The organism is Mycobacterium sp. IDUB_28 (assembly GCF_055419285.1).
In genome coordinates, this window is record NZ_JBVAXK010000003.1 from 245,720 (window position 1) to 303,390 (window position 57,671).

The window sequence follows — 57,671 nt, forward strand, 5'->3', positions numbered from 1 at the left end:
GGTCAGCAGGTTCCAGACCACGCCGCCGACCAGACCGGCGAACACCAGCTCCAGGGTCACGATGTGCGCATCGATCAGCCCCTTGGCGATCGTGGCAGCCACCGCGGTCGACAGGAAGGCGCCCACCAGGTTCAACACCGCCGACAGTGCCACCGCCACTTTGGGCTTGAGCGCGCCGCTGGCGATGGAGGTTGCCATGGCGTTGCCGGTGTCATGGAACCCGTTGGTGAAGTCGAACGCTAATGCGGTGATCACGACGATGATCAAGAGGAACAACTGGAGGTTCACAGGGCCTGATTCTGGTGCTCGGAGTGTTCGCTTGTCGAACCGGTGACTAGGCAAAAAGCAGGAATATCGCGAGACGTTGCCAGATGTTACCTAGCAGTTCACCTTCGGTTGGTGCGCGCTCACTGCCGGGTATCCGTCCGCAGCGGATGACCCCGCGGCACCTCGATGAAAATCAGCGCAACGCCGTCCGGATCGGTCACGTGCATCTCGTGCAGGCCCCACGGTTCTTGCCGCGCCTCCCGCGCGATCGGCACCCCGCGTCCGCGCAGTTCAGCCTGGGTTGCCTGCAGGTCGCGCACCTGCAGCCACAGCGCGCCGGGAAACGGCCCGCGGGAGTGGTCCGGTTCGTCGTAACCGGTCAGTTCCAGTAGCGACTGGCCGGCGAAAAACACTGTCCCTGCCCCGTATTCACGAGCGATGGCCAGCCCGATCTCGTCCCGGTAGAAGCTCAGCGAGCGCTGGTAGTCCGTCGGCCGCAGGAGCATCCTGCTCGCCAGAATCTCCATCCTTCGTGTCTAGCACGTGTCACTCCCGGCGGTCGTTGCGCGTCTGCATCAGGGTGTTGACCCAGCGCGGGCCGACGGTGTTGAGCGCCTTGGCCGCGATGGCCATTCGCGGCGCTATCTGGACCGGCCGGGTACGCGCCGCGGTGATCATCCACTCGCCTGCCTCCCGGGGCGTCAGCGCGGGCAACCCGTCGTAGGCCTTCGTCGGCGCGATCATCGGCGTGGCGACCAGCGGGTAGTACAGGGCGGTGGAATGCACACCTTTGGGGCCCCATTCGGTTTCGGCGATCCGGGTCACCGAGGTCAGCGCGGCCTTGGAGGCGTTGTAGACCGCGAACAGCGGGGATGCCTCGTTCAGCACCCCCCAGGTGGAGACGTTGATGATGTGCCCGTCGCCACGCTCGATCATCCCCGGCGCCAGGCCGCGCATCAGCCGCAACGGTGCGTAGTAGTTGAGCACCATGGTGCGCTCGACGTCGTGCCAGCGGTCCAGCGACTCCGCCAGCGGTCGGCGGATGGACCGGCCGGCGTTGTTGACCAGGATGTCCACCCCGCCGATGCGCCGGTTCACCTCGGCCACCAGCGCGTCGACGGCTGCGATGTCCGAAACGTCGCATGGTAGCGACAGCGCGGTACCGCCCGCGGCGGTGATCCGGTCGGCCAGCGCGTCCAGTAGATCCTGGCGGCGGGCGACGACGACGACCGTGGCGCCGCGCTCGGCGAAGAGTTCGGCTGCCGCCTCGCCGATTCCCGAGGACGCTCCGGTCAGCAGGACGCGCTTGCCGTCGAGGTCGACGGGTCGGATCGCCGGTCGGTTGAACAGCACTTGCGGCGAGGCGGGCGGGCGCATGCTGGCCAGCACCAATTGGTCGGTGAGGCGGCGCAGCGGACTCTTACTCATCAAGCGAGCGTAGTGAGGGCCGCTTGACGCTCGGCGTCCGGCGACGCCTCAGAAGTACCGCGGGAACGGGCTCCAGTCCGGTTTGCGCTTGTCCAGGAAAGCGTCGCGGCCCTCCACGGCCTCGTCGGTCATGTACGCCAGCCGGGTCGCTTCGCCGGCGAACAGTTGCTGACCCACCAACCCGTCGTCGAGCAGGTTGAACGCGTACTTCAACATCCGTTGCGCCTGAGGCGATTTCGCGTTGATCTCGGAGGCCCACTGCACTGCAACGGTTTCCAGGTCGGCGTGGTCGACCACCTCGTTCACCGCACCCATCCGGTGCATCTGCTCGGCGGTGTAGGGCCGGCCCAGGAAGAAGATCTCGCGGGCGAACTTCTGCCCCACCTGGCGCGCGAGGTACGCGCTGCCGTAGCCACCGTCGAAGCTGCCGACATCGGCGTCGGTCTGCTTGAACCGCGCGTGCTCGCGACTGGCCAGGGTGAGATCGCAGACCACGTGCAGGCTGTGCCCGCCACCCGCGGCCCAACCGTTGACCAGGCAGATCACCACCTTGGGCATGAACCGGATCAGCCGCTGCACCTCCAGGATGTGCAATCTGCCTGCCCGGGCCGCGTCGACGGTGTCGGCGGTGTCCCCGGCGGCGTACTGGTAGCCGCTGCGACCCCGGATGCGCTGGTCACCGCCGGAGCAGAAGGCCCAGCCGCCGTCCTTGGGCGAGGGCCCGTTACCGGTCAGCAGCACCACGCCCACATCGGGGGACATCCGCGCGTGGTCGAGTGCCCGGTACAGCTCGTCGACGGTGTGCGGCCGGAAGGCGTTGCGCACCTCGGGTCGGTCGAACGCGACCCGGACCGTCGCGTCGGCGACATGGCGGTGGTAGGTGATGTCGGTCAGGTCGTCGAAGCCGTCCACGACCTGCCACTGTGCTGCGTTGAATGGGTTGTCGCTCAAGGCTGTTGAACTCCGTCCTGGTCGATGCTCAAGGCTCCGCAGCTGATCGTCTGGGCGCTGACCACCACCGGGTCCTGCGCGGACGTGGCGGTCAGGGTATCGGACCGGCCCGTGGCGGCACGGGTTCCGTCGAGGTTGATCTCGGTGCGCCGAACGGTCCATTCGCCGCCGCTGTCCAGTGCCTGCAGCCCGACCAGGCGGCGCCCGTCGCCCAGATCACTGCAGCCGACGCCGGTGCCGTCGTCGCGCAGGTTCTCCAGGTCGAAGACGAACGGCCTGCCGTAGTGCTCGTCGACGACGATCTGCAGGCGGCAGTCGGCGAACGCGTACAGTCGCGCGCTGCGTCCGTCGCTGACGATCACCTGGTGTCGGCCGTCGCCTTGGGCCTCAATAGCCAATGCCCGCAACGGAATCGGGCTCGCCGAAGTGATGTCGACCTCGGTGCGCGCGCCGCTGGCGGTGCTGACCCCGACGACACGGCTCGTGGCGCCGTCGGCGCTCTGCATCGTGCCGATGAACAGTGCGTCGGGCAGCCCGTCCCCGTCGAGATCGCCCACCTGTCGCTGCACGCTGGCGGGCGGGAGCGCGGCCCCACCCGGGGGGCAACCCGCGGACGCCTGTGAGACCGGTGCCGCGAGCAGGCCGGCGGCGAGTAGCGGCACCGCGGGTAGCGCGCGGTTCATCGGATCGGTTCGAGACGGAAGACCGCACACCGCCCGGCCAGCGCCTCGAATTCTTCGGGGCGCCCGTCCTTGATCAGACCGGAGCGTTTCATGAAGCCGACACCGCTCGGCACTTCGGTCGGAAACGCCCGCAGCACCGGCTTTGCCTCCGCCGGGGACAGCTCCACCGCACGGATGCGCTCGGTGCTGCGTCCGCGCTGCAGGGTGATTTCCCTTGCAGCCCTTACGTTCAAGACCCAGTCGGCACCCGGGAAGCCGCCCACCACATACTGTCGGCCGGCCAGCGTCATCGGCGTCACCGGTGTCGAACGCGGTGTGCCGGACCTGCGGCCGGGCACGGTCAGTACGACGGGACTTTCGCCACCGAACGTGAGGCCGAGTTTCGACAGCTGGATGAACACCGTGTTGACCGGCTTGAGCCACCAGGGCGGCTTGATCCGTTCAGCCATGACTGCCACCCTAGCGTCGGCAATCAGCCCACGGCGCGTCCGGCGCCTTCCCAGAACCGTGCCCGCACTGCCTTCTTGTCCGGTTTGCCCAGCCCGGTCAGCGGCAGCGAGTCGACGATCTCGACCCGCTTGGGCGACTGCACCGAACCTTTGCGTTCCTTCACCGCGGACTGCACCTCGGCGGTCATCTTCTCGATCGCGGCGTCATCCCGGGCGGCGTCGGCACGCAGCACCACCACCGCAGTGACCGCCTCACCCCACTTCTCGTCGGGCGTGCCCACCACACACACTTGGGCGACGGCCGGGTGCTCGGCGATCACGTCCTCGACTTCGCGGGGGAACACGTTGAATCCGCCGGTGACGATCATGTCTTTGACCCGGTCGACGATGAAGTAGAACCCGTCCTCGTCCTCACGGGCCATGTCACCGGTGTGCAGCCAGCCGTCCCTGAATGCCTCGGCGGTCGCCTCCGGCTTGTTCCAGTAACCGCCCGCCAACAGCGGTCCGCTGACACAGATTTCGCCGGGCTCACCCTGGGGCACGGGCTGCCCGTCCTCGCCGAGCAGCGCGACCCGTGCGAACAGCGTGGGGCGTCCGCAGGACGTCAACCGCTTCTCGTCGTGGTCGGCCTTGGCCAGGTAGGTGATCACCATGGGCGCCTCGGATTGGCCGTAGTACTGGGCGAAGATCGGTCCGAACCGGCGGATCGCTTCGGCCAGCCGCACCGGGTTGATCGCCGAGGCGCCGTAGTACACGGTCTCCAGCGACGACAGGTCGCGGGTCTGCGAATCCGGGTGGTCCATCAGCGCATACAACATCGACGGCACCAGCATGGTGGCTGTAATGCGTTGCTCCTCAATGACTCTCAGCACTTCGGCCGGGTCGAATTTGGCCAGCACCACCATTTCGCCGCCCTTGACGACCGTCGGCGTGAAGAACGCCGCACCGGCGTGCGACAGCGGCGTGCACATCAGGAAACGCGGGTGCTCGGGCCACTCCCACTCGGCGAGCTGGATCTGCGTCATGGCCGCGATGTTGCCGGTGGTGCCCATCACGCCCTTGGGCTTGCCGGTGGTGCCGCCGGTGTAGGCCATGCCGCCGATGTGGTCGGGCGGCAGGTCGGCGACGACCAGTGGCTTGGGCTCGAACTTGGCCGCCTCGGCGGACAAGTCGACCGCCACCTCGCTCAACTGCTCGGGCACCGGGCCGATGGTCAGGATCTGCGTGAGCGAGTCGACCTTCTCCAGCAGCCCCAGCGCGCGTTCGACGAACATCGGGTTGGGGTCGATGATCAGCGCACTGGCGCCGGCGTCGGAGAGCACGTAGGCGTGGTCGTCCAACGAACCCAGCGGATGCAGGGCGACGCGACGGTAGCCCTGGGTCTGACTGGCGCCCAGGATCATCAGCACCTCGGGACGGTTGAGCGACAGCAGGCCTACCGTGACTCCGGTGCCGGCGTTCAGCGCCTCGAACGCCTGGACGTACTGGCTGACCCGCTCGGCCAGCTGGCCCCCGGTCAGCGTGGTGTCGCCGAGGAACAGCACCGGCCGGTTCTTGTGGCGCTTGAGTGCACCCGCGAGCAGGTGGCCGTTGTGAGTGGGGTTTCGCAGCAGGTCGTCGCTCATAGGGTCAGACTAGAACGTGTTGCAATTCGGGTCGGCCGCACCCTCGATCCGTAGTATCGGCCCACATGAGTGCCGCTGACACCGTCATCTTCGGGACGGTACTGACCGTCGACGAAAAGCACCCCGACGCAGAGGCGCTCGCCATTGTCGACGGCCGGATCCTCGCCGTCGGGACCCGTTCCGAGGTCGGCGGGTTCGTCGGTCCCGACACCCGGATCGTCGACATCGGGGACGGCTGTGTGCTGCCCGGCTTCATCGAGGCGCACGGTCACCCGCTGATGGAGGCGGTCGCGCTGTCGGACCGGATCGTCGACATCCGCCCGGTCACCATGCCTGATCCCAGGGACGTCGTCGCAGCCATCCGTGCCGAGGCCGGCCGACGCGGAACCGAAGGCGCCTACCTCAACGGGTGGGACGCCCTGCTGCAGCCCGGACTTCCCGAACCCACGCCGGCCTGGCTGGACGGCATCGCGCCGGACGGGCCGCTGGTGATCATCCACAACTCCGGGCACAAGGCGTACTTCAACTCGCGTGCCGCGCAGCTCAATGGCCTGACCCGCGACACCCCCGACCCCAAGGGCGCCAAGTACGGCCGCCTCGCCGACGGCGAACTCGACGGCACCGCCGAGGAGATCGGCGCGGTGTTCCCGCTGCTCGGTGGTGCCATCGCGGCCGACAGCTACCCGGACATGCTGCGCGCCGAGTGCGCGCGGCTCAATCGCGCCGGGCTGACCACCTGCTCGGAGATGGCCTTCGACCCCAAGTTCGGTCCGCTGGTCGCGGCGCTGCACGACGAACTGACGGTGCGGTTGCGCACCTACGAGGTGTCCAACGCCCAGATGCACTCCGATGCGACACCCGGCCAGGGTGACGACATGCTGCGTCAGGTCGGCATCAAGATCTGGGTCGACGGCTCACCGTGGATCGGCAACATCGCGCTGTCGTTTCCCTACCTGGACACCCCGGCCACCCGCAGCGCGGGGATCAGGCCGGGGTCCTGCGGCTGCGCCAACTACACCAAGGAGCAGCTCACCGAGATCGTCGGCGCCTATTTTCCGCGTGGCTGGCAGATGGCCTGCCACGTCCAGGGCGACACCGGGGTGGACACCATCCTCGACGTGTATAAGGAAGCGCTGCAACGCCATCCGCGCAACGACCATCGCCTGCGGCTCGAGCACGTCGGCGCGATCCGCCCCGAACAACTGCAGCGGGCCCACGACCTCGGCGTCACCTGCAGCATCTTCGTCGACCAGATCCACTACTGGGGCGACGTCATTGTCGACGGGTTGTTCGGCCCCGAACGCGGCAACCGCTGGATGCCGGCCGGGTCGGCGGTGGCCACCGGCATGCGGATCTCGCTGCACAACGACCCACCGGTCACCCCCGAGGAGCCGCTGCGCAACATCAGCGTGGCCGCCACCCGGATGGCGCCCAGCGGCCGGGTGCTCGCTCCCGAAGAGCGGTTGACCGTCGAGCAGGCGATCCGGGCGCAGACCATCGACGCCGCCTGGCAGTTGTTCGCCGACGACGTGATCGGCTCGATCGAGGTCGGCAAGTACGCCGACCTGGTGGTGCTGTCCGCCGATCCCCGAACCGTGCCGCCGGAACAGATCGCCGATCTCGACGTGCGCGCGACCTATCTGGCGGGACGCCAGGTTCACTGACTGCCGGTGCGCGCGCGGGCTGCGGCGAGAAGCTCGTCGACGGCCGTGCCCAGGCACTGCTCGTAGACCTCGGGGTCGGGCAGCGCGGCGCGGTCGGCGGTGAAGCAGAAGGTCACGCGGTTGCCGTAGCTGCCGATGCCGTTGTTCAGGCCCATGCCGTCGAGCACCGGGCCCAGGCCGGTGGTGTCGACCATCTGCGCGCCGCAGAAGTACATCGGGGTCAGCGGTCCGGGAACGTTGCTCACCAGCGTGTGGGCGACGACGGCGCGCCCGCGCCGGCTCAGCGCGCGCACCGCGGCCCGCTGGACCGTGCCCATCAGCCCGCCGAGGGCTTCCTCCGACATCTCGATCAGCGAGCGCACGGGATGCGCGCCGGATTCCTTGACGTGCGCGGTCGACGTGACGATGCGCGCCAGGCGTTCCAGCGGGTCGGTTTGGTCGGTCGCCATCGTGATGGGCGACACCGCGTATTCGTTGCCGCTGGTATTGGTGCTGGTCGCCGAGCTCGCCGCGCCGGTGGCGCGGGTATTGGTCGGCCGGACCGAGATCGGCATCATCGCCACCAGCGCCTGGTCGGGCAGCTCGCCCTTGTCGGCGAGGTAGCGGCGAATGGCCCCGCCGACGATGGCCAGGCCGATGTCGTTGATCTTGGCTTCCGGCATGGCGGTACGGATCTCTTTGAGGACATCCAGCGTGGTGTAGGCGGTGCCGAAGACGCGGTGTGGCGACACGATCTGGTTGAAGCGGGTCGCCCTGGGCAGCGACGCGGGCGAGGTCACGTCGGGGTCGCGGTTGTCCTGCACGAGGGTGGGCAGTTGGCGTGCGACCTTGCGGACCCGGCCCAGCACGTCGAAGGGGCGGATGACGCCGTGCAGCGCCGCGCGGCTCAGCAGCTCGACGTCCGACGGGGTGGGGTCAGGCTTCCAGTCATAACCCTCAGGCACCGGCGGCGGCGTCCCGTCGGGTTCGTGGGTGTGGATTGCGGTGAGGATCTCGGCGCCGGCGACTCCGTCGATGGCGGCATGGTGGATGCGCAGGAACACGGCGAAGGCGCCTTCCGGCAGGTGGTCGACGCCGTCGAGGCCGTCGATCAGGTACAGCTCCCAGGGCGGCCGGGTCAGATCTAGGGGCCGGGCGTGGATGCGGGCGATCTGGGTGCACAGCTGCCGCCAACTGCCGGGCCGGGGCAGGGCGATGTGCCGGACGTGGTATTCGAGGTCGAAGTTGCCGTCCCGGATCCACCACGGCCGGTCGACGCCGAACGGTACGTGCACGAGTCGCTCCCGGAAGCTTTCGGCGACATGCAGACGCGCTTCGACGTAGCGCAGCACCTCTTCGTAGGTGACGGGCTCGCCGTCGCGCGTGGACGGGTCGTAGATGCCGACGATGCCGACGGTGTTGTGGGCGTTCGCGGTGTCCAGTGCCACCATCGTCCAGTCAGCGCTGGACAGCTGACGCATGGTTCCTCCTCAGGTGCATCCCGGCTAGTGTCGCAGTCCGCACGAGGTGAGGACCGAGGCGATGTGGTCGTCATAGTCTCTCCCGCGCCACGCGGTGAGGTGGCCGCGCGGCCGCCAGGCGATCGACGGCTGGTCCCAGTGCCGCCAGAGTTCGGCGGCGCCGCGGGGCGGGGCGATCCCGTCGACCTGACCGGCCACGATGTGGCGCCGTTCGTGGGGTACCAGGCAAGGCCGGGCAAGCGGCGACACGACCCGGTGCACCAGCGCTGAGCGATCGTCGTGCACCTGACGGTGCAACCGGCGCTTGGCGGACGTCAGCGGGACGGCTTCGCGCATCGACGCGGCCAGGTCGCTGGTGGGCACGACCGCGACCAGGCAGGCGAGGTCACCCTCGAGCGTCGCCAGCAAGCTGATCACGTAGGAGCCCAGAGACAACCCCAACACGCCGACCGCAGGCGCCTGCTGGTCGTCGCACAACCACTGCAGCAGTCGGCGAATGTCCCACACGGCCTGGGTGAGCCCCAGCACGTTGTTCGTCGCGAAGACGTTGGAGGCGAACTGTGCGTAGGGGGAGTAGCCGCAGGCACGAGACCCGTGCAACGGGAGTACCGGGAGCGCCACGTTGATGCCGAGCTGCTCGTGCAACCGGCGCACCCGCAGCATCCGGAGATCGGAGGGCCGTCCCATGCCCTGTCCGTGGACGGCGACCAGCCACGGTCGGGGCGCGCCGGGGTGACGCAGCAGCCGGACCGGCACCGTGTGGTTGGCGGCGAACGACCGCCAGCGCTCGGCGCCCGGTTCGCCCGCCTCGGGCTGCCAACCGCTGTCGAACCGGACGAGCTCGATCCCCTGCAGTGAGTTCGTCTGCACGTCAGGGGGAGGCGGCTGTCGATGCCGGCGACCCGCGTCGTCGAGCCAGCCGGCGTCCCGGTAATACGCCACGGCGGCGTCGAGTTCGGCCGATGCCACCGCATAGTGCTCCGGCGATCCGAGCGACGACAATAGCGGCATCGGGCCGGCGGCCAGGGCGTCGAGGGCGGCGGCCACCCCCAGGCCGACCGACGGCCGTGGCACCGGCACGCCGTCCCGCGCAGTCACGCCGTTGCGGGTCGCGGTCGTCACCCGCGCGACCTCGCGCGCGCCGGCCGCACCGACAGCTGCCAGCGACGCGGTCGCGACGGTCAGACCCCACCGGGTCGACCGCCTCACCGTCGCGCTCGTTCGGCAGTCATCGGTCCTCCGGCCGCACTTGTAAAGAATTAACTTCTCTATTTTGGAGAATCACGTTATCACATGCGGACGCGCGGTCGGCCAGAATTTGAGACCCTACGAGGGTGTCCCCGCTCCCTACCGTCGACGACCTGCTGGACCGGCTGCACGTCGTGGCACTGCCGATGCGGGTGCGCTTTCGCGGTATCACCACCCGCGAGCTGGCGCTGATCGAGGGCCCGGCGGGTTGGGGGGAGTTCGGCGCCTTCGTCGAATACGAACCGCCGGAGGCCGCGCACTGGCTGGCATCGGCGATCGAGAGCGCGTATCTGGAGGCGCCGCCGGTGCTGCGAGACCGCGTTCCCATCAATGCCACCGTTCCCGCCGTCAGTGCCGCCGAGGTGCCCGAAGTCCTGGCCCGGTTCCCCGGCGCGGGTACCGCCAAGGTGAAAGTCGCCGAGCCGGGACAGAGCCTGGCCGACGACGTCGCCCGGCTGAATGCGGTGCGCGCGTCGGTTTCGACCGTGCGGGTGGACGCCAACGGCGGCTGGAGCGTGGACGAGGCGGCGCGGGCCGCTGCAGCGCTCACGGCCGATGGCGCGCTGGAGTACCTCGAACAACCCTGCGCGACGGTGCCCGAGCTCGCCGAACTGCGCCGACGGGTCGAGGTACCCATCGCGGCGGACGAAAGCATCCGCAAGGCGCAGGACCCACTGGCCGTGGTGCGCGCGGGCGCCGCCGACATCGCGGTGCTCAAAGTTGCTCCGCTGGGCGGGATTTCGGCGATGCTGTCGATCGCCGAGCAGATCGACATCCCGATCGTGGTGTCCAGTGCACTCGATTCCGCCGTCGGTATCGGCTACGGCCTGACCGCCGCCGCGGCGTTGCCGGAGTTGCGTCATGCCTGCGGGCTGGGCACCGGCAGGTTGTTCCTGGACGACGTTGCGGACGTCGCTGAGCCCCTCGACGGCTGCTTACCGGTCGGGCCGGTAGCGCCCGATCCGGCGCGGCTGCGGGCGCTGGCCGCGCCCGCAGAGCGGCGGCGGTGGTGGATCGACCGGGTCAAGGCCTGCCACCCGCTGCTTGTACCGTCGAGCGAGTGATCAACCTGGCTTACGACGACAGGGGAAACGGTGAACCCGTCGTCTTCATCGCCGGTCGTGGCGGTGCCGGCCGCACTTGGCATCTGCACCAGGTGCCGGCGTTCCTGACCGCCGGGTACCGCTGCGTCACGTTCGACAATCGGGGGATCGGTGCGACCGAGAACGCCGAAGGCTTCACCACGGCGACCATGGTCGCCGACACCGCCGCGCTGATCGAATCGCTGAACTTGGGTCCGGTCCGCCTCGTCGGGGTGTCGATGGGATCGTTCATCGCGCAGGAACTCATGGTGGTGCGCTCGGAGCTGGTCAGCTCCGCGGTGCTGATGGCCACCCGCGGCCGGCTGGACCGCACGCGTCAGTTCTTCGGCCAAGCCGAGTCCGATCTCGACGCGGCGGGCGTGCAGTTACCTGCCACCTATGACGCGAAAATCCGCCTGTTGGAGAGCTTTTCGCGCAAGACACTGAACGACGACGCCGCGATCGCGGACTGGATCGCGATGTTCAGCATGTGGCCCACCAAGCTCACCCCGGGATTTCGTCGCCAGCTGGATGTCTCGCCGCAGACCAACCGGTTGCCGGCCTATCGCAACATCGCCGCACCGGTGCTGGTGCTCGGCTTCTCCGACGACGTGGTGACGCCGCCGTATTTGGGCCGGGAGGTCGCTGACGCATTGCCGAACGGGCGCTACCTGCAGATTCCCGACGCCGGGCATCTCGGGTTCCTGGAACGGCCGGAAGCCGTCAATGCCGCGATGTTGAAGTTCTTCGCGGGGGTAAAGGCCTAGAGGCCGTCGAATTTACTGATGAGCCAGGTGCCATTGACCTTGGTTAGGCCAACTCTGGCCGCGGTTGAAGTCGAAGTTGTGTCTGGCCTGTCGTTGCTGGTAACCGTCTGATTCATGAATAGCAGGATGCTTGCGGAACTAGTAGAAATAGTCTCCACGCCAGCCTGTACAACTTTTGCCGTTGTAGTCACTCTCTTCGTGCGAGCGCTTGGTTCGACAATTTCGCGGGTGAATTGGTCGTAGTAGGTGAGGAAGTCGCCGGTGAGACACGCCTTCGCGGCGGCGAAGTCCTGCTCGAGGGTATCGGGCGAATAGCTCAAGATCTTGACGGTTCCGTTGCTCGCGGCCTCGATCGCCGCCTGCCGCGCCGCCGATTGATTAGCCACCACTACCGGGTGGCTTTGTTTGGTCAGTAGTTGCCAGCTACCGACGCCGACCGCGGCCAGCGTCGCTGCCGTGAGCGCGACGACGAGCAGCCACCATGCGACGCGTCTCACGGCACGAACTCCACCTTGGACACCTTGTAGGTAACGCCGATCTTTTCGACGCGCAGGATCAGACGGTACTTCCGCGGGTCCCCTGGCGAGCCGTCGCTGTTGGTGACTTTTGCTGTAGAGGCGACCAGCACCTGAGCCGTCGACCCGGTCAGAGAGTTGAATGCCGCGCTGTCGACTGTCCCGACGGTAGTCACCTTCGACTGCTCGACGACTTTACGGAAATCGGAACTTTGTTGTGCGAAGTCGTCGCGGAATTCACCGGTCGATCCATCAACGATGCGCTGGATGTCGCTCGCGGCAGTCGCTGGGCTAAGACTGGTCATCCAGACCGTGAACTGCTTGGCATAGTCCACGTACGGCTGCCACGACGGTGCCGCGGTGGACTTCGGTTCGGGCCGCATCACCTGCGTCACGGCGAAAGCGGTCGCACCGAGCAGCAAGACGACCAAGATCAGCGGCACCACGATCGCCGGCCAGCGGCGCCGGACGCGGGCCGGCGCCGGATAGGGGTACGGTTGCCACGGGACGGTCTGGTGGGGCATCGGCGGCGCGGGCATCTGCTGATCGGGCGGCGGCCGGGGCGTGAAGGCTGAACTCGTCGGTTCGATCGACGCCACGGCCATCGCCGCGCTCAGCGACTGGGCGAAGTCGGTACAGCGCGGATACCGCTGGGCCGGGGCCTTGGCCATCGCTTTCGACAGCACCGCGTCCAGCCGTCCCAGCCCCGGTCGGTGTTCTGCCAGCAGCGGCGGCGGCGCCGTGAGGTGCTTGCCGATGATCACCGCGGCATTGGAAGACTCGTACGGTGCAACACCGGTCAACAGGTGAAAAGCGGTGGCCGCCAACGCGTATTGGTCGGCCCGACCGTCCAGCGGTTGGCCCATCAACTGTTCGGGCGCCGCATAGGCGATCGAGCCGAGCGTGACATTTGTCGCGGTCAATCCGCTCACGTCGTCGGCGCGTCGCGCTATCCCGAAGTCCGCCAACAGAATTCGCCGTTGTTCGACATCGGAGGTGGTGAGCAGGATGTTGGCGGGCTTGACGTCGCGGTGCAGCAGGTTGCGCTGATGCGCGTAGTCGAGTGCGTCGGCGACGGCGGCGACGATTTCCAGCACATCCTGTTCCCGCAAGCCGGTCGACCCGGCGTCCCGTAACGCGCGCGCGGCGTCGGTGCCCTCGACATAGTCCATGGTGATCCACAGCTGGCCGTCGAACTCGCCGCGGTCGTGCAAGCCCACGATGTGGGGATGCCACAGCGTGGCCGCCAGATCGGCCTCGCGGTTGAAACGGTCCCGGAACTCGGAATCGTCGGTCAACGCCGCAGGCAGGATCTTCAGCGCTTCCGACCGCGGCAACCGCGGATGCTGCGCGAGGTAGACCTCACCCATTCCCCCGGAGCCGAGCAAACGCAGGATCGTGTATCCAGCAAAGACGTCGCCATCGCGTAGCGGCATAACAGCGCATCCTACTGAGGAATCGTCGCAATGTCGGTCGCGCGGTTAACAGGGCCGGCAGCCACGTAGCCGCCGCTAAAGCCCGGTTGTGCCACTCTGTAGTAGTGAACCCCTCGACGATTCAGGCCCGCATCGTCGTCGACGAACTGATTCGCGGCGGGGTGCGCGATGTGGTGCTGTGCCCCGGTTCGCGCAACGCGCCGCTGGCGTTCGCGTTGCAGGACGCCGACGCCGCCGGCCGGATCCGTCTGCACGTTCGCATCGACGAACGCACCGCCGGGTTCCTGGCGATCGGACTGTCGGTCGGGGCGGGTGCGCCGGTCTGCATCGCGATGACGTCGGGCACCGCGGTGGCCAACCTGGGCCCGGCGGTGGTCGAGGCCAACTACGCCCGGGTGCCGCTGATCGTGCTGTCGGCGAACCGGCCCTACGAATTGCTGGGCACCGGGGCCAACCAGACCATGGAGCAGTTGGGTTACTTCGGCACCCAGGTGCGCGCCACGATCAGCCTCGGCCTGGCCGAGGATGCCCCGGAGCGCCTGGCCGCCCTCAACGCCACCTGGCGGTCGGCGACGTGCCGAGTGTTGGCCGCTGCCACCGGTTCTCGCAGCGCCAACGCCGGCCCGGTGCAGTTCGACATTCCGCTGCGCGAACCCCTGGTGCCCGACCCGGGACCGCAGGGCTCGGTCGCCCCGGCGGGTCGGCCCGATGGCAAGCCGTGGACCTATACCCCGCCGGTCACCTTCGACCAGCCGCTCGACATCGACCTGACGCCGGACACCGTCGTCATCGCCGGGCACGGCGCGGCCGCACTTCCCGAGCTCGCCGACCTGCCGACCGTCGCCGAGCCCACGGCCCCCGCGCCGGCGACCCGCGGTAACCCCCTGCATCCGCTGGCGCTGCCGCTGCTGCGCCCCCAACAGGTGATCATGCTGGGACGGCCGACCCTGCACCGCCCGGTCTCGGCGCTGCTGGCCGATCCGAAGGTGCCGGTGTATGCGTTGACGACCGGACCCCGCTGGCCCGACGTGTCCGGCAATTCCCAGGCCACCGGCACCAGGGCGGTCACCACCGGCGCGCCGGATCCCGCCTGGTTGCGCCGCTGCGCAGAACTGAATCGGAAAGCGGTGGTCGCGGTGCGCGACCAGCTCGCCGGGCATGCCCTGACGACCGGCCTGCATGTCGCCGCCGCGGTGGCCGCCGCCGTGCGTCCCGGCGACCAGCTGGTGCTGGGGGCCTCCAATCCGGTGCGTGACATGGCGCTGGTCGGCCTCGACACCCACGGCATCCAGGTCCGCTCCAACCGCGGCGTGGCCGGCATCGACGGCACCGTGTCCACCATCATCGGGGCGGCGCTGGCGCACGACGTGGCCCACCGGGGCCGCACCATCGCGCTGATCGGGGACTTGACCTTCGTCCACGACAGCTCCGGGTTGTTGATCGGGCCCACCGAGCCGACCCCGCGGGACCTGACCATCGTGGTGTCCAACGACAACGGTGGCGGCATCTTCGAGCTGCTCGAACAGGGTGATCCGCGGTTCACCGACGTCTCGGCGCGGGTCTTCGGTACCCCGCATGACGTCGACGTCGGCGCGTTGTGCCGCGCCTACCACGTGGACAGCCGGCAGATCGAGCTCGATGACGTGCCGACGGTCCTGGGCGAACCCGCCGGCGGCATGCGGGTGCTGGAGGTCAAGGCTGACCGGTCTTCGCTGCGACAGCTACACGCCGCCATCAGGGCTGCGCTGTGAAATCGCCGAAAGCATTGCTGCGCATACTGATTCACGGAACCAGCGAGGAGCTCCCGGATACCCGGCCCAGAATCGTGGTGCGCTGGGTGCGGATCGGGGTGCTGATCGTTGCGTTCCTGGTGACCCTGCAGTCGGTGCTGCTGGTCGCCGGCGCCTACCGCAACGACCTGGCGATCAGCCGCAACATGGGCGTCGCACAGGCCGAGGTGCTCAGTGCCGGGCCGCGCCGCTCGACCATCGAGTTCGTCACACCCGATCGGGTCACGTATCGACCGGAACTCGGTGTGCTGTACCCGTCCGAGTTGGCCACCGGGATGCGGATCTACGTCGAATACAACAAACGGGATCCCAATCTGGTGCGGGTGCAACACCGCAATGCCCGACTGGCGATCATCCCCGCCGGATCCATCGCGGTGGCCGCCTGGCTGGCAGCCGCCCTTGCGTTGACCGGTCTGGCGGTGCTGGACCGGCGGTTGGCCGCGCGCACCCACCACTAGATTTCGCGTCGCGTATCCCCGTCGGCAACCTCCGCGACAGCCGTGGCTGCCACCGTTGGTGGCGTGCGCGTTGCAATCGTCGCCGAGTCATTCCTGCCGCAGGTCAACGGTGTCAGCAACTCGGTCCTTCGGGTTCTCGAGCACCTGCGCCGGACGGGTCACGAAGCTCTGGTCATCGCCCCGGACAATCCGCCGGGGTCACCTCGAGCCGCGCGCCTGCATGACGGCATCCGGGTGCACCGCGCGCCGGCACGGATGTTCCCCAAGGTGACGACGCTGCCGCTCGGGGTCCCCACCCCGCAGATCCTGCGGGTGTTGCGCGGATTCGACCCGGACGTGGTGCATCTGGCTTCGCCCGCGCTACTTGGTTACGGTGCGCTGCGGGCGGCGCGTCGGTTGGGCGCGCCGACGGTCGCCGTGTACCAGACCGATGTGCCGGGATTCGCCGAGAGCTATGGCATCCCCATCACCACGCGTGCCGCCTGGGCCTGGTTCCGGCACCTGCACAGTCTGGCCGACCGTACTCTGGCGCCCTCCACGCCCACGATGGAAGCGCTTGCCGCCCAGCGTTTCCCACGGGTCTACCGGTGGGGGCGCGGCGTGGACCTGATCCGGTACGCACCGTCGGCACGTGACGAGGAGTTGCGGCGGCGGTGGTCTCCGGACGGAAAACCGATCGTCGGCTTCGTGGGACGGCTGGCCCCGGAGAAGCACGTCGACCGCCTTGCCGTACTCGCCGCCACCGATGCGGTGCGGCTCGTCGTGGTCGGTGACGGCGTCGACCGCGCGAAACTGCAATCGGCAATGCCCACAGCGGTTTTCACCGGCGCGCTGTACGGCGACGAGCTCGCCGCGGCGTACGCCAGCATGGACGTTTTCGTGCATCCCGGTGAGCACGAGACGTTCTGTCAGGTCGTGCAGGAAGCGCTGGCGTCGGGGTTGCCGGTCATCGCCCCCGACGCCGGCGGCCCCCGCGATCTGGTCACTCCATGCCGGACCGGGCTGTTGCTCCCGGTCGAGGATTTCAAGGCTCGGCTGCCGGACGCGGTCGCTCATCTGGTGGCGCACCGGGCGCGTTACGCACCAGCGGCGCGGCGCAGTGTGCTGGGCCGCAGCTGGCCGGTGATCTGCGACGAGTTGCTCGGGCACTACGAGGCCGTGTTGGGGACGCGACGAGCCCAGGTCGCATAGCGGGTAGCGTTTCACGCGTGAATCGCGCGGACCTCGAAAAGAATCCCCGGGACGTCGCGTCGATGTTCGACGGTGTCGCCCGCCGGTATGACATCACCAATACCGTGCTCTCATTCGGCCAGGACCGGTTCTGGCGGCGCGCCACCCGGGCAGCGCTGCACATCGAGCACGGGCATAAGGTGTTGGATCTGGCCGCAGGCACCGCGGTGTCGACGGTGGAGCTGGCGAAGTCCGGCGCGTGGTGTGTGGCGGCTGATTTCTCCGTCGGGATGCTCGCGGCGGGCAGCGCCCGCAGGGTTCCGAAGGTCGCCGGTGACGCCACCCGGTTGCCGTTCGCCGACGAGGCATTCGACGCGGTCACCATCAGCTTCGGCTTGCGCAACGTGGTCGATTTTCCCGCGGCGCTGCGCGAGATGGCCCGCGTCACCCGCCCCGGCGGCCGGTTAGTGGTGTGCGAATTCTCCACTCCCACAAATGCTTTGTTCGCGACTGCGTATAAGGAGTATCTGATGCAGGCGCTGCCGCGGGTGGCCACGGCGGTGTCGAGCAATCCCGAGGCCTACGTTTATCTCGCCGAGTCGATCAGGGCGTGGCCCGACCAGGCGGCCCTGGCGCACGAGATCTCGCGGGCTGGCTGGTCGGCGGTGCGGTGGCGCAACCTGACCGGCGGCATCGTGGCGTTGCACGCCGCGTACAAGGCATTGCGCTGAAACTTTCGGCAGAAACCACGGTTCACATCTAGGCGAAACGCCGTCGACAATAACGTCCTGGGCTCAGAACACGCATTAACTTGTTGGCGTGACCAGCGCACCGCGTCCCGCATACCGGGTGTCACGTCGCTCGATGCTTGCCGCTACCGCGGCTGCCGCGTTGTCCTGCACGATGCCGATGAGTCGTGCCGCTCCCGGCAATTCGGTCGCGGTGTTCGGGGCCGGTGTGGCAGGCCTGACGGCGGCTCATGAGCTGGTCGACCGCGGGTACACCGTGACCGTGTACGAACGTAAAGCGCTGGGCGGCAAGGCGCGTTCGATTCCGGTGCCGAATTCGGGTGCCACCCCGCTGCCAGCCGAACACGGCTTCCGGTTCTTCCCAGGCTTCTATCGCAATGTCACCGACACGATGCGTCGAATTCCGTTCAGCGGCAACGCGAACGGCGTGTGGAACAACCTTACCCGGGCGACGTCATACCTGCATTCGGGGATGGGTCGCGCCGATCTGACGATCCCGCTGCCGTTTCCGTTGCCTACGATTCCTAATCCGATCACGCCGAAGGCGTTCATCGAATCGGTCACTACGGTCTTCCAGACGCTGTTCCGGTTGCCGTTGTGGGAAGCCGCCTATGCGGCACAGAAACTCGCCGTCTACGTGTCCAGCTGTACCGAGCGGAAGCTCGGTCAATGGGACTACATGACGTGGGAGGATTTCATCGGTGCGAACAAGAGATCGGCGGAATACAACCGCTATCTGGCCGACGGGATCATCCGGAACCTGGCGGCGTCGAAATCCAAAGATGCCAGCGCACATTCGATCGGCTTGGTCGGTGAGGCATCGGTCTGGTCGATTCTGTTGTTCGGCAATGACCGCGACTGCAAGGGCTTCGACCGGGTGCTCAACGGCCCGACCAGCTCCCAGTGGATCGACCCGTGGGTCGACCACCTCACCTCGCTGGGCGTCACTTTCAAAGTGGGGCAGGCGCTGTCCCGGCTCACGCCGAACGGATCGCACATCGCGTCGGCCACCGTGGTTGACGGCAACGGATTTCCGCAACCGGTCGTTGCGGACTGGTACGTTTCGGCGATCCCGTGTGAGAAGCTCGCAGCGGTGCTCACGCCGGACGTGATTGCCGCCGACCCGGTCCTCGGCAACGTCGCACAGCTGCGGACCGAGTGGATGAACGGGTTGATGTTCTATCTCAAGGAGCGCGTGGACGTGACCAAGGGCCACGTCAATTACGTCGACTCGGGGTGGGGACTGACCTCGATCAGCGAAGAGCAATTCTGGAAGCGCAGCCTCACCACCTACGGCGACGGAACCGTCAAAGACTGCCTGTCCGCGATCATTTCGGACTGGAGCACGCCGGGCAATTTCAACCGCAAGAGTGCACGGCAGTGCACGCCGACTGAGATCGCGCAGGAAGCGTGGGCGCAGATCAAGGCGCATCTGAGCGACACCGGACATGTGGTCGACGACTCGATGCTGCATTCCTGGTTTCTGGATCCGTCGATCATGGACTCGGGCACGCCCAATGTCCGCAACGATGAACCGCTGTTCATCCAGGATCCCGGTTCGTGGGCGCGGCGGCCCAGCGCGGTCACCGGTATCGACAACCTGTTCCTCGCGGGGGAGTGGATCAAGACCGATCAGAACGTGACGACGATGGAGGGCGCCAACGAAGGGGGCCGCTACGCCGCCAACGGAGTCCTGGACGCGTCGGGATATGTGGGCCAGAAGGTCAACGTGGTCAACCTTTTTCAGGCACCGTGGTGGAATCCGCTCAAGACTGCCGACCGGATCCGATACCGCAAGGGCCTACCGAACGCCCTCGACATTCTCGACACCCGCCGGCCGAGCGGTTAGCTCAGGGACGTCAGCGGCCTACCCGCTGGAGGAAGCCGGCCTGTTCTGGGCAGTAGTGGTCGATCGCGGCGCCGAGGAACTGGAACGCCTGCCCCTGGGTGGTCTTCAGCGGCAGATTGCGCTGCAGGAAGGTCGCCGACTTGTACGCGTCGCCGTCCACGCCGCGCTCGATCCGTTGACAGCTGATTTTGGCCAGCCACGCGTTGTAGTCCTGCGGGCCGTAAATGCCGTACGTGTGTAACTGGGCGTTGAACGGCGCGTCGTAGTCGTCAGCCCCGGCGGGCGCCGCCGACCCGACAGCGGCGGCCGCCAGAGCGGCGAAAGTAGCCAGCGTAGTTACCTTCATTAGACGGACTATACACCTGGGCGGTGCACGCTATCAGCCCAGATGCGCTGATAGCAGCCAGGCGCCGACGGACATGCGGCCGTCGCCTTCGTCGCGTGCATCGAAGCCGGGCATGCCGGGAACACCGGCCGGAACCTGCGCGTGGATGCGGGCCGGGCGGATGTCGTCGATCACCCAGTGCTTGGCAACCACCTCGCGCAGTTCGTCCTCGGTTACGGCATTCACCGGTCCCTCGCCGGGCAACGCGGCCTTGTCGAAGACCAGCACGAAATACGACGCGCCAGGTGCGGCGGCACGCACGATCGAGCGCTGGTAGCCCTCGCGCAGTTCAACCGGCATCGAGTGGAACAACGTGCTGTCCACGATCGTGTCGAAGCGTCCGGCCGAATCGGCCGGATAGGTGTCGAAATCGCTGATATCGGCCACCGCGAAGCTGGCGTTGGAGATGCGCCGCTGCTCGGCCGCGCGCTGGGCCAGCTCGATTGCCGTAGGTGAGGCGTCCAGGCCGACGGTGCGGTGCCCGCGTTCGGCCAGGGCCAGCGAGATCGCGCCCTCGCCACAACCGGCGTCGAGCACGTCACCTTTGAACTTGCCCCGCTCGATCAGCGCAGCCAGCTCGGGCTGGGGTTCGCCGATGCTCCACGGGGGCCGGACGCCTGCGCCGAATAGTGGGGAGTCGCCGCGGTAGGCCGATTCGAACTGAAAATCCACTGGTGCATTCATGACTCCATATATATCAACCAGACTGATATATGTCAACCAGCCTGATATATCCTTCCCTGGCGCGAGCAGACGCAAAAGCCCCCTATTTCTGCGGAAATAAGGGGCTTTTGCGTCTGCTCGGCACACTCAGGTGAACGGTGGGCGCCGATCGAGCAGCCGCGAGGCACGTCCGCCACCGCGCCACGCACGCGCCACCCAGTCGGCGTCGTCTTCGGTGACCAGATTCGCCATCACCCGGACGGCGATGCGCATCATCGCGGTGGAGCGCATCGCGATCGGCCCGGTTGCGGGCAGGAACCGCTGGAACGTCAGCAGCAGCGCCAGTCTGCGTGCTACCGAGAAGCCGCGGGCGTAGTGGTCGGTCAGCAAAGCCGGCCACTGCTGTGACAGGTCATCGGAGTCCAGCATCTCGGCGGCCAGTCGGCCCGTCTCCAGCCCGTAGTCGATGCCCTCACCGTTGAGCGGGTTGACGCAGGCCGCGGCGTCGCCGATCAGCATCCAGTTCGGCCCGGCCACCCCGGACACCGCGCCGCCCATCGGCAGCAGGGCCGAGGCCACCGCTCGCGGCGGCCCCTCGAAGCCCCATTCCGCACGCCGCAGGTCGGTGTAGTACGAGATCAGTGGCCGTAGCGCCAAGTCGGCCGGTCGCTTGGTGGTCGACAGCGCACCCACGCCGATGTTCACCTCGCCGTTGCCCAGCGGGAAGATCCAGCCGTAGCCGGGGAGTACCGCGCCGTCGGGCGAGCGCAATTCCAGATGCGACGTCAGCCATGGGTCGTCGGCACGCTCGGTGGCCAGGTACGCGCGGGCCGCAACGCCGTACACCGTTTCCTGATGCCAGCGCCGGCCCAGTTTGCGACCCAGCGGGGACCGTGCCCCGTCGGCGACGATCAGCCGGTCGCACCGCACCTCGGTGCGGTCGGCCAACGTCAACGAGGTCACCCGCCGAGACGAATCATGATGCACAGCAACAGCTTTAGAGCCAAGCATCATGCGCGCGCCGGACTCCTCGGCGACCTTGCGGATCCGGTCGTCGAGTTCCAGGCGCGCCACCGCACTGCTGTAGGACGGGAACGACGGGCCGGGCCACTCGACTTCCAGCTCGCCACCGAAACCGCTCATCCGCAGGCCGCGGTGCTGGATGCGCCCGGCCAGCCAGTCGCCGAGCCCCAACCGTTGCATCTCGTCGATGGCGCGCGGGGTCAGCCCGTCGCCGCAGGCCTTGTCACGCGGAAAGCTGGCCGAATCGATGACGAGCACATCGCGACCCGCACGAGCGGCCCAGGCGGCCGCCGCCGACCCGGCCGGCCCGGCGCCCACCACCACGACGTCGGCCTGGGAGACTCTCGTGTTCACGCTCACCAGTATGTTGGTCGAATGAGAACTCCGGCGACCGTGGTGGTGGGCGTTGACCTAGGCGATGCCGAATTTGCCGCGACGGTTCGAGACGGTGTCGCCCGGGTCGAGGAGCTGATGGACGCCGAACTGCGCGGCTCCGACGAGGTGATGACCGAGTCGCTGCTGCACCTGTTCAAAGCCGGTGGCAAACGATTCCGCCCGCTGTTCACCGTGCTGGCCGCGCACACCGGGCCGAACCCGGTCAACACCGAAGTCACGCTGGCCGGCGCGATCGTCGAGCTCATTCACCTCGCGACGCTCTATCACGACGATGTGATGGACGAGGCCGAGGTGCGCCGCGGCGCGCCCAGTGCCAACGCGCGGTGGGGCAACAACGTGGCCATCCTGGCCGGTGACTATCTGCTGGCGACATCGTCGCGGCTGGTGTCCCGATTGGGCCCGGAGGCGGTGCGCATCGTCGCAGAGACGTTCGCCGAGCTGGTCACCGGACAGATGCGCGAGACGCGCGGCGCGCCCGACGGGGCGGACCGCATCGCGCAGTACCTGAAGGTGGTCCACGAAAAGACGGGCAGCCTGATCGGTGCCGCAGGCCGGTTCGGTGGGATGTTCTCCGGCGCCGACGACGACCAGGTCGAGCGGTTGAGCCGGTTGGGCGCCATCGTGGGCACCGCGTTCCAGATCGCCGACGACATCATCGACATCGACAGCGACTCCGAGGAGTCGGGCAAGGTACCCGGAACCGACCTGCGCGAGGGCGTACGGACGCTGCCGATGTTGTACGCCCTGCAGGAGACCGGCCCCGACGGCGCCCGGTTGCGAGAGCTGCTGGCCGGTCCGATTCACGACGATGCACAGGTCCGCGAGGCGCTGATGTTGCTGCGGGCGTCGTCGGGCATGGCCAAGGCCAAGGAAACCCTCGCGCAGTACGCGGCGCAGGCGCATCACGAGCTGGGCCTGTTACCGGAGGGCCCGGGGCGGGGGGCGTTGCAGGCGCTGGTCGACTACACCGTCAGCCGGCATGGCTAGGCATTTCCCCGGCGTATGGAACCTTGACTGTGCCTCCGGGCGTTGATCGGCTGTAATCGAATAAAGCCGACGTGTTCGTAGGGGGCACACCAATGACCTGGCATCCGCATGCCAACAGGTTGAAGACGTTCGTGCTTTTGGTCGGTATGTCCGCGATGATCGTCTTCGCCGGCGCTTTGTTCGGCCGAACGGCGCTGATTTTTGCGACGCTGTTCGCTGTCGGCATCAACGTCTACACCTATTTCAACAGCGACAAGCTGGCGTTGCGTGCCATGCATGCCCAACCGGTTTCCGAATTGCAGGAACCGATGATGTACCGCATTGTGCGCGAGTTGGCTACCGCTGCCCGCCAACCGATGCCGCGCTTGTTCATCAGCGACACCAGCGCGCCCAATGCGTTCGCCACCGGGCGCAATCCGCGCAATGCCGCGGTGTGCTGCACCACCGGCATCCTGCGGATCCTCAACGAGCGCGAGTTGCGTGCTGTGTTGGGCCACGAGCTCTCGCACGTCTACAACCGCGACATCTTGATCTCCTGTGTGGCCGGGGCGCTGGCGTCGGTGATCACCGCGCTGGCCAACATGGCCATGTGGTTCGGAGCGTTCGGCGGCAATCGCGAGGGCGGCACCAATCCGTTTGCGCTGCTGCTGGTTTCGCTGCTGGGCCCGATCGCGGCGACGGTCGTGCGGCTGGCGGTCTCCCGTTCGCGCGAGTACCAGGCGGACGAGTCGGGCGCCTTGCTGACCGGTGATCCGCTGGCTCTGGCGTCGGCGCTGCGCAAGATCTCCGGCGGCGTGCAACTGGCCCCGCTGCCCCCGGAACCACAACTCGCCAACCAGGCACACTTGATGATCGCCAACCCGTTCCGCGCGGGTGAGCGCATCGGGTCGCTGTTCTCGACGCACCCGCCGATCGAGGACCGGATCCGCCGGCTGGAGCAGATGGCGCGGGGGTGAGCGTCAGGCCGCTGCGTCGCGCACCAGCGTGAGTGTCCGTGGCGTATTGCCGTGTTCCAGCAGGCCCTCGATCAGGACCGTGCCCCCGGTGGCGTGATGCTGGCGTTGCCAATCGGTAATTGCTTGGTGCGCAGCATGATCGAGGTAACTGACAGCGATATGCAGAGTGACAGTTGCGCGTTCGGGGACCGATGTCAGCACCCTGGTCAACCGGGGCAGGCTGAGGAACGTGCACGCACCCTCGACGATCACCCGCCATTCGTCGCCGTCGCTGACTGCTTCCACCTTGGCCCGAACCACCCGCCAGCCGGTCATCGCGATCGCCAGAACCAGCCCGATCAACACCCCGTGTAACAGGTTGAGGAAGACCACCGCGACGATCGTCACCAGATAGATAGCGAAATCGCCTGTTTTGAAGGCTGTTTCGATGTGTGCGGGCTGCAGCAGTTGGATGCCGATCACAATCAGCAGACCGGCCAGCGCAGCACTGGGGATCTGTTCGATCAGGCCGGCGAACGGAAGGGCGAACAGCAGAATCCAGAATCCGTGCAGGATCGTCGCGGCGCTGGTTTTGGCGCCCGCTTTGATGTTCGCCGCACTGCGCACGATCACCCCGGCGATGGGCAGGCCGCCGACGGCGCCCGAGACGATGTTGGAAGCGCCCTGTCCGATCAGTTCACGGTCCAGGTTGGTCCGCGGACCGCTGTGCATCCGGTCGGTCGCCACCGCGGTCAGCAGACTCTGCACGCTCGTGATCAGTGTGACGGTGATGACGCCGAGCGCGACGGCACCCCAATTGCCGTGAGGCATCGCAGGCAGTTGCAGCGCATCCAGGATCGAACCTTCCAGCGTGATCCGGGAGACATTGAACGGAAATGCCACCGAGACGGCGGTTACCACGACGATGGCGACCAATGGACCGGGAACCGCGGCCAGCTTGGCCGGTGCCCAGCGCCAGGCAACCATGATGGCGATCACCATCAGGCCCAAGAAGAGTCCGGGTCGGTGCGCGCCGACGATCTGGGCGGGCAACTCCACGACGTTCACCCAGGCCGAACTGTGTGACTCACCACCCAGCAGCACGTGCGTCTGTTGCAGCGCGATGGTAATACCGATACCGGCCAGCATTGCATGCACTACCACGGGCGAAATGGCGAGCGCCGCACGCGCAACCCGGCTCAGTCCCAGCAGAACCTGCAGGAGGCCGGCAACTGCTGTGATGAAGCAAGTGATGCCCCAACCGAATTCGGCGATCAGGTCGGCGACGATCACGGTCAGGCCGGCGGCCGGGCCACTGACCTGCAGGGGTGATCCCCCCAGGGCGCCACCGATTACTCCACCCACGATCGCGGCGATCAGGCCGGCCAATACCGGTGCATCCGAAGCGATCGCGATCCCCAACGACAACGGCAAGGCGACCAGGAAGACGACCAGCGACGCAGGCAGGTCGTGCTGAAAGACCGCACGCAGCTTGGACTGGCCAGAACTCTCGCATTGCTCAACGTCATGCATCGAAAGCTCCCTTGTCGGCATGATGGGGCGCATTGGTGCTTCCGCACCCCGGGTCACGCTTCATAACGTGGCCGTAACATCTTGGCGCACAAACGAATACGAACTTCCCGAAACCGCGATGTCGGGCCGGACCGTCTGTCGACCTCCGATTGACGGTATGGGCGGTGCTAGGTACGGGCAACCTGACGCGCCAGGTGCATACCGAACCCAAATGTTAGGTAGCGCGTATGAAAATAGGGAGCGAGCCTAGAAACCCGACCCGTGCACCTCGTGCCCGGGCTCTTCGGCGGCCAGGCCGGCGTAGGCCTGCTCGACGGTAGAGCCGTGGTTGATGACGGCATCGACCTCGCGGGCGATCGGCATGTTCAGCCCGAACTCCGTGGCGAACTTCATGATCACGCCAGCGGCCTTGACACCCTCGGCGACCTGGTTCATGGACTCGATGATCTCTTCGATCTTCTTGCCCGCGCCCAACTGCTCGCCGACGTGTCGATTGCGGCTGCGCTGGCTGGTACAGGTGACGATCAGGTCGCCGAGGCCCGCCAGGCCGGGGAAGGTTTCGGCCTTCCCGCCCATCGCGACGCCGAGCTTGGTCATTTCGCGCAGTGCCCGCGCGATCACCAGCGCCCTGGTGTTCTCGCCGATGCCTAGGGAGTAACCCATGCCGACCGCGATCGCGAAGACGTTTTTGAGGGCGCCGGCCATCTCGACCCCGACCACGTCGTCGGTGGTGTAGACGCGGAAGCGCTGGGTCCGGAACAGGCCGGACAGTCGGGTCGCCAGGTGCTGGTCGGGCATGGCCAGGACCGCCGCCGCGGCATAGCCCTCAGCCACCTCCCGGGCGATGTTCGGTCCGGCCAGGATGCCTGCCGGGTGTCCCGGCAACAGTTCCTCGACGATCTGCGACATCCGCATGTTGGTGTCCTGCTCGAGCCCTTTGACCAGCGACACCACCGGAACCCAGGGGCGCAGTTCCTTCCTGAGCTCGGTCAGCACCCCGCGGAATCCGTGGGACGGCACGCCCATGACGAGAACGTCGGCGCAGTGTGCGGCCTCGGAGAAGTCAGTGGTGGCGGTCAGGTTCTCGCTCAGCACCACTTCGTTGCCGAGATAGCGGGTGTTGCGGTGATTGTCGTTGATGTCCTTGGCGGTGTCTTCCGATCGCACCCACTGCAACGTGGGACTCCGGCGTGCACAGATGGACGCGACGGTGGTGCCCCACGAGCCTCCGCCGAGGACTACGACTTGCGGTTCGCGCTTGTCAGCTGCCATGGGCTTCACCCTATTGCGGTCACCTGTCATTTGACAGCGGTTCTCCGATGGAGCGTCGCCTCAACCCGCCAGTGCGGCCCGGTCGGTCGCGCGGCCGAACGTCATCGCCTCGTCGATACGGTCGAACCGGTAGTCGATCGCGTCGGCGAAGTAGTTCTGTCGCACGTTCCACGGTCTCTTGGTTCCTGATTTGGGCAGTGCATGCAGTGCCCGTCGCACGTAACCGGCCTGAATGTCCCAGGACGGTTTCTCGGGCATCGGCTGATCGCCCAGGTGTGGGCTGGCGTGCGTATATCCGTGCGCAGACATGTATTCCAGCAGTTTGGCTGTCGCGCGGGCCGTCATGTCGGCGCGCAGGGTCCAGGACGCATTCGTATAGCCCACGCACCAGAACAGATTGGGCACGTCCTCGAGCATGTGGGCTTTGTAGACGAAGCGGTCGGTGGGGTTGATCGCCTCGCCGTCGATGCTCAGGGTTGCGCCGCCGAGTGCCTGCAGTTGCAAACCGGTGGCGGTGACGATGATGTCGGCGTCGAGGTGCGTCCCGGACTTCAGCACGATGCCGGTCGCGTCGAAGTGGTCGATCAGGTCGGTGACCACTTCGGCACGGCCTGCGCTGATGGCGTTGAAGAGGTCACCGTCGGGGATCAGGCACATCCGCTGGTCCCAGGGGTTGTAGCGCGGCTTGAAATGAATGTCGACCGCGTAACCCTCGGGCAGGTTCTGCACCGCCTTGCGGCGCAGGGACCATTTGATCAAGGCCGGCGTCTTGCGCGACAGGAACCAGATCACGCCCTCCATGAGAGCGTTGTAGAAACGAACGAGGAGGTGAGAAACCCTGCGCGGCAACAATATCCGGCTGACCCACGCCAGCCTGCTGTACTTGGACGCCGAGACGATATAGGTCGGGGAGCGCTGCAGCATGGTGACTTTGGCCGCGCGTTCGGCCATCGAAGGAATCAGCGTCACGGCCGTGGCGCCGCTCCCGATGACCACCACGTTCTTGCCGCTGTATTCGAGGTCCTCCGGCCAGTGCTGGGGATGCACGACGGTGCCGCTGAAGTTCTCGATGCCGGGGAATTCGGGGGTGTAGCCCTGGTCGTAGTTGTAGTAGCCACTGGCGAAGAACAGGAATCGGCATCGGCAGTGCCTGGTGGATCCGTTCTGCTCGAAGGTGACTGTCCAGGTGTCGGTTGCCGAATCCCAATCTGCGTGGCGCACATAGCTGTTGAACTGGATGTGCTCGTCGATGCCGTACTTGCGGGCCGTGTCTACCAGGTACTCGCGGATGTGCGGCCCGTCGGCGACACCTTCTTCGCGTGTCCACGGCTCGAAGGGGAAGCTCAGCGTGAAGATGCTGCTATCGGAACGCACGCCCGGATATCTGAACAGATCCCAGGTGCCGCCGATGCGTTCGCGCCGCTCCAAGATGGTGTAACTGAGCGACGGGTTGCGCTGCCCGATCCGGTATGCCGCGCCGAGTCCGGAGATTCCGGCGCCGACGATCAAAACGTCGACGTCGTAGGGCTTGGCTGATTCGCGCTCGGCATCTGGTTGAGTCACGGTCATCGTGAACCTCGCTTGGGTCTTGGTCGGGCCGGCTACCGGTAGTTCACGAACTGCAGGGCCACGTCGAGGTCGGCCTGCTTGAGCAAGGCCTGAACGGCCTGCAGGTCGTCGCGCTTCTTGCTGGTGACCCGAACCTCGTCACCCTGGATCTGCGTCTTGACCGACTTGGGTCCCTCGTCGCGGATGAGCTTGGTGATTTTCTTGGCATGCTCGCTGTCGATGCCCTGCTTGAGGGTGCCGCTGACCTTGTAGGTCTTGCCCGAGGCCTGCGGATCGCCCGCCTCGAATGCCTTCATCGAGATGTCGCGGCGGATCAACTTCTCCTTGAAGACGTCGACGGCCGCTTTGACCCGCTCCTCGGTGGACGAGATCAGCTCGATACTCTCCTCACCCTTCCAAGCGATCGTGGTGTCGGTGCCACGGAAGTCGAACCGCGTGGACAGTTCTTTGGCGGCCTGGTTGAGCGCGTTGTCGACCTCCTGGCGGTCAACCTTGCTGACGATGTCGAACGACGAGTCCGCCATGCGATCGGCCCTTTCTCATCGGTGCTAGCCGTTTGTGAAATGTCTACCCGCTCGTTGTACCCTGCTAGGCGGCAGGTTGCCCGAGCGGCCAATGGGAGCGGACTGTAAATCCGTCGCGAAAGCTACACTGGTTCGAATCCAGTACCTGCCACCACCACTGCAGCAGTGCGTATTCGGCTTGCGGAGTAGATTTCACGCGTGAGCGAAGATCGAGTTCGGGTGCAGGTCGGCGCCGACGGCATAGCGACTGCGACCATGGTTCGCGCCGACAAGCACAATGCGCTGGACCGGGCCATGTTCGAGAGTTTGGTGGACGCCGCCGCGCAACTGGCAGCGGATAAGTCGGTGCGGGCGGTCGTGCTGCACGGCGAAGGGAAGAGCTTCTGCTCGGGCCTCGATGTGGCCAGCTTCATGTCCGGGCAGGGCGGCGTCGGCGTGCTGATGGAACGCGACGGCGACCGGGTGGCCAACCTGGCGCAGCGGGTGTCCTATGACTGGTCGCTGGTGCCCGCGCCGGTCATTGCCGCGATCCACGGCAATTGCTTCGGCGGCGGATTGCAGATCGCCCTGGGTGCCGACATCCGGATCGCCGCGCCATCAGCGAAGCTGTCCGTCATGGAGGTCAAGTGGGGCCTGGTGCCCGACATGGGCATAACGCAGACGCTGCCGCGACTGGTACCCATCGACGTCGCCAAAGAGTTGACGTTCACCGGTCGCATCGTCAGCGGCAGCGAGGCAGTGGCCCTCGGGCTGGTCACCCGCAGCACCGACGATCCCTTGGCCGCGGCGCTGGCGCTTGCAGCCGAGATCGCGCAGAGGTCTCCGGATGCGGTGCGCGCCGCCAAGCGTCTCTACGACCGCACCTGGGTCAGTGACGACACCGCTGCCGCCCTGTCGCTCGAATCCGAGCTACAAGACGGATTGATCGGCAAGCCCAATCAACTCGCCGCCGTCAAGGCCGGCATGACCTGGCTAGCCGCCGGTCTTCGCCGACCCTGCGTGAGCGGCGTCGGCGGTTCCGATCGCCGGCACCCCGGGTACCTGGAACGTCGTCCTCTCTGTCCGACAGTCTGTTGACTTGCTCAACACAGTGTTGATAATTTCGGGACATGACTGAAACAGTCGATGTCGTCATCGTCGGAGCCGGCATTTCCGGCATCAGTGCAGCATGGCATCTGCAGAAACGGTGCCCAACAAAGCGGTACCTGATCCTGGAGCGGCGCGACAAGCTCGGTGGCACCTGGGACCTGTTCAAGTATCCCGGGATCCGCTCCGACTCCGACATGTACACGCTGGGCTTCCGGTTCAAGCCGTGGGCGTCCGAGCAGGCGATTGTCGACGGGCCGTCGATCTGGAACTACCTGAACGAGACGGCCACCGAGAACGGCATCGACCAGCACATGCGGTTCGGCACCAAGGTGGTGGCCGCCAACTGGTCCGACGACGACGGGCTGTGGGAGTTGACCGTCGAGCAGGACGGGAAGCGCAGCCAGATCAACTGCGGCTTCCTGTGGGCGTGCTCGGGCTACTACAACTACGACGAGGGTTTCTCGCCGGAATTCCCGGGGGCCGACGACTTCGCAGGCACCATCGTGCACCCACAACACTGGCCCGAGGACCTCGACTACCAGGGCAAGAAGATTGTGGTGATCGGTAGCGGTGCGACCGCGATCACGCTGATTCCTGCTCTGATTGATTCCGGTGCCGGTCACGTCACCATGCTGCAGCGGACACCGACCTACATCGGTGCGTTGCCCGACAAAGACAGTTTCGCTGCCCGCGCATACAAGTACGCTCCCGAGAAACAGGCCTACACCGCGGTGCGCTGGAAAGCGATCCTGCAGAGCACACTGCAATATCAACTGGCCCGGAAATTCCCGAACACTTTCCGAAAAGCACTGCGCACCATGGCTACCCGTCGGCTGCCCGAGGGCTACGACTTCGACAGGCACTTCAGCCCCGACTACAAGCCGTGGGATCAACGCGTCTGCCTGGCGCCCAATGGTGACATCTTCAAGAAGATCCGCAAGGGTAAGGCCGACGTCGTCACCGACACGATCGAAACCTTCACCAAGACCGGTATCAAGCTCTCGTCGGGGGAGGAGCTCGAAGCCGATATCATCGTCACCGCAACGGGTTTGAACGTGCAGTTCTTCGGTGGCGCCGAGGTGCGGCGCAACGGTGCACCGGTTGACCTCGCCGATTCGATGGCCTACAAGGGCATGATGTTGTCGCGGATGCCCAACCTGGCGTTCACCTTCGGCTACACCAACGCGTCCTGGACCCTGAAAGCCGATCTGACATCGGAATTCGTGTGCCGGCTGCTCAATTACATGGACGCCAAGGGTTTCGACATCGTCGTGCCCGCAGATCCCGGTCCGGACGTGGAACCACGGCCGTTCGTCGATCTCAAGTCGGGTTACGTCACGCGGGCGCTGGACACGTTACCGAAATCGGGATCGAAGCTGCCCTGGCGGTTGAAGCAGAACTACTTCGTCGACCTCCGGTTGATCCGTAACGGAAAGGTCGACGACGAGAGCCTGGTGTTCAGCAAACACCGTGCGACAGCTGAGTTGTCCGCCTGACCTCCAGATCAATGCACCGCACCCTTTTTGACGCCGATCACGACGCATTCCGAAACTCGGTGCGCGAGTTCGTCACTCGCTACATCCAGCCCAACGAGGAAAAATTCATCGAGCAGCGCCGCATCGATCGTGATACCTGGCTGCACGCAGGGGCCAACGGATACCTCGGCCTGGACGTACCCGAAGAGTACGGCGGCAGCGCCGCCGGCGACTACCGGTTCAACGCGGTGCTCGGCGAGGAGTTGGCGCGGTCCAGCGCGGCGGCGGCATCGGCGTTCGGCATCCAGTACGACGTCGTCGCGCCCTACCTGGTCAAGTTGACCACCGAGGAGCAGCGCCGCCGCTGGCTGCCGAAATTCTGCAGTGGCGAGCTGATCACCGCTATCGCAATGACCGAACCGTCGGGCGGGTCCGATCTGGCTGCCCTGAAGACGACTGCCGTCAAAGACGGCACCAGCTACGTCATCAACGGTTCCAAGACGTTCATCACCAATGGCACGCAGGCCGATCTGATCATCGTCGCCGCCCGCACCGATCCGGCGAAGGGTTCGAAGGGCATCACCCTGTTCGCGGTGGAAGCCGACAATCCCGGGTTCAGCCGTGGCCGCAAGCTGGACAAGGTGGGTCAACCCGAGGCCGACACCGCCGAATTGTTCTTCGAGGATGTCCGGGTCGACGAGACCGCGATCATCGGCGAACTCGACCGCGGTTTCATCCACATGATGACCCTGCTGCCCCAGGAGCGAATCAGCGCCGGCGTGGCCAACCTCGCCCACGCGCGCTACGTCCTAGAAGAGACGCTGACCTACGCCCGGGAACGCAAAGCGTTCGGCCAGCCGATCGGCTCGTTGCAGTGGAACAAGTTCCTGCTCGCCGAGATGGTCACCAAACTCGATGTCGCACAAGCATTCGTCGACAATTGCGTCGCCGCCCACGTGGCAGGCCGGCTGACGGCGATCGACGCCGCCAAGGCGAAGTTATGGACCTCCACCGTCCAGAACGAGATCCTCGATCAGTGCGTGCAGATCCACGGTGGGTACGGCTTCATGAACGAATACCGGGTTGCGCGGGCCTGGAAGGATGCTCGGGTGACCAAGATCTGGGCCGGCTCCAACGAGATCATGCGGGAAGTGATCGGCCGCGACCTGGGCCTCTAGAAAGATGCCTGCGCCCCCGCCCGTCGGGTGAGGTGATCGATCTGGAGATGGATCGAATACAGCACCAGCGGCGGCAGCACGATGAACGGAATGTTCTCGGCGAAGAACTTGAAGCCCAGTCCGAACGCACCCTGCCCGACGTGGCTGAACCCGGCGCCTACTTCCGCCAGGAAGTACACGGCCGTGCTGCTCATCAGCACCGCGACACCTGCGAAAGCGACCCACAGGCAGCGGATACGGGATTCGGCGGGCAGCCCGGATCGGATCAGCCGCGTCCAGGCCGCGAACACGGTCAACCCGGTACAGACCCCGACCACCTCGAGCGCGAAGATCCACGGATTGCCGCTGACGTAGCGGGTGTCGGCCAGCCCATACTGCCACCACAACCATTTCCAGCCTGGGTCCGTGGTCGGCGCCCACCACCCCAACGGGTGGCCGATCAGGAACACCAGTTCGTACCCGATCTGGCTGCCCGCGGTGTACGGCAGATAGAACAGGGTCAGTTCGGCCGCCCTGTCGAGCCGAGACCGCTGCTCGCCCGGTGCATTCCACAGGATGACGAAGGGCAGCAGCAGCACCGGGATGCCGAAGATCAGGTTGACCACGACATCGGTGGTGAACGTCGGTTTGATGATGCCGATGCCCACGCCGATGGTGACCAACAGGAAGACGGCGAAGGTGAACACCGCGGTGAGTTTGTAGATTTTCAGCCGGTGCGGCGCCCACGGCTGGGCGAAGTCGGTCTCGTGTTCGCGGATCGTCGTCACGTCATCGGGCACGCTGCATCCTCCGTCGCCGAGGCGAGTATCAACTACTTGTGATACCGACCGAGCTTACCGGTTCGGTCAACGCAGTTGCGGCAGCACCTCGCCGGCGAACAGTTCGAGATGCGCCAGGTCGGACATGTCCAGCGTCTGCGCGTACACCCGTTGCACGCCGAGCTCGGCCCACGGGCCCAGCTTGTCGACGATCTCGGCGGGCGTGCCGACCAGCGGACTGTTGGACCGCATCTCGTCCACCTCGCGGCCGATCACCCCGGCCCGGCGGGCGACCTCGGCGTCGTCGCGGCCGGCACACAGCACGAAGGCAGCGGAGTAGACCATCGAGTCCGCGGGCCGCTCGGCGGCGGCTACGGCATCGCGGACCCGGTGAATCTGCTTCTCCGCGACATCCATCGGCACGAACGGAAGGTTGAATTCCGCGCCGTACCGGGCGGCAAGTGCCGGCGTGCGTTTGGCGCCGGTACCCCCGATCACAATCGGCGGGTGCGGGGTCTGGACCGGTTTGGGCAGCGCCGGTGAGTCGGTGACGGTGTAGTACTCGCCGGCGTGCTCGAAGGTCTCGCCCGGCGCCGTCGTCCACAACCCGGTGATAATGGCCAATTGTTCGCTCAATCGGTCGAAGCGTTCCCGTACCGAGGGAAACGGAATCCCGTAAGCATGATGTTCGCTTTCGAACCAGCCACTGCCCAGGCCGAATTCGACTCGTCCACCGCTCATTTCATCCACCTGTGCCACCGCAATCGCGAGCGGTCCGGGGTGACGGAAGGTCGCTGAGGTGACCAGGGTGCCCAGCCGGATGGTCGAGGTTTCCCGCGCGATCGCGCCCAGCGTCACCCACGAGTCGGTCGGGCCGGGCAGGCCGTCGCCGCTCATCGCGCGGTAGTGGTCGGAGCGGAAGAAGGCGTCGAAGCCGGCTTGTTCGGCGGTTTGCGCGACGGCGAGCTGGTCGGCGTAGGTCGCGCCCTGTTGCGGCTCGACGAACACTCGACACTGCAAGGAGCGGCTCACGTCAGTTGCCTTCCAGGTACGGCTTGCGCAGCTCCTTCTTGAGGATCTTGCCGGTCGGATTGCGCGGCAATTCGTCGGTGATGTCGACCGTCTTCGGGCACTTGTAGGCGGCCAGACGCTCGCGGGCAAACGAGATGAGTTCCTTCTCGGTAGCCTCTCCCTCTAGGGCGACAACGGCTTTGACCACTTCGCCCCATCGTTCGTCGGGCACTCCGATCACCGCGACCTCAACCACCGCCGGGTGCTCGGCCAGTACCCGCTCCACCTCGATCGAGTAGATGTTCTCGCCGCCGGAGATGATCATGTCCTTCAAACGGTCCTCGACGAAGACGTAGCCTCCGTCGTCAACCCGGCCGATATCGCCGCTGCGGAACCAACCGTCTTCGGTGATCGCCTCCGCGGTCGCCTCCGGCTGATTGTGATAACCCTTCATCAACTGCGGTGTGCGGAACCACAATTCGCCCTGCTCGCCGGTCGGCACGTCCTCGAGCGTGTACGGATCGACGACCCGCACCTCGGCGTTGGGCACCAACGTCCCGGCGCTGCTGAGCCGCTCCGGGTGGTCTTCGGCGCGGTGTGCTTCGGGCAGCAGGTGGCTGATCACGCCGCAGACTTCGGTCAGGCCGTACGCCTGGATGAAGTCGGTGTCCGGCCACGCTTTCAGCGCCGCGCGCAGCAGCGGCAGCGGCATCGGCGACGCGCCATAGGAATACGTTTTGAGCGCGCCGAACAGTTTCACCGCGTCCTCGCCGGATTCCAGCACCTTCGCCAACACCGCGGGGACCAGGAATGTCCGGTTGGCGCCCTTGAGGATCGCGCCGGCCAGCGTCTTGCCGTCGGCGTCGCGCGTCATCACGCTGGGAACCCCGTCGTGAATCCCGAACTGCACGTAGGACGATCCACCGACATGGAACAGCGGCATCGAGACCATGCTCTTGTCGCCCGGATCGAATTCGAAACCCTCGTGCGCGTTGATCGTGTGCGCGATGAGGTTCGCCTGCGTCAGCTGCACCCCCTTGGGGCGCCCGGTGGTACCGGAGGAGTACATGATGATGCACACGTCGTCGGGCTCGACGTCGTCGGCTCTGCCGACCGGTGTCGCGCCGGCCAGCAGAGCCTCGTATTCATCGCCGTCGCCACCTTCGGGCGTCACTTCAATGACGTGTTCGATGCTGTTCAGGTCGCCGCGGATCTTGTCGATATTGGGTTTTAGTTCGGTGCCGACGATGAGCACCTTCGCGCCGGAATCGTTGAGCACGTAGTCGAGTTCGTCGGCGGCCAACCTGAAGTTGATGATCGCGTTGGCCGCACCCAGGGATGCGGCGGCGAATGTCAGCTCCACACAAGCCGGATGATTCTTGTCCAGGAACGCCACCACGTCACCGCGCCCGACACCGAACTCGGTGAGCGCACCGGCCAGCCGGCGTACCCGGTCGTTCCACTGCGACCAGGTCCACTGCCGGTCCAGATAGTCCATCGCCTCGTCGTCGGGCTTGGTCACGGCCCAATAGGCCAGGCGGTCGTCGAGCAAGCGGGGATCAGGTGGAGTCGACATGACTTGAGCCTCTCATCCTGGTCAATATCAGTGAATCCGGGCGCTCCCGCCGAGTCCGACCTCCAAGACGCTGCCCGTGATCACCCCGGGATCGGTGACCAGGTACACGACCGCGCGGCTGACGTCCTCCGGTTCGATCCAGGGTTGCGGTATCGGGTTGGCCTTCATCATCCTGCGCACCAATTCGTCGGGAACGGACTCGTCACCCTCGGGTTGGACCATCGGCGTGCGGGTGGTGGTGGGGCAGACGACGTTGACCGTGATGCCCTCCTTGGCGACCTCCAGCGCCACCGATTTGGCGAGCCCGATGATGCCCCACTTGGTGGCGTTGTAAGCCGCCAGATCCGGGATGCCCATCCGCCCGCCCATCGAGGAGGTCACCACGATCCGGCCGAAGCGCTGCCGGCGCATCACCGGAATGATCGCCCGTAAGGTGTGGAAGACACCGCTGAGGTTGGTGTCGACCAGTTGCCGCCACATCTGATCGCTCACTTCGGTCAACGGACCCGTGCTGACGATGCCCGCGTTGGCCACCACGATGTCGAGGCTGCCCAGGTCGGCGACCGTCTGCTCGACGGCGGCGTTGACCTGACCCGAGTCGCGCACATCGACCGACAGCGGCACACAACGCCGGCCCAGTTCTTCGACCAGCTTGGTTGTCGTCCGCAGATCGTCCTCGGTGCCCAGCGGATAGGTCAGCTCCTGCATCGGCCCGGGCGCATCGACCGCGACGATGTCGGCGCCCTCGGCGGCCAGCGCCAACGCATGCGCGCGACCCTGACCTCGGGCCCCGCCGGTGATCAATGCGACCCGTCCGTCTAATGCAGCCATGAAAGGTCACGGTACCGCTGACCCCGAAACAGGTTGCGGCGGGCGGTGTTCAGCCACTCAGTGCTTCGGCCGGGGGGCCGGCAACGGGACGCAGACGCCCCGCATGCACGCGTAGTTGTGGCGTGGATAGATGGATTGGGCGGGCCGGGGCGCTTGCCCACATTCGCCGGCGGCACACGGCGGTTCTTCGGCTTGTGCCGGCGCCGGGCCCGCGAGCATCGCCGACGCCGCCAGCAACACCCCACTGAATGCTTTAACTGCGATCATCTGTGGTGGACCTCGACCCTCACTTGCGCCCGGTTACGACGATAGACCTCGTTGCCGCGCCAGCCCAGTTCGTTGTCCGGCCGGCAACTGCATAGGGTTTGCAAATGAGCGTCGACGAGCAGCGCGCAGGAATCGATCTCACCAATCTTGATCAACCGCTCAGTCCCGACGCCGGCGCCACCAAGCGGAACCTGGTGGACTACCTGGAGGCCGTGGCCGACCGCATGTTGCCCGGACTCGTCGGGCGTCCGCTCACCGTGCTGCGGGTGTTGCGGGGACGGGCGCCGTTCATGCAGAAGAACGTTCCCAAGTACACCCCGGGCTGGGTGCGCACGGTCGGGATCTGGGCCGAGGCCTCGCACCGCGAGGTGCATTACCCGGTCTGCGATGACCTGCGCACCCTGCTCTGGCTGGCGAATCAACGGGCCGTCGAGTACCACCCCGCCCTGGGGTTGGCCGACGACATCTACCGGCCCACGCATCTGGTGCTCGATCTCGACCCGCCGCCCGACGCCGACTTCACGGCCGTGGTGCAGGTGGCCCACCTGGTGCGGCAGGCACTGGCCGACAGCGGTCTGGCCGGCGGGGTCAAGACCAGCGGCGCCAAGGGCGTGCACGTATTCGTACCGATCGACGATCACGCGCCCGTTGACGACGTCGCGGCCGCCACCCGGGCGCTGGCCGCTCGCGCCGAAGCGCTCGATCCCACTACGGCGACAACGGCTTTCATCGTCGAAGACCGGGCCGGAAAGGTGTTCGTCGACGCGACCCGCGCCGGGGGTGCTACGGTCGCCGCCGCCTACAGTCCGCGGCTGCGGGCGGGTACGCCGGTGTCATTCCCGCTGGACTGGTCGGACCTCGACCGGGTCAGTCCGACAGATTTCACCGTGCACACGGCGATCGATGCGCTGCCCGGTCAGGACCCCTGGGCGTCGTTGCCGCCGCCCCAGCGGCTGCCGAATGATTTGATCGAGCACGGGCGCACCATCCCGGTGGCGCGGGTGGCCGCCATGCACGAGGGGAAACGCCGGGCCCGGGCCAGGCGGGCGCAGGAGAACTGAGGAGCAGCGCGAGTTGGAAACGTTCAAGCGGTACCTGGTGATCCAGGCGATGATGTTCGTGTTCGGCATCGTCGGGCCGATATTTCTGATCCTGTTTTTCGCCTCGCAACCGGACCCGCAGCTGCGGTGGGCGTTTTGGGCGGGACTGTTCATCACCTACGCCGACATCATGATCGCGCTCGCCATCACCAAGGGGGCGGTGGGCAACGAGGAGCGCATGCAGGGCGCCGCGACCTGGGACTGGGCGTCGATCACCCGACGTCGTCCGGTCAAGTGACCCGGGACGCCTGGTAGTACTGGACTCGCCAGCCGTCGCCGGTGTTTACGATCAGCACGCCGAGGTTGACGTTGATGACGGATCCGTCGGGAAACGTGAAGTCGGCCCGCAGATAACCAAGGACCGCGTCCGGTGCGATGTTGCGGGTCTCGAGAATGCGGTAGACGACGGTGAGCCCCACGGGTTGGGAGTCGTAGTAGGCGGTAACGCCTTGTCGCCCAACGCTGTAGGGCCGCAACCCCTGAAAGATGCCGTCCGCTGCGAACAGCTCGGCCACCCGGTGGGGTTCGTGTGCATCAATACCCGCTTTCCAACGGTCCATCACCTCGCGGATAACTTGTTCGGCGTCTGCCACAGCATCGACCCTAAAACCAGGGGCCCGGGTAGCGGCCGTCGGTATCGCGCACCAACACGATCTGGCGGCACTCGCCGCTCGGTGGCGCGGCGGTCTCGCCCTGGCACACCAGCGTCCAGCCCACGATCCGGCCGAACGGGCGGCCCGTCCACGCGGACGCCACCGGGTTGGCGTCGGGTAGCGCGAACACCGAATAGGTGTTGTCGGAGTTGGTCACGTACAGGTGATCGCTGAAGAACGCGATCTTGGCAATCGTCTTGGCTTCGTCGCGGCTCTTGAGCAGATCCCAGTGCTGGGTGCGCAGATTCCACACGCCGTACCCGAATTGTGAAGTGGCCGAACCACGGCCGTCGACGAAGAGTTTTCCGTCCGACAGGGTGGCGGACAACCCACCACCCGCGATCCGGTCGGCGTCACCGACCTTGATGGGAGCCCGAGTCGTGAGGTCGAAGAACATGGTGGTCTGGGTCGGCGGATTGTGCGACTCCCACTGCGTGATCTGCACGAGTTTGTCTGGCCCGTCGGACAATTCGCTGTCCACGCTGGCGATCTCGTCATTCCGGAAGACGGGTTCACCGGTGGGTAACCGCAATTCGGCGCCCAGCGTGCTGCCGGCCACCGTACTGCGTTGAAAGGCCAGGACGTCCTGCCAGATCCGACCCGGCTGCGGATCATCCCACAGCGTCGACAGGTCAGCGTTGGACAGGACGACCGTCCTCGGCGGTGCCGCTGCGCCGCGGCCGTCGGTGTAGGCGTTCAACCACGCCACCCCGGGCACGGTCGGGGCCAGCCGCCATTCCTTGGCCGCGGCCAGTTTCAGGTCAGGGGTCGGCGGTTGCAGTTCCTTGGTCGCCAGCGGCTGACTCGACTTCAGGTCGAACATGTAGCCGGTGGTCTTGGTGACGTCGCCGCCCTGGGCGGGTTTGGTCGTGGTGACCACGTAGACGACCTTGGTGTCGCGTTCGGTGTTCGACAGCGCACACATGGCGCCGGTGACGGTTTCCCCGGCAGCGACGACCGGCACCGCGGGCATGATCAATTCGGCGGTCTTGGTATCCAGGACTTTCGGCCGGATGTCGTCCAGAGCGGATTTGCTGAGCGTGAATTCGGTGGGGCAACCGAAGTAGACCGTTCCGCCGTATGTTTTCCAATCCTTGGCCAGCGGACTGATGTGCGGCGGGGGCGGCGCAACGGTGTTGGCGGCAACTTTGGACGTCGGTGCCGCACTGCTCGCCGACTGGCCGGCGGGCGGGCTGACCGTCGCTGAAGTGGCGCAGGATGCCGTGGCCAAGCAGGCAAACGACACGACCAACGCACGCATGCGTCCGGACGTGAACAGCCTGTTAGACACCCTCATCAGCGTTCCCCCGCCAAGTCCCGGTTTTCTCGAGCCTAGGGCCGGCGCCGGTATCCGGCGAATCGGGGCGGTCTACGAGTTTGCACGGATGTTTTGCTGTGCGAGGTCCGACAGGCTCGCTAGCATGAGCGGCACCGGCCTACGCGTGGACACAGTGACTTGGAGCGACCTGGGCGTGCACGAGCTGCCGAGCGTCACGGTGACGTTGCTGCTCGCCGACATGGAAGGTTCGACTCGGCTCTGGGACAGCCAGCCCGAGGAGATGGCGGCCGCGATCGCCCGGTTGGATCGCACATTGGGTGATCTGGTGGCCGTCCATCACGGTGTCCGCCCGGTCGATCAAGGTGAAGGCGACAGCTTCGTCATCGCGTTCAACCGGGCCGCCGACGCGGTGGCCTGCGCCCTCGCCCTGCAACTGGCGCCCTTGGCTCCAATCCGCCTGCGCATCGCGCTGCATACCGGCGACGTCCAGCTCCGGGACGAGAACAACTACATCGGACCGGCCATCAACCGGACCGGCCGGCTACGCGACCTGGCCCACGGCGGCCAAACGGTGCTGTCGGGTGCGACCGAGGCGATGGTCTTGGACAGCCTGCCGCCCGGTGCGTGGCTGCTCGACCTCGGCACCTATCAACTACGCGATCTGCCGCGCCCGGAGCGGGTGGTGCAGTTATGCCATCGCGACCTGAACAACGACTTCGCCCCGCCCCGGACCGCGGAAACCGTTGCACTGCATAATCTTCCAGCGCACTTGACCAGCTTTGTGGGTCGCGGTGAGCAGCTGGTGCAGGTGCGGCGCTCATTGGATACGAGCAGGTTGGTGACGCTTACCGGAGCCGGCGGGGTGGGCAAGACCCGCCTCGCCATCGAGGTGGCGAGCTCGCTGTCCGACGAGCTGGACGCGGGCGTGTGGTTCGTCGACTTGGCGCCGATCGCGGATCCCGACCTCGTGGCGATCGCCACCGCCCGGGCCCTTGGTCTGCCCGACCAGCCGGGTCGCTCGACGATTGAGACGCTGCTGGGGTTCATCGGCGAGCGCCAGCTGCTCTTGGTGCTGGACAATTGTGAACACCTGCTCGATGCGACGGCGCAAATGATCGAGGCGCTGCTCAACGCCGGTGCCGGCCTGCGGTTGTTGGTGACGAGCCGCGAGCCGATCGGGGTCGCTGGCGAGGTGACGTGGCGGGTGCCGTCGCTGTCGCTGGACGGGGAGGCGATCGAGTTGTTCGTCGATCGGGCGAGATTGGCCCGCCCGGATTTCTCGCTGGCCGATCAGAGCGCCGCGGTATCCGAGATCTGTCGGCGCCTCGACGGCATGCCGCTGGCGATCGAGTTGGCGGCGGCGCGGGTGCGGGCGTTGGCGGTCGAGGAGATCCGCGAAAGTCTGCAGGACCGTTTTCGTCTGCTGACCGGCACCTCCCGGACGGCGGTGCGCCGCCAGCAGACGCTGCGGGCTTCTGTCGACTGGTCGCATGCGTTGTTGACCGACGCGGAGCGGGTGCTGTTCCGGCGGCTGGCGGTATGTGTCGGCGGCTTTGATCTGGCTGCCGCCCGGATAGTGGCCGGCGACAATGAGGTCGAGCGCTACCAGGCACTCGACCAGATCACTCTGCTGGTGGACAAGTCTCTGGTGATCGCTGAAAGTGCATGTGGCACAACACGTTACCGCATGCTGGAGACAGTGCGTCAGTACGCGCTGGAAAAACTCGCCGAATCGGGCGAGGGCCACGACGTACGGGCCCGGCACCGTGACCACTACCTCGACGTTGCGCGGGTTCTCGAGGACCCGGGCGCGGCAAGTGATCAGCAGCAGATCGGGCGGGTCGAGAGCGAGATCGACAATCTACGGGCCGCGTTCGCGTGGAGCCTTGACCGGGGCGATCCTGAAACCGCGCTGCGGTTGGCCACCGCGTTGGCTCCGCTCTGGGTGATCCGCGGCCGTATCCAGGAGGCCATCGTGGGCTGGTTTGACACCGCTCTGGCCGAAAGTGACCGCCGTCCCGGGGCAGCATCACCCGCGGTGGTGTCACGTGCGTTCGCGGACAAAGCCGTGCTGCACACGTGGGCGGTCGGAAGCTGTGGTGACGAGTGGGCTGAGCACGCTGTGGAGATGGCACGCGAGACCGGCGACCAGGCGCTGGTGGCGCGTGCACTGACCGCCCGCGCGGTGATGGCCGCCAGTCGGGGTGAAGCCAAACAGGAGCATTTCGACGAGGCCATCGGCTCGGCGCGCTCCCTCGGCGACAAGTGGACGCTGGGTCAGGTATTGGCCTGGCAGGCGAGTTTCGAATATCTTTCCGGCGAACCGATCGCGGCCCGCACAGCGGCCGAAGAGGGACATCGGGTGGCGACCGAAGTCGGCGATCGGTTCACCCTCCGACTGTGCACCGTGTGGCTCGGTTGGGCGCAGGTTGTGGTCGGAGACCTGGCCGGCAGCGTTACCCGCCTGCGCGATCTGGAAATTGACGCGGCAGCCGCTCAGGACGCACTCCCGTGGGCATTGGCCAACACTTATCTCGGCCTGGCCCTCGCCTACCGGGGTGACACGGAATCCGCTCAGCTGGCTCTCAACAAACCCATGCAGGTCATCACCGACCTCGGCGACCTCTGGCTGGGCAACGCAAACGGCATGCACGCTGTCGCGCACCTGGCTGCCGGAGAGACATCGGACGTCGTGCGGACCAGTGCTGAAGCCTGGGAACGGTTGTATGTCAACCAGTTCCATCAAAAGGCATATGTCTATCTGCGGGCCGAGGGCGCGTTGCTGGGCAACGACATCGCGCAGGCGCGCCGGTGGGCCGACGGAGCCGTCTCGGTTGCCAGCTGTTGGCACCGGGTGCTGGCTCTGACAACCCGCAGTCGCGTGGCGATCGCGCAGGGGGACACCGAACAAGCGGAACGTGACGCATATGACGGCCTGTCGCTGGCGGCCGCGTTGGGGGCGCTGCTCGGGGTACCGGATCTCTTCGAGTTGGTGGCGACCCTGGCGATCGACGCGGGGCGCTTCCCCGAAGCCGCGCGGCTGTTCGGCGCGGCCGATGCGCTACGGCAGCGGATGGGTTCGGTGCGATTCCAGGTCTACGAGTCCGCGCATGCCGAGGCGATCGACCAGTTGCGTGCGGGCTTCGGCGACAACGAGTTTGACGACGCTTATGCCGAGGGCGCAGCGATGGCGACCGAGGAGGCAATTGCCTACGCGCAGCGGGGACGTGGCCAACGCAAGCGCCCGAGCAGCGGATGGGCGTCGCTCACCCCGACCGAACGCGCCGTCGTCGACCTGGTCAGCGAGGGACTGGGCAACAAGGCCGTCGCCGGAAGGCTTTTCATCTCGTTGCGCACCGTCGAGAGTCACCTCACCCACGTGTACACCAAACTGGGCCTGACTTCTCGCGTCCAACTCGCGCAGGAGGCAGCGCGCCACGCGTGATAGACCGATATCCATGAGCGGTCTCGCCGAAGACACCCGATGGATGGACGCCACGGACCAAGCGGCGCTGGTCGCTAGCGGCGAAGTGACGCCCAGCGAATTGCTGGAGGCAGCGATCGAACGTATCGAGCAGTCCAACCCGGCGCTGAATGCCGTGGTGATCGAGTGGTTCGACCACGCGCGCTCGGTGGCTGCCGACCCGCACCTGCCCGGCGGTCCGTTTCGCGGGGTGCCGTTTCTGCTCAAAGACCTCTACACCAGCTTCGCGGGTCAGACGTTGTCCAACGGCAATGCGGCGCTGAAGGCCGCCGGCAAGATCGACACCGCCGATACGACGCTGGTGTCCCGGTTCAAGGCGGCCGGGTTGGTGATCGCCGGACGCACGAACAGCCCCGAGATGGGCAGCCTGCCGACCACCCAGCCGCTGGCGTGGGGTGCCACCCGCAACCCGTGGGCCCTGGATCGCACGCCCGGCGGGTCCAGCGGCGGTGCTGCAGCGGCGGTGGCAGTCGGGATGGTGCCGTTCGCCAACGCCTCGGATGGCGGGGGCAGCATCCGCATCCCAGCCTCGTGCTGCGGATTGGTGGGACTCAAACCGAGCCAGGGCCGGATCACCGTCGGGCCGAGGCGCTCCGAGGTGGGCTTGGGAGTCGAGCTCGGTGTCAGCCGCACCGTGCGGGACACCGCGCGCCTGCTCGATGCGGTGCGTGGCCCTGGTGTCGGTGACAGTGTGATCGCCCCGGCCCCGCAACGGCCTTATGTCGAGGAACTGAGGGTCGAGCCCGGCCGGCTGCGGATCGGGTTGCTGGACATCCATCCGCGCGGTGGTTTCCTGCACCAGGACTGCGTGTCCGCGGTGCGAGCCGCGGCGTCGATGCTGGCAGGCCTCGGTCACGACGTCGAACCCGCGTGGCCGTCGCCTCTTGCCGATACCACACTGCAACAGAAGTTCATGGCGCTGTGGGCAACGCAGATGGCAATGGCAGCAAGGGGATTCGGCGCCATCGTGGGGCGGGAGATGACTGCCGCGGACATCGAGCCGGTGAACTGGGAGCTGATCGAGCGGGCCAAACACGTGACCGCCGTCGACTACGCCGTCGCCCAGGAGGCGGTGTATGCATTCCGACGTGCGTTGCAGCAGTGGTGGGCCGACGGCTGGGACCTGCTGCTCACCCCGACGGTCGCCGAGCCGCCGCCGGCGCTGACGGAATTCGAGAACGATCCGGGGCGACCCACCGCGCCGATGCGCCGCGGCGGGGAATTCGCTGCCTTCACACCGCCGTTCAATATGAGCGGGCAGCCGGCGATCAGCCTTCCGCTGCACCGCAACGCAGACGGTCTGCCGATCGGCGTGCAGCTCGCCGCGGCGTACGGGCGGGAGGACATCCTGATTCGCGTTGCCGCTCAACTGGAATCCGCACATCCGTGGGCAGCGCAGCGACCCGTTATCGCTTGACGGGTATCGGGGCCGTTGGCCGCCGCCAGCGGGCGGACTACTGTCGCCGGTGTGGACTTCGAGCTCGACGACGAGCAGCGGGCGTGGCTGGTCGAGGTGCGCGAGTTTCTCCGGGAGAACGTCACTGCCGCGCTGCGCGCCGAGATGGCTGAGCACGACCTGGAATTCCGCGGTGGCGAGCTGTCGGCGTTCCGTCGCAAGATCGGGGAGCGCGGCTGGTTCGGGCTGAATTGGCCCCGCGAGTACGGCGGGCTCGGCCTCACCGCCATGCACCAGCACCTGCTGATGAGCGAGTTCGAGTACTGGGGAGTTCCCGGACCGGATCTCACCGTCACCTCGGTCGCGCCGATGATCATGCGTCACGGCACCGAGCAGAACAAGACGCAATTTCTTCCTCCGATCGCGAAGGGTGAAATCGTCTGTGCTGTCGGCTATTCCGAGCCGAATGCCGGGACTGACCTGGCCAGCCTGAAAACCCGTGCGGTACGGGACGGTGACGAATGGGTGATCAACGGATCCAAGATCTGGAACAGCGGCGCCCAACGCTGCACACATGAGTGGCTGTGTGTGCGCACCGACCCCGATGCGCCCCGCCATCGGGGCATCTCAGTGCTCATGGTGCCCATCGACGCTGCGGGCGTCGAGGTCCGCCCGCTGTACGCGTGGTCGGGCTATCGCACCAACGAGACGTTCTTCCGCGACGTGCGGGTGCCGGTCACCAATCTGATCGGTGAGGTCAACCGGGGCTGGACCTACATCACCGGAGCGCTCGACCTGGAGCGCGGTGCGTTGACCAACGCCGGGGACCTGCGGCGCGCCCTCGACGACCTGCTGGCACTGGCCGGGACCGCGCGGCGCGACGGGTCGGTGCCCGCCCGGGACCCGGCCTTCCGTCGCCGCCTCGCCGAGGCCGAGGCCGATGTCGAAGTCGCGCAGTTGATGGGATACCAGGCGGCATCCATGCTCGACTCCGGAACCATCCCCAGCGTCGAGGTCAGCGTCGAGAAGATCTTCACCAGCGAATTACGCCAGCGGATAGCGGATCTGGCGATCGATCTGCTGGGGCCCGACGGCCTGCTGGTGCACCGCAACCTTGCAGCGCCGCAGGACGGCTTCTTCGAGCGCCTCTACCGGGTGTCGCCGTTGATGCGTTTCGGTGGCGGAACCAACGAGGTGTTGCGCGATGTCATCGCCCAGCGCGGCCACGGCATGCCCTCCTACGGCCGGTGATCGCATGCGGCTGATCCCCGATCAGGATGAACGTGACCTGGCCGCGATGTGCCGGCAGTTGCTGGCAGCCGAATGCCCGACGACGCTGGCGCGGGCACTGCACCGCCCGGACGGGGAACGCATCACCCCGGGCCTGTGGAAAGCGCTCGCCGGGGTGGGCCTGCTCGGTCTGGCAATCGAGGGGACGTTCGGCGGGGCCGGCGGTGGGCTGCCCGAACTCGGCATCTTCTGCGTCGAGGCCGGACGAGCGTTGTGCCCCATGGTTGTGCACAGCACCGTGCACGCCTCGCTCGCCGTGGACTGGTTGGGCGGTGCCGAGGCGCGGGCCGCCTGGCTGCCCACCCTGGCCTCCGGTGCGGCACGCGGCACCACCGCATTGTGCAGCCCGCGCAATGCCGCCGACCTGGCTTCTGGTTTGCATGCCCGGCAGCATGTCGATGGCCACTGGTGGTTGAGCGGCGTTGCCGACTTCGTGGCTGACGCCGATCTGGCCGACCTGATGGTCATCGCCGCCGATACCGGCAGTGGCACAATGGGATTCGTCGTCGACGCTACCTCACCCGGGATCACCCTCGAACCGCTGACGATGATGGGCGGACATCGCGCGGCGACAGTGCGATTCGAGAGCGTGCTGATCGACGAACCCAGGCGGGTTCTCGGTGAGTTGGCCGGATCAGACCTGCGGAGGGTCGCCAACGCCAGGCTGGCGCTGCTGTGTCTGGATCTGGTCGGCGTGGCCGAGGCGGTGCTGCAACGCACGGTCGACCACACCAAGATGCGTGCACAGTTCGGCCGGCCGATCGCATCGTTTCAGGCCGCCCAGCATCTGGTGGCCGACATGCACATCGCGCTGGCAGCGGCTCGGTTGGCGGCGCACTCGGCGGTGTTCTGGATCGGCCGCGGGATCCCCGCCACCCGCGAGACCGCCATCGCGCGCATGCACGCCAGTCGCATCAAGCAGATCACGTTGGATGCCCACCAGCTGCACGGCGGGATGGGGTATGTCGTCGACACCGATCTGCACCTGTACTCCGAACGTGCCCGCGTGCTCGCGACACTCGGAGGCGGTGCTGACATCGCTGCGAAATGGTTGGAGGCAGAGATGAACTGGGAGAATAGAATTGACTGAGACCCTGATCGATGCCGCCTCCGCTGCGCGGGTCGGCAGTGTGGTTGCGACCGCGACCGGCGAAGTGAACCGGCGTGACTGGCAACGTTGGGCCGCCGCAGTCGACGACCATAATCGGCTGTGGTTCGACGCCGAATACGCGCGCGCACAAGGGTATCGGGACGTCATCTGCCCGCCGCTGTTCCTGCAGTACGCCGTCCTCGGTGTGACAGCGCTGGCTTCGCTGCGGCCCGACGGATCATCCGGTGCGACGACCGGCAGCCTGGCCTTTCCCAGGGCCCCGCGGCGCATGGCCGGTGGTGAAAGCACCACCTTCCACCGGCCCGCTTACCACCGTGACCAGATCGAGTTGGTGCGCACCATCGAATCGATCGTCGAAAAAGAGGGGCGCTCAGGTCGTTTCGTGCTGGTGACCTGGCGTGGTGAATACCGCAATGAGCACCGCGAACTCCTCGCCGAGGCTACGACCTCGATGATCGCGAGACCCGCATGACCGGTCAGCTGCATTACGAGGATATCGAAATCGGGCATCAGGTCACGCCGTTGACGGTTACGGTGACCGAGACGCAGATGTTCTTCTTCAGCGCCGCCACCTACAACGGCCACCGTATTCACTACGACAAGACGTGGGCGCGTGACGTGGAGGGTTACGACGACGTGCTCGTCCAGGGCCCGCTGCAGGCGGCGCTGTTGTCACGCGCCCTGACCGACTGGATCGGCGGGGCCGGACGGCTGGTGCTGTTCGCGGTGCAGAACCGCGCGATCGCCTATCCGGGACAGGAGTTGGCCTTCGGCGGCCACGTGACGGGCAAGTCGGAGTCCGGTGCACTGGTGGACCTGGACATTTATTGCCGGCGCGGCGAGGAGGTGCTGATGCCCGGCACCGCGAGCGTCGCGTTGCCGCGCCGGAACAGGCGATGAGCGGCCTGCGGGGCGAGGCGGCCATCGTCGGGATCGCCGAATTGCCGGCCGAGCGGCGCCAGACCCGGCCGGCACTGTTCACTTTGGACCAGTACGCGGTGCTGGCCAAGATGGTCATCGAGGATGCCGGCGTCGATCCCGGTGTGGTGAACGGTCTGTCGTGTTACGGCATCGCCGAGTCGGACATGTTCGCGCCCGCGACCCTGTCGGAGTATCTCGGCATCCCCCTGGATTTCGGTGATCGGGTGGACCTGGGTGGCGCAACCGCGGCGGCAATGGTGTGGCGGGCGGCGGCGGCGGTCGAACTGGGGGTGTGCGATGCGGTGCTGGCGGTGGTGCCCGGGTCGCTGGAGATGCCGCGGTCCGAGCGTCGGCCTGCCCGGACGCTGGGCTGGTACGGGGCGTCGAGCAACAACTACGGCTCGCCGCAGGCCGAGTTCGAAATTCCGTACGGCAATGTCGGCCAGAACGGACCCTACGCACAGATCGCCCAGCGGTATGCAGCCGAATACGGTTACGATGCACCGGCTTTGGCGAGGATCGCGGTGCAGCAGCGGACCAATGCCTGTGCACACCCCGGCGCGGTGTTCCACGGCAAACCACTCACAGTCGATGACGTGCTGAACAGTCCGGTGATCGCCGACCCGATTCACATGCTGGAGACCGTGATGCGGGTCCAAGGCGGCGCCGGCGTACTGGTGGCCAACGCCGATGTCGCGCGCAGCAGCCGGCACCGGCCGGTCTGGATCAAGGGTTTCGGCGAACACATCAGGTTCAAGACACCCACCTACGCCGACGACCTGATGCACACGCCGATTGCCCGTGCCGCCGACAAGGCCTTCGCCATGGCCGGATTGGGCCGCGATGACATCGACGTCGCCTCGATCTATGACTGCTACACGATCACCGTGCTGATGACGTTGGAGGACGCCGGGTTCTGCGGCAAGGGCGAGGGGATGCTGTGGCTGACCGAGCACGACCTCACTTACCGCGGTGATTTCCCGGTCAACACCGCCGGGGGCCAGTTGTCGTTCGGTCAGGCCGGCATGGCGGGTGGGATGCATCATGTGGTCGACGGCGCGCGTCAGCTGATGGGCCGTTCCGGTGCGGCGCAGGTGCCTGACTGCAACACCGCATTCGTCACCGGCAACGGCGGCATCATGAGCGAGCAGGTGGCCCTCGTGCTGGGCGGCGACTGACATGACCGGTGCGCTGCCGCTGCCCGAGCCGACGCCCGTTTCCGCACCGTTCTGGGATGCGTTGCGCGAGCACAGGATTCTGATCCAATACTCACCGTCGGCGGAAAGGTATGTGTTCTACCCGCGTACGTTGGCGCCCGGCACGCTGACCGACGACCTGGAATGGCGTGAAATCGACGGTGCCGGAACGCTGTACACCTACACCGTGGCGCGGCGCCCCACCGGCCCGCCGTGGGCGGAACATCTGCCGCAGTTGCTCGCTGTCGTCGAATGGGATGTCGGGCCGCGGGTCAGCACCGAACTCGTCGACGTCGAACCGGACGATATCCGCATCGGCATGCGGGTGGTGCCGGTGTTCTGTGACGGTGACGGCATCACGTTATTGCGGTACCGGCCTGCCGATGTTTGAGACGATGCAGCAGCTGCTGCGTTCCCGGATCGACGACGACTCCGTCGCGGTGCGCCATGGCGAGCGAACCTGGACCTGGCGTGAGCATCTCGCCGAGGCGTCCGCCGAAGCCTCTGTCGTCCTGGCCCGCCTCGCCGCGGGGCGTCCCAGTCATGTCGCTGCGCTGCTGGGCAATTCGCCGGCGATGCTGCGGTCGATGGCTGCGGCCGCACTCGGTGGGTATGTGCTGTGCGGGATCAACACCACCCGCCGCGGAGCCGGCTTGGCGGCGGACATCACAAGGTCGGACTGCCAGCTGGTGCTCGTCGACGACGATCATCTGTCGCTGCTCGACGGGCTGGACCTACCGGGTGTGGTTGTTCTGAACGTCAACGGCGCCGAGTACCGCGACGCAGTGACGGGTGCGGCTCCGTTGCTGGCCCGTGAAGTCGGCGGTGCGGATCCGGTGATGATGATCTTCACCTCCGGCACCAGTGGTGACCCTAAGGCGGTGCGGTTCGCTCACGCGATGGCGGTCATGTGCGGGGCGAGTCTGGTCGAGCGGTTCGCGCTCACCGGCACCGATGTGTGTTACCTGGCAATGCCCTTGTTCCATTCCAACGGTGTGGCCGCAGGCTGGTCGGTTGCGGTGAGCGCCGGTGCCGCCATGGTTCCGGCCAAGTTCTCCCCGGCACGGTTCCTCACCGATGTCCGGCGGTACGGGGTCACGTACCTGAATTACGTGGGTAAGCCGCTGGCGCTGGTACTGGCCACACCGGAACAGCCCGACGACGCCGACAACCCGCTGCGCGCAGCGTTCGGCAACGAGGCCACCGAACGCGATATCGCGGATTTCGCAAGGCGATTCGGGTGTCGAGTGGTGGACAGCTTCGGCTCCAGCGAATTCGCCGTGGTCGTGATGCGTGAAGACGGTACGCCGCCGGGTTCGATCGGCAGGGGATATCCCGGTGTCAGTGTGTACCACTCGGAGACCCGCACCGAATGTGCGCCTGCCGTATTCGATCAGTACGGCGCACTCGTCAACGTCGACGAAGCGGTCGGCGAATTGGTCAACACCTACGGGGCGGGTGGATTCACCGGCTACTACAACGATTCCGCGGCGACCGACGAACGGATGCGCGACGGGATGTACTGGTCAGGTGACCTCGCCTACCGCGACGCCGACGGGTGGATCTACCTGGCCGGGCGCACTGCGGACTGGATGCGGGTAGACGGGGAGAACCTTGCGGCCGGTCCGATTGAGCGCATCCTGCAACGGATTCCCGAAGTCAACCATGTCGCGGTGTACGCGGTTCCCGACGCGCACGTCGGCGATCAGGTGATGGCGGCACTGGTGCTGAACAATGCAGCGACGTTGACGCCCAAGCAGTTCGGTGACTTTCTCGCCGGCCAACCCGACCTGTCGCTGAAGGCGTGGCCGCGCTACGTCCGGATCAATGCGGCCCTGCCCCGGACCGCGACCAACAAGATCGTCAAGCGGAAACTGATCGAGGCGGGTGTTTCCGCCGGGGACGGCACGTTGTGGGAACGGGCGGAGCGTGGACGGAATTACGTTGTCCGCGCGAAGAACTGAGCACTTGTCGGTGGGTGTCCCTGCCCGGCCGCAACACCCGCACCGAAACCGACGGCACACCTTACTTACTCCCGTAATCGACCTGCCAGTGTTTGATCCCGGTGATGAACGGCGATCGCAGTCGCTCGGGTTCGCCCAGCGACCGCAGGTCGGGCATGGTGTCGGCGATCGCGTTGAACATCAGGTCGATCGTCATGCGGGCCAGATTGGCGCCGATGCAGTAATGCGCTCCGGTGCCGCCGAATCCGACGTGCGGATTGGGGCTGCGCAAGATGTTGAAGGAGTACGCGTCGTCGAAGACGTCCTCGTCGAAATTGGCTGACCGGTAGAACATGACCACCCGCTGGCCCTTCCTGATCGCAACGCCGCCGAGTTCGGTGTCGATCAGTGCGGTGCGCTGGAAGGCGGTGATCGGTGTGGCCCAGCGGATGATCTCGTCGGCCGCGGTCTTCGGGCGTTGCGACTTGAACAGCTCCCATTGCTCGGGACAGTCGGCGAAGGCCATCATGCCGTGCGTGATCGAATTGCGGGTGGTCTCGTTGCCCGCGATGGCCAGGGTCACCACGAACATGCCGAACTCGGCGTCGGACAAGCTGCCGTCGTTGTCAGCACGCACCAGCGTCGACACGATGTCCGGTCCGGGATTGTCGGCCTTACGGGCTGCCAATTGCATGGCGTACCACATCATTTCGCCCGCCGAGGTCAGCGCGTCATGGTCGGCGAACTCGGGATCGTCGCTGCCGATCATCTGGTTGGACCAGTCGAAAAGCTTTTCACGATCCGCCACCGGCACTCCGAGCAGCCCGGCGATCGCCTGCAACGGCAATTCGGCGGCCACCTGTCGGACGAAGTCTCCGCTACCTTCGGCCGCGGCCCGGGCGGCGATCTTCCCCGCCCGTTCGGAAAGGTCGGCTCGCAGCCGCTCGATGGCGCGGGGCGTGAAACCGCGCGCCACAATCTTACGTAATCGGGTGTGTTCCGGGTCGTCCATCATGATCATCGATGTCCGCCCGGCCTCAATCTGGCCCTGCGCCAAGTCATCCCGGTAGCGCGGCACGATCGACTTCTCGGCCGACGAGAACACGTCGCTGCGCAACGAAACGTCACGAACGTCGCGGTGCTTGCTCACCACCCAGTAACCGCCGTCGCCGAAACCGCCTGTGTCGGGCGGCTGCTCATTCCACCAGACCGGGGCTGTCGCGCGCAGTTCGGCGAACTCGGCCACCGGCAGCCGGTGCGCGTAGATGTCGGGGTCGGTGAAGTCGAAGCCCGGCGGCAGGTTGGGAGCGGCCATCCGACATCCTCCTCGGCGAGGTGTGATCGAGATGATCGTAGCCAGGCGCCGGCCGGGGAACGCAAGAGTTATGCCGCCTTTGGACCAATCGGACCGAGTACTGCATCCGCATCGAGGTGGGTTGCCGCGGCGATGATCACCCGGTCTATCTGGCGTAGCGGATGTAGCACCGAAAGCTGTAGGTCCGATATGGGTCGGCTGTCATGGCGGCGGGCCAGTTCCTCGGCCGCGTCCAGCGCATCTGCCGCCGAGACGATGGCCGCCGGCTGTGTACCGTCGAGGGTCTCGACCAGCGCGGCGATGTTCCGCTGGACCTGCGCGGCGGCGTCGGACACCGCTGCCGCGAGTTCACCGGAGGAGTCAGGGCTTTCGTACCGCTCGCTGCGGCGGGCCAGGACGCGGGCATACCGGTCGCAGGCAGCGAACAACCTGAGTTCGCGCTGCATGTTGCGGCGACCGGCCAGGCCGGTAACCCCGGCGACCAGCGGTTTGGCAGTGGCCCGGTACTGCTGCAACTTGCGATCGAGTTGTCGCGCCTGTTCGGTCGGGCTCACTGCGGCGTCGTCGTCGAACATCGTCGCGACCGAGGTTTCGATCAGGGTGCACAGCGCCGTCAAGAACTCGCGGGTGTCGTTGCGGATTGTGGTGCCGATATTGGTGGGTAGCACCAGAATTGCGACGGCGACACCGATCACCGCACCGACCGCTGTCTCCTCGATCCGCACCACCAGAACATCGACACTGAACTGGCCCATCAGTCCGTACAACAGGGCCAGCATCGTAGTGATCCAGAACGCCATCAGGCTCTGGGTGACCTGCATGAAATAGAAGGTGCAGAACAGGCACGCAAAGACCATCGCCACCGAGCCGACCGTGTTTCCGGCGAACAAGGTGGCGACCAGCATGCCGCACGGGACGCCCAGCGCCGTACCCAACAGTCGCTGCCAGCCCTTGGTGAGGGTGTCACCCCAGGTGTTGGTGCCGGCGAAGACCACGAACGCCGCGATCACCGCCCAATACCAGCGATCCGGCGATACCCGGTCGCCGACGACGATGGCCAGCGCGGCCGCCACGCTCGCCTGGATCGCCTGCCGGGTCGTCGGCAGCAGGCCGGCGGGCGACTGCTCGGCATCGGTGTCGCCGTCGGGTTCCGCGGCATCGTCCTCCGGCATCGATGGTTCGAAGTCGCCGCCGACGACGCTGTCGATCAGTGTCCGCACCTCCGAAGTGGCGGTGGCAGCGCCGATTATCGCCATGGCCAGTCGCCGCACGGCGATGTCACCGGCGGGCTGAGCGTCCAGGACGTGCTGTGCGCGGTCGGCGGCGCGGCGGAGTCCGTCCGGACTGGGGTTCCTGATCGCCCGGCTGAGTTCGGTGAGCGCGCCGATCAGTTCGTTGCGTTGCGCAGCGGGGAACGGCGATCCCTGTTGGGCCGACAGGGCCGCGCGCTGGGCGGCGATCGCCGCCCATTCGACCGCCAGTTCGGCGTCGAACAGCCACGGCGCCAACCGTTCCCCGAGGGACGGGGCGGCCGGGTTCGACTTGTCTTCGATGCGATCCTGCACCATCAGCGCGGTGTCGTTGAGTCGCGCGATACGGGCGCGCATGCGGCGCCGACGCCGCTCATCGAGACGGTCCGCACGCAGCAACTCGGCGGCAGTGTCGACCACGAGCGCCATCCGCGCCCGCAACGAGCGAATAGTGGCCCGCAGCACGCGTTCTGGGCGATCCGGCAGTACATAGGTCGTCATCACGAAAGTGCTCAGCGTGCCCACCGCAACCGCGCAGAGCATGTACGGCAACTCGTGCAGACCGGCCCGCAGATACAGCGCGAAGAAATAGGCCATGAACGCCACCATGCCCAAAGCCTGCCCGCGTGCACCGAATCGGCGGATATAGACCGCGACGAAGACCACGACGACGAACACGGCGTCGGTCACCAGTGGGTGGGGTGACAGCAGGGCGGCAGCGGTGATCGACAGGCCGGCCGGTATCGGCAACAGCGCCATGGTGATCCGTTGCGTACGGGGGTCGGGCTCGTTGACCGACCGCGACGCGACCATCGTGATGACCGCACCGAACAGTGCGACCGTCAACGGTTGCCGCGTCGCCGTGGTGAGCACGTACATCACCACCAGCGAACACGCCAGCGCGATCGTGGCGCGAACGGCCAACCGCAGCCGCAGCAGCCCGGGATCGGTGCCGGCCGTCCAGGTGCGGGCGCGCTGGAGAAACGCGGGGATCACGTCGACCGACTGCAAAGGAAAACGGTTACGCGTCCGGGGTGAACTTGATCGCTACCAACTTCAACCGGTCGATCGCCTCGGCGAAGTCCTCCCGGGCCGGTATGCGCTCATCGCGGAATTTCAGGCCCATCATCCGCTGGGCTCGTTTGACTCCGTAGGACTGGGCACAGCGCAGATACAGGTCATACGTCGTCGCGGGGTCTTCGACGACTTCGCCGCGCATCGTCCGCGTCTTGCCGTCGTAGACCACTTGCGCGGGTCCACCGCCTTTGAAGTTGTACTTCCAGTTCGCATTGGCCAGCGCATAGAGCTCGTTGTCGATGACGTGGGCGCTCACCGGAACAGAGAACTGTTTGCCCGACTTGCGGCCGGTGAACTTCAGCACCATCAGCTGTCTGCCTATCGGTCCCGCGAACGGTGTGCCCAACAGGAAACGCAGGACCGGGTTGATGGCTTTGAGTAATGCCGACGGTGGATGGCCGACGTCGACCGCGTACGACTGATCTGTCATGTCACCAACCGTAAGTCCAATCGGGGTCGGGCACCGAAATGCCCCGACCGACAGAAACGCCGCGGAGCGGGCTGGCTCCGCGGCGTACCGTCAGTTGCCTGGTCAGCTCGTCGTGATCGTCGTCTGCTCATCGATGACGTTGGTGGCCGCCATCAACGGGGCTTGCTCGGAGTCCAGCGCGTCGGCATCGAGTTGCAGCACGAACACCCCGTTGGGTCCGGTGATCACCACGGTCTTCTGCGCGACCGTCCGCTTCTTGTCGTTCTTGACGTACGTGCCGCCGAACTGCCAGGCCTTGAAGGTCTCGCCCGGCGCGACGCCCAGTGTGCCCTCGCGCCCGTTGGCGCTGCCACCCTCGAATTGCGGCAGGTTCTTCAGCTCACCCGGGGCGTATTCGAGGATCTTGGCCGGGTCGACGTCACCGTCGAGCCTGGAGACGATCGCCACGATGGTGGGCGCATCGTTGGGGTCCGCGGGCGCGTCGAAGACGATCCCGCCGTACGGTGCGTTGGGGCCCTCCGGCAGCGTGTGCCAGCCGTTGGGGACCGGCAGGTTGATGGTCGGGGATCCCGGGTCGCCGTGGTGAACGGGGGTCTCCTTGATGTTCTTTTCCCGGATGTAGTCGGCGATGGTCTTATTCGCCTGCGAACCGGCCGTGGGGCTGGTGGTCGGGGCTGACACGGTGGTGGTGGAGGTCGACGTGCTTGTCGACGTCGACGTCTTGACTTCCGTTTTCGTTTCAGAGTGGCAGCCGACCAGCGTCAGGCTCAGGGCCACTGTTGCCACGACCGCGGTGAGATCCTTCATCTACGTGTTCTCCCAGAGTTGGGCCCCGGTGTCTGTGCCCGGTGACGTTGCCTGAGATTATCTGTATGGCCGCGACTCGCAGCACCCGGCGTCAGACCATTTCATTCTTGGTGAGCCAGCGCATTACCGGCCACCCCACGAAAACCGGCAACCAACAGGTCAGCACCCGGTACAGCAACACCGACGGCACCCCGATAGCGGCAGGCACGCCGAAGGCGGCCAAGCCTCCGATCAGCGCCGCCTCGACGGCGCCGACGCCGCCCGGGGTGGGAGCTGCTGACGCCAGGGTGCCCCCGACCATCGTCACCACCGTGACGGTGACGAACGTGGTGCCGCCGCCGAATGCCTCGACGCTCGCCCACAGCGCCAGCGCAGCGCCGAGAGTTGTTCCCGCACTGCCTAAGACGATCAGCGACAGCCGCTTCGGCTCCTTGGCCAGCTCGACGAGGTCACCGGTCACTTCCGTGAGTTTCGGACGCAGTTCGGTGGACAACCACCGCCGCAAGTTGGGCACCAGCAGGAAGGTGCCGAGGATACCCAGCGCGACCCCGGCGATCAGGTAGAGCACCGTGGCGGTCGGAACGAAATGCGAGAGGTCGGTCGATGTTCCGGCAACGGCGCTGAACAAGATCAGCAGCGCGACGTGGACGATGACCTGCACCGACTGCTGCAGCGCCACTGCCGCGGTGGCCCGCAATGCAGTCAGGCCGCCCTTCTGCAGGAATCGGGTGCTCAGCGCCAGGCCACCGACACCGGCCGGGGTGGTGGTAGCCGCGAAAGTGTTGGCCACCTGCATGATTGACAAATTCCGGAAGCTGACGGCACCGTCCGCGCAAGCCCACAACGCACCGGCCGCGCCCACGTAGGTCAACGCCGAGACCGCCAGGCCGAGCAGCGCCCACGACCAGTTCGCGTGTCTCAATTCCGAGAAGAACGTCGGCACCGTGCTGATGAAGGGATACGCCACATAGACCAGGGCGCCGATCAGCACCAGTTGAATGACCTGGCTACGGCTGAACCTGGTGATCGTCTCGTCTTTGATCTGATCGGCACCTGTTTGGCGCTGCACCTCCGCTCGGGCCTCGGCAATGACCGTCTTCGCGTTAGCCACGGAACGCCGGATACGTTTCGGCACAGCTGATTTCGTCAAGCGCCGGGACGCGGTGAGGATGGTCTCGTTACCGAACGTATCGATGGCGGCGGCCACCGCTGAGCGGGCGTCGTACAACGCCGTCGTCGTCACCAGCAGGTGGGCGATGTCGGACTGCAGTTGGGCATCGGTCGCGCCGTACTCGGCGGCGCCGAACCCCCCGAACAATGCCTTGCCGTCGGCGACCGTGATCTCATTGCAGCGCA

General features: G+C 66.4%; 52 protein-coding genes, 1 tRNA gene and 1 pseudogene (2 of these 54 running past the window's edge). 25 read left to right on the top strand and 29 right to left on the bottom strand.

Annotation, left to right across the window (positions count from 1 at the left end):
* From ACZYZ9_RS07945 to fadD8, 7 genes are all read right to left on the bottom strand, one after another.
* Positions 1-288 carry the 5' portion of an anion permease gene (locus ACZYZ9_RS07945; RefSeq protein WP_463825695.1) on the bottom strand. The gene continues 939 nt to the left of window position 1, outside the view, so the window shows 288 of its 1,227 coding nt (coding positions 1-288); it begins with the start codon at positions 286-288; its stop codon lies beyond the left edge, outside the window.
* A gap of 119 nt (positions 289-407) precedes the next feature.
* Positions 408-794 (bottom strand): VOC family protein, encoded by a 387-nt coding sequence (locus ACZYZ9_RS07950; RefSeq protein ID WP_463825696.1) that lies wholly within the window; start codon positions 792-794, stop codon positions 408-410.
* 19 nt (positions 795-813) lie between these two features.
* On the bottom strand, positions 814-1,695 hold the full coding sequence (locus ACZYZ9_RS07955) for an SDR family oxidoreductase (RefSeq protein WP_463825697.1): 882 nt from the start codon (positions 1,693-1,695) through the stop codon (positions 814-816).
* Positions 1,696-1,743: 48 nt separating this feature from the next.
* Positions 1,744-2,646, bottom strand: coding sequence for a 1,4-dihydroxy-2-naphthoyl-CoA synthase (locus ACZYZ9_RS07960; RefSeq protein WP_463825698.1), 903 nt, complete (start codon positions 2,644-2,646; stop codon positions 1,744-1,746).
* Positions 2,643-3,329, bottom strand: coding sequence for a hypothetical protein (locus ACZYZ9_RS07965; RefSeq protein WP_463825699.1), 687 nt, complete (start codon positions 3,327-3,329; stop codon positions 2,643-2,645). The genes ACZYZ9_RS07960 and ACZYZ9_RS07965 overlap by 4 nt, the downstream gene beginning before the upstream one ends.
* Positions 3,326-3,778 carry a nitroreductase family deazaflavin-dependent oxidoreductase gene (locus tag ACZYZ9_RS07970; protein WP_463825700.1) on the bottom strand — a complete coding sequence of 151 codons (453 nt, stop codon included), beginning with the start codon at positions 3,776-3,778 and terminating at the stop codon, positions 3,326-3,328. Before ACZYZ9_RS07970 ends, ACZYZ9_RS07965 begins: the two co-directional genes overlap by 4 nt.
* Positions 3,779-3,801: 23 nt before the next feature.
* Entirely contained in the window at positions 3,802-5,403 is a 1,602-nt protein-coding gene (gene fadD8, locus ACZYZ9_RS07975) for a fatty-acid--CoA ligase FadD8 (protein ID WP_463825701.1), read from the bottom strand.
* Positions 5,404-5,468: 65 nt separating this feature from the next.
* Here fadD8 and ACZYZ9_RS07980 point away from each other — a divergent pair, with 65 nt between their 5' ends.
* Complete coding sequence (locus ACZYZ9_RS07980; RefSeq protein ID WP_463825702.1) at positions 5,469-7,067, top strand: amidohydrolase; 1,599 nt, start codon at positions 5,469-5,471, stop codon at positions 7,065-7,067.
* Here the strand turns inward: ACZYZ9_RS07980 and ACZYZ9_RS07985 are convergent.
* Together ACZYZ9_RS07985 and ACZYZ9_RS07990 are read right to left on the bottom strand one after the other, a co-directional pair.
* Entirely contained in the window at positions 7,061-8,527 is a 1,467-nt protein-coding gene (locus ACZYZ9_RS07985) for a wax ester/triacylglycerol synthase family O-acyltransferase (RefSeq protein ID WP_463825703.1), read from the bottom strand. The genes ACZYZ9_RS07980 and ACZYZ9_RS07985 overlap by 7 nt on opposite strands.
* A 24-nt stretch (positions 8,528-8,551) precedes the next feature.
* Positions 8,552-9,736 carry an alpha/beta hydrolase family protein gene (locus tag ACZYZ9_RS07990; protein WP_463825704.1) on the bottom strand — a complete coding sequence of 395 codons (1,185 nt, stop codon included), beginning with the start codon at positions 9,734-9,736 and terminating at the stop codon, positions 8,552-8,554.
* 185 nt (positions 9,737-9,921) lie between these two features.
* On the opposite strand from ACZYZ9_RS07990, the gene ACZYZ9_RS07995 reads away from it, so the two are divergent.
* Together ACZYZ9_RS07995 and ACZYZ9_RS08000 are read left to right on the top strand one after the other, a co-directional pair.
* Positions 9,922-10,839, top strand: coding sequence for an o-succinylbenzoate synthase (locus tag ACZYZ9_RS07995; protein WP_463825978.1), 918 nt, complete (start codon positions 9,922-9,924; stop codon positions 10,837-10,839).
* On the top strand, positions 10,836-11,624 hold the full coding sequence (locus ACZYZ9_RS08000; protein ID WP_463825705.1) for an alpha/beta fold hydrolase: 789 nt from the start codon (positions 10,836-10,838) through the stop codon (positions 11,622-11,624). Before ACZYZ9_RS07995 ends, ACZYZ9_RS08000 begins: the two co-directional genes overlap by 4 nt.
* Here ACZYZ9_RS08000 and ACZYZ9_RS08005 read toward each other — a convergent pair.
* Both ACZYZ9_RS08005 and ACZYZ9_RS08010 read right to left on the bottom strand, forming a co-directional pair.
* The gene (locus ACZYZ9_RS08005; RefSeq protein WP_463825706.1) at positions 11,621-12,121 is read right to left on the bottom strand and encodes a hypothetical protein; all 501 of its coding nucleotides are present in this window, start codon (positions 12,119-12,121) and stop codon (positions 11,621-11,623) included. The genes ACZYZ9_RS08000 and ACZYZ9_RS08005 overlap by 4 nt on opposite strands.
* On the bottom strand, positions 12,118-13,575 hold the full coding sequence (locus ACZYZ9_RS08010; protein ID WP_463825707.1) for a serine/threonine-protein kinase: 1,458 nt from the start codon (positions 13,573-13,575) through the stop codon (positions 12,118-12,120). Before ACZYZ9_RS08010 ends, ACZYZ9_RS08005 begins: the two co-directional genes overlap by 4 nt.
* 104 nt (positions 13,576-13,679) lie before the next feature.
* Here ACZYZ9_RS08010 and menD point away from each other — a divergent pair, with 104 nt between their 5' ends.
* The 5 genes from menD to ACZYZ9_RS08035 all read left to right on the top strand — a co-directional run bounded on the left by menD (position 13,680) and on the right by ACZYZ9_RS08035 (position 19,591).
* Entirely contained in the window at positions 13,680-15,326 is a 1,647-nt protein-coding gene (gene menD / locus ACZYZ9_RS08015) for a 2-succinyl-5-enolpyruvyl-6-hydroxy-3-cyclohexene-1-carboxylic-acid synthase (RefSeq protein ID WP_463825708.1), read from the top strand.
* Positions 15,323-15,823 (top strand): DUF3592 domain-containing protein, encoded by a 501-nt coding sequence (locus tag ACZYZ9_RS08020; protein ID WP_463825709.1) that lies wholly within the window; start codon positions 15,323-15,325, stop codon positions 15,821-15,823. The genes menD and ACZYZ9_RS08020 overlap by 4 nt, the downstream gene beginning before the upstream one ends.
* A gap of 63 nt (positions 15,824-15,886) precedes the next feature.
* Positions 15,887-17,014: a glycosyltransferase family 4 protein gene (locus tag ACZYZ9_RS08025; protein ID WP_463825710.1), complete on the top strand. Its 1,128-nt coding sequence runs from the start codon at positions 15,887-15,889 to the stop codon at positions 17,012-17,014.
* A gap of 17 nt (positions 17,015-17,031) precedes the next feature.
* Positions 17,032-17,724, top strand: a complete 693-nt coding sequence (locus ACZYZ9_RS08030) for a demethylmenaquinone methyltransferase (RefSeq protein ID WP_463825711.1) — start codon at positions 17,032-17,034, stop codon at positions 17,722-17,724.
* Positions 17,725-17,812: 88 nt separating this feature from the next.
* The gene (locus ACZYZ9_RS08035; RefSeq protein WP_463825712.1) at positions 17,813-19,591 is read left to right on the top strand and encodes a hydroxysqualene dehydroxylase; all 1,779 of its coding nucleotides are present in this window, start codon (positions 17,813-17,815) and stop codon (positions 19,589-19,591) included.
* A gap of 10 nt (positions 19,592-19,601) precedes the next feature.
* On the opposite strand, the gene ACZYZ9_RS08040 is transcribed toward ACZYZ9_RS08035, so the two are convergent.
* From ACZYZ9_RS08040 to menJ, 3 genes are all read right to left on the bottom strand, one after another.
* Positions 19,602-19,937 carry a DUF732 domain-containing protein gene (locus ACZYZ9_RS08040; protein WP_463825713.1) on the bottom strand — a complete coding sequence of 112 codons (336 nt, stop codon included), beginning with the start codon at positions 19,935-19,937 and terminating at the stop codon, positions 19,602-19,604.
* A 33-nt stretch (positions 19,938-19,970) separates the two neighbouring features.
* Positions 19,971-20,660 carry a class I SAM-dependent methyltransferase gene (locus tag ACZYZ9_RS08045; RefSeq protein ID WP_463825714.1) on the bottom strand — a complete coding sequence of 230 codons (690 nt, stop codon included), beginning with the start codon at positions 20,658-20,660 and terminating at the stop codon, positions 19,971-19,973.
* 126 nt (positions 20,661-20,786) lie between these two features.
* The gene (gene menJ, locus ACZYZ9_RS08050; protein ID WP_463825715.1) at positions 20,787-22,016 is read right to left on the bottom strand and encodes a menaquinone reductase; all 1,230 of its coding nucleotides are present in this window, start codon (positions 22,014-22,016) and stop codon (positions 20,787-20,789) included.
* A gap of 21 nt (positions 22,017-22,037) precedes the next feature.
* On the opposite strand from menJ, the gene grcC1 reads away from it, so the two are divergent.
* The gene (grcC1, locus tag ACZYZ9_RS08055) at positions 22,038-23,045 is read left to right on the top strand and encodes a nonaprenyl/(2E,6E)-farnesyl/geranylgeranyl diphosphat synthase (protein ID WP_463825716.1); all 1,008 of its coding nucleotides are present in this window, start codon (positions 22,038-22,040) and stop codon (positions 23,043-23,045) included.
* A 92-nt stretch (positions 23,046-23,137) separates the two neighbouring features.
* Positions 23,138-24,001: a zinc metalloprotease HtpX gene (gene htpX / locus ACZYZ9_RS08060; protein WP_463825717.1), complete on the top strand. Its 864-nt coding sequence runs from the start codon at positions 23,138-23,140 to the stop codon at positions 23,999-24,001.
* A gap of 3 nt (positions 24,002-24,004) precedes the next feature.
* On the opposite strand, the gene ACZYZ9_RS08065 is transcribed toward htpX, so the two are convergent.
* From ACZYZ9_RS08065 to ACZYZ9_RS08080, 4 genes are all read right to left on the bottom strand, one after another.
* Positions 24,005-25,513: a SulP family inorganic anion transporter gene (locus ACZYZ9_RS08065; protein WP_463825718.1), complete on the bottom strand. Its 1,509-nt coding sequence runs from the start codon at positions 25,511-25,513 to the stop codon at positions 24,005-24,007.
* Positions 25,514-25,759: 246 nt separating this feature from the next.
* Complete coding sequence (locus ACZYZ9_RS08070; RefSeq protein ID WP_463825719.1) at positions 25,760-26,785, bottom strand: NAD(P)H-dependent glycerol-3-phosphate dehydrogenase; 1,026 nt, start codon at positions 26,783-26,785, stop codon at positions 25,760-25,762.
* Positions 26,786-26,845: 60 nt separating this feature from the next.
* On the bottom strand, positions 26,846-28,354 hold the full coding sequence (locus tag ACZYZ9_RS08075) for a flavin-containing monooxygenase (RefSeq protein WP_463825720.1): 1,509 nt from the start codon (positions 28,352-28,354) through the stop codon (positions 26,846-26,848).
* Positions 28,355-28,386: 32 nt separating this feature from the next.
* On the bottom strand, positions 28,387-28,878 hold the full coding sequence (locus ACZYZ9_RS08080; protein WP_463825721.1) for a YajQ family cyclic di-GMP-binding protein: 492 nt from the start codon (positions 28,876-28,878) through the stop codon (positions 28,387-28,389).
* A gap of 70 nt (positions 28,879-28,948) precedes the next feature.
* Between ACZYZ9_RS08080 and ACZYZ9_RS08085 the strand changes: the two genes are divergently transcribed.
* From ACZYZ9_RS08085 to ACZYZ9_RS08100, 4 genes and pseudogenes are all read left to right on the top strand, one after another.
* Positions 28,949-29,032: transfer RNA gene (locus ACZYZ9_RS08085), tRNA-Tyr, on the top strand.
* Positions 29,033-29,133: 101 nt separating this feature from the next.
* A pseudogene (locus tag ACZYZ9_RS08090) lies at positions 29,134-29,881 on the top strand (crotonase/enoyl-CoA hydratase family protein).
* Between the two features lie 106 nt (positions 29,882-29,987).
* On the top strand, positions 29,988-31,463 hold the full coding sequence (locus tag ACZYZ9_RS08095) for a flavin-containing monooxygenase (protein ID WP_463825722.1): 1,476 nt from the start codon (positions 29,988-29,990) through the stop codon (positions 31,461-31,463).
* Positions 31,464-31,474: 11 nt separating this feature from the next.
* On the top strand, positions 31,475-32,620 hold the full coding sequence (locus tag ACZYZ9_RS08100) for an acyl-CoA dehydrogenase family protein (RefSeq protein WP_463825723.1): 1,146 nt from the start codon (positions 31,475-31,477) through the stop codon (positions 32,618-32,620).
* On the opposite strand, the gene ACZYZ9_RS08105 is transcribed toward ACZYZ9_RS08100, so the two are convergent.
* From ACZYZ9_RS08105 to ACZYZ9_RS08120, 4 genes are all read right to left on the bottom strand, one after another.
* The gene (locus ACZYZ9_RS08105; RefSeq protein ID WP_463825724.1) at positions 32,617-33,399 is read right to left on the bottom strand and encodes an emopamil-binding protein; all 783 of its coding nucleotides are present in this window, start codon (positions 33,397-33,399) and stop codon (positions 32,617-32,619) included. The two genes, ACZYZ9_RS08100 and ACZYZ9_RS08105, sit on opposite strands and share 4 nt — an antisense overlap.
* A 66-nt stretch (positions 33,400-33,465) precedes the next feature.
* Positions 33,466-34,398, bottom strand: coding sequence for an LLM class F420-dependent oxidoreductase (locus ACZYZ9_RS08110; protein WP_463825979.1), 933 nt, complete (start codon positions 34,396-34,398; stop codon positions 33,466-33,468).
* Positions 34,399-34,411: 13 nt separating this feature from the next.
* A complete protein-coding gene (locus ACZYZ9_RS08115) occupies positions 34,412-35,965 on the bottom strand; it encodes a long-chain-fatty-acid--CoA ligase (protein ID WP_463825725.1) in 1,554 nt (517 codons plus the stop codon).
* A 27-nt stretch (positions 35,966-35,992) separates the two neighbouring features.
* Entirely contained in the window at positions 35,993-36,796 is an 804-nt protein-coding gene (locus ACZYZ9_RS08120) for a mycofactocin-coupled SDR family oxidoreductase (protein WP_463825726.1), read from the bottom strand.
* 371 nt (positions 36,797-37,167) lie between these two features.
* Between ACZYZ9_RS08120 and ACZYZ9_RS08125 the strand changes: the two genes are divergently transcribed.
* Both ACZYZ9_RS08125 and ACZYZ9_RS08130 read left to right on the top strand, forming a co-directional pair.
* Positions 37,168-38,124: a DNA polymerase domain-containing protein gene (locus tag ACZYZ9_RS08125; RefSeq protein WP_463825727.1), complete on the top strand. Its 957-nt coding sequence runs from the start codon at positions 37,168-37,170 to the stop codon at positions 38,122-38,124.
* A 13-nt stretch (positions 38,125-38,137) separates the two neighbouring features.
* Positions 38,138-38,401, top strand: a complete 264-nt coding sequence (locus ACZYZ9_RS08130) for a hypothetical protein (protein WP_463825728.1) — start codon at positions 38,138-38,140, stop codon at positions 38,399-38,401.
* Here ACZYZ9_RS08130 and ACZYZ9_RS08135 read toward each other — a convergent pair.
* Positions 38,394-38,756, bottom strand: coding sequence for an SgcJ/EcaC family oxidoreductase (locus ACZYZ9_RS08135; RefSeq protein WP_463825729.1), 363 nt, complete (start codon positions 38,754-38,756; stop codon positions 38,394-38,396). The genes ACZYZ9_RS08130 and ACZYZ9_RS08135 overlap by 8 nt on opposite strands.
* Positions 38,757-38,766: 10 nt before the next feature.
* Positions 38,767-40,113 (bottom strand): hypothetical protein, encoded by a 1,347-nt coding sequence (locus tag ACZYZ9_RS08140; RefSeq protein ID WP_463825730.1) that lies wholly within the window; start codon positions 40,111-40,113, stop codon positions 38,767-38,769.
* A 124-nt stretch (positions 40,114-40,237) separates the two neighbouring features.
* Here ACZYZ9_RS08140 and ACZYZ9_RS08145 point away from each other — a divergent pair, with 124 nt between their 5' ends.
* The 9 genes from ACZYZ9_RS08145 to fadD1 are packed head-to-tail and all read left to right on the top strand — an operon-like array spanning position 40,238 to position 51,457.
* Complete coding sequence (locus ACZYZ9_RS08145) at positions 40,238-43,540, top strand: LuxR C-terminal-related transcriptional regulator (protein WP_463825731.1); 3,303 nt, start codon at positions 40,238-40,240, stop codon at positions 43,538-43,540.
* A 13-nt stretch (positions 43,541-43,553) separates the two neighbouring features.
* Positions 43,554-44,996: an amidase gene (locus ACZYZ9_RS08150; protein ID WP_463825732.1), complete on the top strand. Its 1,443-nt coding sequence runs from the start codon at positions 43,554-43,556 to the stop codon at positions 44,994-44,996.
* 51 nt (positions 44,997-45,047) lie between these two features.
* Complete coding sequence (locus ACZYZ9_RS08155) at positions 45,048-46,226, top strand: acyl-CoA dehydrogenase family protein (protein WP_463825733.1); 1,179 nt, start codon at positions 45,048-45,050, stop codon at positions 46,224-46,226.
* 4 nt (positions 46,227-46,230) lie between these two features.
* Positions 46,231-47,355, top strand: coding sequence for an acyl-CoA dehydrogenase family protein (locus ACZYZ9_RS08160; RefSeq protein ID WP_463825734.1), 1,125 nt, complete (start codon positions 46,231-46,233; stop codon positions 47,353-47,355).
* Entirely contained in the window at positions 47,348-47,848 is a 501-nt protein-coding gene (locus tag ACZYZ9_RS08165) for a MaoC family dehydratase (protein WP_463825735.1), read from the top strand. The genes ACZYZ9_RS08160 and ACZYZ9_RS08165 overlap by 8 nt, the downstream gene beginning before the upstream one ends.
* Positions 47,845-48,276, top strand: coding sequence for a MaoC/PaaZ C-terminal domain-containing protein (locus ACZYZ9_RS08170; protein WP_463825736.1), 432 nt, complete (start codon positions 47,845-47,847; stop codon positions 48,274-48,276). Before ACZYZ9_RS08165 ends, ACZYZ9_RS08170 begins: the two co-directional genes overlap by 4 nt.
* On the top strand, positions 48,273-49,475 hold the full coding sequence (locus ACZYZ9_RS08175; RefSeq protein ID WP_463825737.1) for a thiolase family protein: 1,203 nt from the start codon (positions 48,273-48,275) through the stop codon (positions 49,473-49,475). Before ACZYZ9_RS08170 ends, ACZYZ9_RS08175 begins: the two co-directional genes overlap by 4 nt.
* A 1-nt stretch (position 49,476) precedes the next feature.
* Complete coding sequence (locus ACZYZ9_RS08180; RefSeq protein ID WP_463825738.1) at positions 49,477-49,884, top strand: Zn-ribbon domain-containing OB-fold protein; 408 nt, start codon at positions 49,477-49,479, stop codon at positions 49,882-49,884.
* The gene (fadD1, locus tag ACZYZ9_RS08185) at positions 49,877-51,457 is read left to right on the top strand and encodes a fatty-acid--CoA ligase FadD1 (protein ID WP_463825739.1); all 1,581 of its coding nucleotides are present in this window, start codon (positions 49,877-49,879) and stop codon (positions 51,455-51,457) included. The genes ACZYZ9_RS08180 and fadD1 overlap by 8 nt, the downstream gene beginning before the upstream one ends.
* 61 nt (positions 51,458-51,518) lie before the next feature.
* Here the strand turns inward: fadD1 and ACZYZ9_RS08190 are convergent, their stop codons facing one another.
* The 5 genes from ACZYZ9_RS08190 to ACZYZ9_RS08210 form a co-directional block, all read right to left on the bottom strand.
* Positions 51,519-52,751, bottom strand: coding sequence for a cytochrome P450 (locus ACZYZ9_RS08190; RefSeq protein ID WP_463825741.1), 1,233 nt, complete (start codon positions 52,749-52,751; stop codon positions 51,519-51,521).
* A 68-nt stretch (positions 52,752-52,819) separates the two neighbouring features.
* Positions 52,820-55,012 carry an FUSC family protein gene (locus ACZYZ9_RS08195; protein WP_463825742.1) on the bottom strand — a complete coding sequence of 731 codons (2,193 nt, stop codon included), beginning with the start codon at positions 55,010-55,012 and terminating at the stop codon, positions 52,820-52,822.
* A 10-nt stretch (positions 55,013-55,022) separates the two neighbouring features.
* Positions 55,023-55,508, bottom strand: coding sequence for a PNPOx family protein (locus ACZYZ9_RS08200; protein WP_463825743.1), 486 nt, complete (start codon positions 55,506-55,508; stop codon positions 55,023-55,025).
* Positions 55,509-55,610: 102 nt separating this feature from the next.
* Positions 55,611-56,315 carry an envelope biogenesis lipoprotein LpqN gene (gene lpqN, locus ACZYZ9_RS08205; protein WP_463825744.1) on the bottom strand — a complete coding sequence of 235 codons (705 nt, stop codon included), beginning with the start codon at positions 56,313-56,315 and terminating at the stop codon, positions 55,611-55,613.
* Positions 56,316-56,406: 91 nt separating this feature from the next.
* Positions 56,407-57,671, bottom strand: the 3' portion of a protein-coding gene (locus ACZYZ9_RS08210; protein ID WP_463825980.1) for a lysylphosphatidylglycerol synthase transmembrane domain-containing protein. The gene runs 1,111 nt beyond the window's last position; the window shows 1,265 of its 2,376 coding nt (coding positions 1,112-2,376); its start codon lies off the right edge, out of view; it ends in the stop codon at positions 56,407-56,409.

Coding starts and splice junctions, on each gene's coding strand:
- grcC1 (WP_463825716.1), top strand. CDS start 22,038: ATGAGAACTCCGGCGACCGTGGTGGTGGGCGTTGACCTAGGCGATGCC.
- ACZYZ9_RS08140 (WP_463825730.1), bottom strand. CDS start 40,113: ATGAGGGTGTCTAACAGGCTGTTCACGTCCGGACGCATGCGTGCGTTG.
- ACZYZ9_RS08150 (WP_463825732.1), top strand. CDS start 43,554: ATGAGCGGTCTCGCCGAAGACACCCGATGGATGGACGCCACGGACCAA.
- fadD8 (WP_463825701.1), bottom strand. CDS start 5,403: ATGAGCGACGACCTGCTGCGAAACCCCACTCACAACGGCCACCTGCTC.
- ACZYZ9_RS07985 (WP_463825703.1), bottom strand. CDS start 8,527: ATGCGTCAGCTGTCCAGCGCTGACTGGACGATGGTGGCACTGGACACC.
- htpX (WP_463825717.1), top strand. CDS start 23,138: ATGACCTGGCATCCGCATGCCAACAGGTTGAAGACGTTCGTGCTTTTG.
- ACZYZ9_RS08120 (WP_463825726.1), bottom strand. CDS start 36,796: ATGGCTGCATTAGACGGACGGGTCGCATTGATCACCGGCGGGGCCCGA.
- ACZYZ9_RS08160 (WP_463825734.1), top strand. CDS start 46,231: ATGCGGCTGATCCCCGATCAGGATGAACGTGACCTGGCCGCGATGTGC.
- ACZYZ9_RS07980 (WP_463825702.1), top strand. CDS start 5,469: ATGAGTGCCGCTGACACCGTCATCTTCGGGACGGTACTGACCGTCGAC.
- ACZYZ9_RS08045 (WP_463825714.1), bottom strand. CDS start 20,660: ATGAATGCACCAGTGGATTTTCAGTTCGAATCGGCCTACCGCGGCGAC.
- ACZYZ9_RS07955 (WP_463825697.1), bottom strand. CDS start 1,695: ATGAGTAAGAGTCCGCTGCGCCGCCTCACCGACCAATTGGTGCTGGCC.
- ACZYZ9_RS07995 (WP_463825978.1), top strand. CDS start 9,922: ATGCGGGTGCGCTTTCGCGGTATCACCACCCGCGAGCTGGCGCTGATC.
- ACZYZ9_RS08040 (WP_463825713.1), bottom strand. CDS start 19,937: ATGAAGGTAACTACGCTGGCTACTTTCGCCGCTCTGGCGGCCGCCGCT.
- lpqN (WP_463825744.1), bottom strand. CDS start 56,315: ATGAAGGATCTCACCGCGGTCGTGGCAACAGTGGCCCTGAGCCTGACG.
- ACZYZ9_RS07950 (WP_463825696.1), bottom strand. CDS start 794: ATGGAGATTCTGGCGAGCAGGATGCTCCTGCGGCCGACGGACTACCAG.
- ACZYZ9_RS08170 (WP_463825736.1), top strand. CDS start 47,845: ATGACCGGTCAGCTGCATTACGAGGATATCGAAATCGGGCATCAGGTC.
- ACZYZ9_RS08010 (WP_463825707.1), bottom strand. CDS start 13,575: ATGCCGCTACGCGATGGCGACGTCTTTGCTGGATACACGATCCTGCGT.
- ACZYZ9_RS08125 (WP_463825727.1), top strand. CDS start 37,168: ATGAGCGTCGACGAGCAGCGCGCAGGAATCGATCTCACCAATCTTGAT.
- ACZYZ9_RS08100 (WP_463825723.1), top strand. CDS start 31,475: ATGCACCGCACCCTTTTTGACGCCGATCACGACGCATTCCGAAACTCG.
- ACZYZ9_RS08080 (WP_463825721.1), bottom strand. CDS start 28,878: ATGGCGGACTCGTCGTTCGACATCGTCAGCAAGGTTGACCGCCAGGAG.
- ACZYZ9_RS08190 (WP_463825741.1), bottom strand. CDS start 52,751: ATGGCCGCTCCCAACCTGCCGCCGGGCTTCGACTTCACCGACCCCGAC.
- ACZYZ9_RS08200 (WP_463825743.1), bottom strand. CDS start 55,508: ATGACAGATCAGTCGTACGCGGTCGACGTCGGCCATCCACCGTCGGCA.
- ACZYZ9_RS08115 (WP_463825725.1), bottom strand. CDS start 35,965: ATGTCGACTCCACCTGATCCCCGCTTGCTCGACGACCGCCTGGCCTAT.
- ACZYZ9_RS08070 (WP_463825719.1), bottom strand. CDS start 26,785: ATGGCAGCTGACAAGCGCGAACCGCAAGTCGTAGTCCTCGGCGGAGGC.
- ACZYZ9_RS08065 (WP_463825718.1), bottom strand. CDS start 25,513: ATGCATGACGTTGAGCAATGCGAGAGTTCTGGCCAGTCCAAGCTGCGT.
- ACZYZ9_RS08145 (WP_463825731.1), top strand. CDS start 40,238: ATGAGCGGCACCGGCCTACGCGTGGACACAGTGACTTGGAGCGACCTG.
- ACZYZ9_RS08180 (WP_463825738.1), top strand. CDS start 49,477: ATGACCGGTGCGCTGCCGCTGCCCGAGCCGACGCCCGTTTCCGCACCG.
- ACZYZ9_RS08175 (WP_463825737.1), top strand. CDS start 48,273: ATGAGCGGCCTGCGGGGCGAGGCGGCCATCGTCGGGATCGCCGAATTG.
- ACZYZ9_RS08075 (WP_463825720.1), bottom strand. CDS start 28,354: ATGACCGTGACTCAACCAGATGCCGAGCGCGAATCAGCCAAGCCCTAC.
- ACZYZ9_RS07970 (WP_463825700.1), bottom strand. CDS start 3,778: ATGGCTGAACGGATCAAGCCGCCCTGGTGGCTCAAGCCGGTCAACACG.
- ACZYZ9_RS07965 (WP_463825699.1), bottom strand. CDS start 3,329: ATGAACCGCGCGCTACCCGCGGTGCCGCTACTCGCCGCCGGCCTGCTC.
- ACZYZ9_RS08095 (WP_463825722.1), top strand. CDS start 29,988: ATGACTGAAACAGTCGATGTCGTCATCGTCGGAGCCGGCATTTCCGGC.
- fadD1 (WP_463825739.1), top strand. CDS start 49,877: ATGTTTGAGACGATGCAGCAGCTGCTGCGTTCCCGGATCGACGACGAC.